This is a genomic window from Nitrospira sp. (assembly GCA_016788885.1).
Lineage (GTDB): Bacteria > Nitrospirota > Nitrospiria > Nitrospirales > Nitrospiraceae > Nitrospira_A.
In genome coordinates this window covers 55,670-112,676 of record JAEURX010000052.1, presented here as the reverse complement: position 1 = coordinate 112,676, position 57,007 = coordinate 55,670, and the positions used below count along the sequence as shown (strand labels likewise).

The 57,007-nt window shown below is 61.0% G+C and carries 54 protein-coding genes (2 of these 54 cut by a window edge); 19 read left to right on the top strand and 35 right to left on the bottom strand.

Annotated elements, in window-relative coordinates; translation table 11 throughout:
• Both JNL86_14240 and JNL86_14235 read left to right on the top strand, forming a co-directional pair.
• Positions 1-10, top strand: the 3' end of a protein-coding gene (locus tag JNL86_14240; GenBank protein ID MBL8044070.1) for a hypothetical protein. It extends 305 nt beyond the left edge of the window; the window shows 10 of its 315 coding nt (coding positions 306-315); its start codon lies beyond the left edge, outside the window; it ends in the stop codon at positions 8-10.
• Between the two features lie 233 nt (positions 11-243).
• On the top strand, positions 244-2,916 hold the full coding sequence (locus JNL86_14235; GenBank protein MBL8044069.1) for a CBS domain-containing protein: 2,673 nt from the start codon (positions 244-246) through the stop codon (positions 2,914-2,916).
• A 94-nt stretch (positions 2,917-3,010) separates the two neighbouring features.
• Here JNL86_14235 and JNL86_14230 read toward each other — a convergent pair whose 3' ends face one another.
• From JNL86_14230 to JNL86_14210, 5 genes are all read right to left on the bottom strand, one after another.
• Positions 3,011-3,211, bottom strand: a complete 201-nt coding sequence (locus JNL86_14230; GenBank protein ID MBL8044068.1) for a hypothetical protein — start codon at positions 3,209-3,211, stop codon at positions 3,011-3,013.
• Positions 3,212-3,342: 131 nt separating this feature from the next.
• A complete protein-coding gene (locus JNL86_14225) occupies positions 3,343-4,299 on the bottom strand; it encodes a biotin-dependent carboxyltransferase family protein (protein ID MBL8044067.1) in 957 nt (318 codons plus the stop codon).
• On the bottom strand, positions 4,289-5,065 hold the full coding sequence (locus JNL86_14220; protein MBL8044066.1) for a LamB/YcsF family protein: 777 nt from the start codon (positions 5,063-5,065) through the stop codon (positions 4,289-4,291). The genes JNL86_14225 and JNL86_14220 overlap by 11 nt, the downstream gene beginning before the upstream one ends.
• The gene (gene pxpB / locus JNL86_14215; GenBank protein MBL8044065.1) at positions 5,062-5,748 is read right to left on the bottom strand and encodes a 5-oxoprolinase subunit PxpB; all 687 of its coding nucleotides are present in this window, start codon (positions 5,746-5,748) and stop codon (positions 5,062-5,064) included. The genes JNL86_14220 and pxpB overlap by 4 nt, the downstream gene beginning before the upstream one ends.
• A 45-nt stretch (positions 5,749-5,793) precedes the next feature.
• Positions 5,794-7,074: an MFS transporter gene (locus tag JNL86_14210; GenBank protein MBL8044064.1), complete on the bottom strand. Its 1,281-nt coding sequence runs from the start codon at positions 7,072-7,074 to the stop codon at positions 5,794-5,796.
• Positions 7,075-7,179: 105 nt separating this feature from the next.
• On the opposite strand from JNL86_14210, the gene JNL86_14205 reads away from it, so the two are divergent.
• A complete protein-coding gene (locus JNL86_14205) occupies positions 7,180-7,818 on the top strand; it encodes a DnaJ domain-containing protein (GenBank protein MBL8044063.1) in 639 nt (212 codons plus the stop codon).
• A 66-nt stretch (positions 7,819-7,884) separates the two neighbouring features.
• Here JNL86_14205 and JNL86_14200 read toward each other — a convergent pair whose 3' ends face one another.
• From JNL86_14200 to JNL86_14190, 3 genes are read right to left on the bottom strand one after another with little or no spacing between them, the layout of a single operon-like run.
• Complete coding sequence (locus JNL86_14200; GenBank protein ID MBL8044062.1) at positions 7,885-9,093, bottom strand: amidohydrolase family protein; 1,209 nt, start codon at positions 9,091-9,093, stop codon at positions 7,885-7,887.
• Positions 9,090-9,692, bottom strand: coding sequence for a DUF3365 domain-containing protein (locus tag JNL86_14195; protein MBL8044061.1), 603 nt, complete (start codon positions 9,690-9,692; stop codon positions 9,090-9,092). The genes JNL86_14200 and JNL86_14195 overlap by 4 nt, the downstream gene beginning before the upstream one ends.
• Complete coding sequence (locus tag JNL86_14190) at positions 9,689-10,906, bottom strand: alanine--glyoxylate aminotransferase family protein (protein MBL8044060.1); 1,218 nt, start codon at positions 10,904-10,906, stop codon at positions 9,689-9,691. The genes JNL86_14195 and JNL86_14190 overlap by 4 nt, the downstream gene beginning before the upstream one ends.
• Before the next feature lie 209 nt (positions 10,907-11,115).
• On the opposite strand from JNL86_14190, the gene JNL86_14185 reads away from it, so the two are divergent.
• Positions 11,116-12,609 carry a CPBP family intramembrane metalloprotease gene (locus tag JNL86_14185; GenBank protein ID MBL8044059.1) on the top strand — a complete coding sequence of 498 codons (1,494 nt, stop codon included), beginning with the start codon at positions 11,116-11,118 and terminating at the stop codon, positions 12,607-12,609.
• A 78-nt stretch (positions 12,610-12,687) separates the two neighbouring features.
• On the opposite strand, the gene JNL86_14180 is transcribed toward JNL86_14185, so the two are convergent.
• Together JNL86_14180 and JNL86_14175 are read right to left on the bottom strand one after the other, a co-directional pair.
• Complete coding sequence (locus JNL86_14180) at positions 12,688-13,275, bottom strand: cupin domain-containing protein (GenBank protein MBL8044058.1); 588 nt, start codon at positions 13,273-13,275, stop codon at positions 12,688-12,690.
• Between the two features lie 103 nt (positions 13,276-13,378).
• Positions 13,379-14,182, bottom strand: coding sequence for a hypothetical protein (locus tag JNL86_14175; GenBank protein MBL8044057.1), 804 nt, complete (start codon positions 14,180-14,182; stop codon positions 13,379-13,381).
• A gap of 134 nt (positions 14,183-14,316) precedes the next feature.
• Between JNL86_14175 and JNL86_14170 the strand changes: the two genes are divergently transcribed.
• From JNL86_14170 to JNL86_14155, 4 genes are all read left to right on the top strand, one after another.
• On the top strand, positions 14,317-15,426 hold the full coding sequence (locus JNL86_14170) for a sensor histidine kinase (GenBank protein MBL8044056.1): 1,110 nt from the start codon (positions 14,317-14,319) through the stop codon (positions 15,424-15,426).
• Positions 15,423-16,067: a response regulator transcription factor gene (locus JNL86_14165; protein ID MBL8044055.1), complete on the top strand. Its 645-nt coding sequence runs from the start codon at positions 15,423-15,425 to the stop codon at positions 16,065-16,067. Before JNL86_14170 ends, JNL86_14165 begins: the two co-directional genes overlap by 4 nt.
• A gap of 163 nt (positions 16,068-16,230) precedes the next feature.
• Positions 16,231-16,662, top strand: coding sequence for a response regulator transcription factor (locus JNL86_14160; GenBank protein ID MBL8044054.1), 432 nt, complete (start codon positions 16,231-16,233; stop codon positions 16,660-16,662).
• A gap of 432 nt (positions 16,663-17,094) precedes the next feature.
• Positions 17,095-21,486, top strand: coding sequence for a DEAD/DEAH box helicase (locus tag JNL86_14155; GenBank protein MBL8044053.1), 4,392 nt, complete (start codon positions 17,095-17,097; stop codon positions 21,484-21,486).
• Here the strand turns inward: JNL86_14155 and JNL86_14150 are convergent, their stop codons facing one another.
• Positions 21,487-22,341, bottom strand: a complete 855-nt coding sequence (locus JNL86_14150) for a universal stress protein (protein ID MBL8044052.1) — start codon at positions 22,339-22,341, stop codon at positions 21,487-21,489.
• A 58-nt stretch (positions 22,342-22,399) separates the two neighbouring features.
• Positions 22,400-22,792, bottom strand: a complete 393-nt coding sequence (locus JNL86_14145; GenBank protein MBL8044051.1) for a DUF3015 family protein — start codon at positions 22,790-22,792, stop codon at positions 22,400-22,402.
• A 250-nt stretch (positions 22,793-23,042) separates the two neighbouring features.
• On the opposite strand from JNL86_14145, the gene JNL86_14140 reads away from it, so the two are divergent.
• Complete coding sequence (locus tag JNL86_14140; GenBank protein ID MBL8044050.1) at positions 23,043-23,483, top strand: hypothetical protein; 441 nt, start codon at positions 23,043-23,045, stop codon at positions 23,481-23,483.
• Positions 23,484-23,573: 90 nt separating this feature from the next.
• On the opposite strand, the gene JNL86_14135 is transcribed toward JNL86_14140, so the two are convergent.
• Together JNL86_14135 and JNL86_14130 are read right to left on the bottom strand one after the other, a co-directional pair.
• Positions 23,574-24,920 carry a DUF2330 domain-containing protein gene (locus tag JNL86_14135; GenBank protein ID MBL8044049.1) on the bottom strand — a complete coding sequence of 449 codons (1,347 nt, stop codon included), beginning with the start codon at positions 24,918-24,920 and terminating at the stop codon, positions 23,574-23,576.
• Positions 24,917-25,810, bottom strand: coding sequence for an RnfABCDGE type electron transport complex subunit D (locus JNL86_14130; GenBank protein ID MBL8044048.1), 894 nt, complete (start codon positions 25,808-25,810; stop codon positions 24,917-24,919). Before JNL86_14130 ends, JNL86_14135 begins: the two co-directional genes overlap by 4 nt.
• 138 nt (positions 25,811-25,948) lie before the next feature.
• On the opposite strand from JNL86_14130, the gene JNL86_14125 reads away from it, so the two are divergent.
• Both JNL86_14125 and JNL86_14120 read left to right on the top strand, forming a co-directional pair.
• Positions 25,949-26,581, top strand: a complete 633-nt coding sequence (locus JNL86_14125) for a hypothetical protein (GenBank protein ID MBL8044047.1) — start codon at positions 25,949-25,951, stop codon at positions 26,579-26,581.
• An 89-nt stretch (positions 26,582-26,670) separates the two neighbouring features.
• Positions 26,671-27,033 (top strand): hypothetical protein, encoded by a 363-nt coding sequence (locus JNL86_14120; protein MBL8044046.1) that lies wholly within the window; start codon positions 26,671-26,673, stop codon positions 27,031-27,033.
• A 25-nt stretch (positions 27,034-27,058) separates the two neighbouring features.
• On the opposite strand, the gene JNL86_14115 is transcribed toward JNL86_14120, so the two are convergent.
• The 5 genes from JNL86_14115 to JNL86_14095 all read right to left on the bottom strand — a co-directional run bounded on the left by JNL86_14115 (position 27,059) and on the right by JNL86_14095 (position 35,108).
• The gene (locus tag JNL86_14115; protein MBL8044045.1) at positions 27,059-28,327 is read right to left on the bottom strand and encodes a hypothetical protein; all 1,269 of its coding nucleotides are present in this window, start codon (positions 28,325-28,327) and stop codon (positions 27,059-27,061) included.
• 75 nt (positions 28,328-28,402) lie between these two features.
• The gene (locus tag JNL86_14110; protein MBL8044044.1) at positions 28,403-28,900 is read right to left on the bottom strand and encodes a sigma-70 family RNA polymerase sigma factor; all 498 of its coding nucleotides are present in this window, start codon (positions 28,898-28,900) and stop codon (positions 28,403-28,405) included.
• An 11-nt stretch (positions 28,901-28,911) separates the two neighbouring features.
• Complete coding sequence (locus tag JNL86_14105; GenBank protein ID MBL8044043.1) at positions 28,912-29,661, bottom strand: amidohydrolase family protein; 750 nt, start codon at positions 29,659-29,661, stop codon at positions 28,912-28,914.
• Between the two features lie 128 nt (positions 29,662-29,789).
• Complete coding sequence (locus JNL86_14100; GenBank protein MBL8044042.1) at positions 29,790-33,230, bottom strand: MFS transporter; 3,441 nt, start codon at positions 33,228-33,230, stop codon at positions 29,790-29,792.
• A gap of 87 nt (positions 33,231-33,317) precedes the next feature.
• Positions 33,318-35,108 (bottom strand): hypothetical protein, encoded by a 1,791-nt coding sequence (locus JNL86_14095; GenBank protein ID MBL8044041.1) that lies wholly within the window; start codon positions 35,106-35,108, stop codon positions 33,318-33,320.
• Positions 35,109-35,224: 116 nt separating this feature from the next.
• On the opposite strand from JNL86_14095, the gene JNL86_14090 reads away from it, so the two are divergent.
• The 4 genes from JNL86_14090 (at position 35,225) to JNL86_14075 (ending at position 38,270) form a co-directional block, all read left to right on the top strand.
• Positions 35,225-36,160, top strand: coding sequence for a 50S ribosomal protein L11 methyltransferase (locus tag JNL86_14090; protein ID MBL8044040.1), 936 nt, complete (start codon positions 35,225-35,227; stop codon positions 36,158-36,160).
• Between the two features lie 7 nt (positions 36,161-36,167).
• Positions 36,168-36,659 carry an MOSC domain-containing protein gene (locus JNL86_14085; protein MBL8044039.1) on the top strand — a complete coding sequence of 164 codons (492 nt, stop codon included), beginning with the start codon at positions 36,168-36,170 and terminating at the stop codon, positions 36,657-36,659.
• A 35-nt stretch (positions 36,660-36,694) separates the two neighbouring features.
• On the top strand, positions 36,695-37,354 hold the full coding sequence (locus tag JNL86_14080) for a class I SAM-dependent methyltransferase (protein ID MBL8044038.1): 660 nt from the start codon (positions 36,695-36,697) through the stop codon (positions 37,352-37,354).
• An 85-nt stretch (positions 37,355-37,439) separates the two neighbouring features.
• Positions 37,440-38,270: a formylglycine-generating enzyme family protein gene (locus JNL86_14075; GenBank protein ID MBL8044037.1), complete on the top strand. Its 831-nt coding sequence runs from the start codon at positions 37,440-37,442 to the stop codon at positions 38,268-38,270.
• Positions 38,271-38,318: 48 nt separating this feature from the next.
• On the opposite strand, the gene JNL86_14070 is transcribed toward JNL86_14075, so the two are convergent.
• The 7 genes from JNL86_14070 to JNL86_14040 form a co-directional block, all read right to left on the bottom strand.
• Entirely contained in the window at positions 38,319-40,094 is a 1,776-nt protein-coding gene (locus JNL86_14070; protein ID MBL8044036.1) for a fibronectin type III domain-containing protein, read from the bottom strand.
• 272 nt (positions 40,095-40,366) lie between these two features.
• The gene (locus JNL86_14065) at positions 40,367-41,167 is read right to left on the bottom strand and encodes an alpha/beta fold hydrolase (GenBank protein ID MBL8044035.1); all 801 of its coding nucleotides are present in this window, start codon (positions 41,165-41,167) and stop codon (positions 40,367-40,369) included.
• Between the two features lie 13 nt (positions 41,168-41,180).
• Positions 41,181-42,497 carry a hypothetical protein gene (locus JNL86_14060; protein ID MBL8044034.1) on the bottom strand — a complete coding sequence of 439 codons (1,317 nt, stop codon included), beginning with the start codon at positions 42,495-42,497 and terminating at the stop codon, positions 41,181-41,183.
• 7 nt (positions 42,498-42,504) lie between these two features.
• The gene (gene thiD / locus JNL86_14055; protein MBL8044033.1) at positions 42,505-43,299 is read right to left on the bottom strand and encodes a bifunctional hydroxymethylpyrimidine kinase/phosphomethylpyrimidine kinase; all 795 of its coding nucleotides are present in this window, start codon (positions 43,297-43,299) and stop codon (positions 42,505-42,507) included.
• Between the two features lie 35 nt (positions 43,300-43,334).
• Entirely contained in the window at positions 43,335-44,312 is a 978-nt protein-coding gene (locus JNL86_14050) for a hypothetical protein (protein MBL8044032.1), read from the bottom strand.
• Positions 44,313-44,387: 75 nt separating this feature from the next.
• The gene (locus tag JNL86_14045; GenBank protein MBL8044031.1) at positions 44,388-44,888 is read right to left on the bottom strand and encodes a hypothetical protein; all 501 of its coding nucleotides are present in this window, start codon (positions 44,886-44,888) and stop codon (positions 44,388-44,390) included.
• The gene (locus tag JNL86_14040) at positions 44,885-45,931 is read right to left on the bottom strand and encodes a HEAT repeat domain-containing protein (protein MBL8044030.1); all 1,047 of its coding nucleotides are present in this window, start codon (positions 45,929-45,931) and stop codon (positions 44,885-44,887) included. The genes JNL86_14045 and JNL86_14040 overlap by 4 nt, the downstream gene beginning before the upstream one ends.
• 192 nt (positions 45,932-46,123) lie before the next feature.
• Here JNL86_14040 and JNL86_14035 point away from each other — a divergent pair, with 192 nt between their 5' ends.
• Positions 46,124-46,279 carry a hypothetical protein gene (locus JNL86_14035; GenBank protein ID MBL8044029.1) on the top strand — a complete coding sequence of 52 codons (156 nt, stop codon included), beginning with the start codon at positions 46,124-46,126 and terminating at the stop codon, positions 46,277-46,279.
• A 305-nt stretch (positions 46,280-46,584) separates the two neighbouring features.
• Here the strand turns inward: JNL86_14035 and tenA are convergent, their stop codons facing one another.
• From tenA to JNL86_13990, 9 genes are all read right to left on the bottom strand, one after another.
• A complete protein-coding gene (gene tenA / locus JNL86_14030; protein MBL8044028.1) occupies positions 46,585-47,253 on the bottom strand; it encodes a thiaminase II in 669 nt (222 codons plus the stop codon).
• A gap of 89 nt (positions 47,254-47,342) precedes the next feature.
• Complete coding sequence (sthA, locus tag JNL86_14025; protein ID MBL8044027.1) at positions 47,343-48,746, bottom strand: Si-specific NAD(P)(+) transhydrogenase; 1,404 nt, start codon at positions 48,744-48,746, stop codon at positions 47,343-47,345.
• 163 nt (positions 48,747-48,909) lie between these two features.
• A complete protein-coding gene (gene tpx / locus JNL86_14020; protein ID MBL8044026.1) occupies positions 48,910-49,596 on the bottom strand; it encodes a thiol peroxidase in 687 nt (228 codons plus the stop codon).
• Positions 49,597-49,669: 73 nt separating this feature from the next.
• Positions 49,670-50,632: an alpha/beta hydrolase gene (locus tag JNL86_14015; protein ID MBL8044025.1), complete on the bottom strand. Its 963-nt coding sequence runs from the start codon at positions 50,630-50,632 to the stop codon at positions 49,670-49,672.
• A gap of 3 nt (positions 50,633-50,635) precedes the next feature.
• Entirely contained in the window at positions 50,636-52,621 is a 1,986-nt protein-coding gene (gene oadA, locus JNL86_14010) for a sodium-extruding oxaloacetate decarboxylase subunit alpha (GenBank protein MBL8044024.1), read from the bottom strand.
• 71 nt (positions 52,622-52,692) lie between these two features.
• A complete protein-coding gene (gene accC, locus JNL86_14005; GenBank protein MBL8044023.1) occupies positions 52,693-54,111 on the bottom strand; it encodes an acetyl-CoA carboxylase biotin carboxylase subunit in 1,419 nt (472 codons plus the stop codon).
• A 165-nt stretch (positions 54,112-54,276) separates the two neighbouring features.
• Positions 54,277-54,732, bottom strand: a complete 456-nt coding sequence (locus JNL86_14000; GenBank protein MBL8044022.1) for an IPT/TIG domain-containing protein — start codon at positions 54,730-54,732, stop codon at positions 54,277-54,279.
• Between the two features lie 12 nt (positions 54,733-54,744).
• Positions 54,745-55,569, bottom strand: coding sequence for a substrate-binding domain-containing protein (locus tag JNL86_13995; GenBank protein MBL8044021.1), 825 nt, complete (start codon positions 55,567-55,569; stop codon positions 54,745-54,747).
• 106 nt (positions 55,570-55,675) lie between these two features.
• Positions 55,676-55,987, bottom strand: a complete 312-nt coding sequence (locus JNL86_13990) for a zinc ribbon domain-containing protein (GenBank protein MBL8044020.1) — start codon at positions 55,985-55,987, stop codon at positions 55,676-55,678.
• A gap of 158 nt (positions 55,988-56,145) precedes the next feature.
• Between JNL86_13990 and JNL86_13985 the strand changes: the two genes are divergently transcribed.
• The 3 genes from JNL86_13985 to JNL86_13975 all read left to right on the top strand — a co-directional run.
• Positions 56,146-56,322 carry a hypothetical protein gene (locus JNL86_13985; protein MBL8044019.1) on the top strand — a complete coding sequence of 59 codons (177 nt, stop codon included), beginning with the start codon at positions 56,146-56,148 and terminating at the stop codon, positions 56,320-56,322.
• 149 nt (positions 56,323-56,471) lie between these two features.
• On the top strand, positions 56,472-56,675 hold the full coding sequence (locus tag JNL86_13980; protein MBL8044018.1) for a hypothetical protein: 204 nt from the start codon (positions 56,472-56,474) through the stop codon (positions 56,673-56,675).
• 104 nt (positions 56,676-56,779) lie between these two features.
• A protein-coding gene (locus JNL86_13975) for a DMT family transporter (protein MBL8044017.1) crosses the window boundary here: on the top strand, positions 56,780-57,007 show its 5' portion. Its footprint extends 675 nt past the window's final position; 228 of the gene's 903 nt are visible here — the first part of the coding sequence; its start codon is at positions 56,780-56,782; the stop codon falls past the right edge of the window.

Here is a 57,007-nt window from a genome sequence, read left to right as displayed (position 1 = left end):
CCAACAGTGATAGTGTTCGTCTCGGGGCTGGGCCTCCAGCAGGGTCTGCATACGGTAGCCTGGCCGGCATCTTGATTCCCGCGCTCGCGCTTCTTGTCGAGTGGTTCCGTGCCGTCCGCAACGCTGTTGTGGACGGCACGGTTGTTTTGACGGGACCTCGAGCACACCCCCGCACCTGCTGCAATTCTTCCCGGACTTGCCGACAGTTCTGACTCGATCCGTCGATCCTGCTAAAATGCCGGCATGGACCTCATTACCACACACGTGAATGCGGATTTTGATGGCATCGCCTCTATGGTTGCGGCCCAAAAATTGTATCCCGGCGCTGTGCTCGTGCTTCCCGGCGGGGCGCAAGAAGCAGTCCGGAACTTTTTGGCCACGCATCATGTGGAGATGACCCGTTTGAAGGATGTGGCGTTGGATCGCGTGACCCGATTGGTGCTAGTGGATGTTCAGGAACCGGAGCGGCTGGGACCCTTGAGTGCACTCCGTTCACGTGGCGATGTGGAGGTTCACCTCTACGACCACCATGGAGCCGGTCAGATTGCGGAACAACCGCTCTGGCCGTCGATCGGCCTGCGACTGGTCGAACCCGTCGGGGCCACCACGACCTTGCTGGTCGAGCAACTGAAGGATAGACACATCTCTCTCACCGCGGCTGAGGCGACGGTGTTGGCGCTGGGTTTGTACGAAGAAACCGGTTCATTCGGGTATCCCTCGACCACCCCGCGGGACCTGGAGGCGGCGGCCTTTGTTGTGCGTGTTGGGGCTGATCTCCATGTGGTGACGGAGACGTTGCAACATCCTCTGGATCCGGACCTGATCGCGCTGCTGAACGATCTGCTGCAGTCAGGAGATATCTACTACTTGGAAGGGCGCAAGATTCTTGTCGCGTCGAGTGCGTATGATCGCTATACCGGCGACCTAGCAGAGGCGGTTCAGCGGCTTGCGGAGTTGCAAGGCCTTGATGCCGTCATCGTGGCGATTGCGTTGCAAGAGAAAGTGGAGATCATCGGGCGGAGTCGTCGGCCGGAAATCGACGTGGCCTGGATCGCGCGCGAGTTCGGCGGGGGTGGCCATGCGGTGGCGGCCGCCGCCAGCGTCAAAGGACGGACATTGGTGGAGGTGCAGCAGGAACTGACGCGTCTGCTGACGCAGCGATATCGTCCCACCTTGTTCGCTCGGGACGTCATGACGACGCCGGTCAAATCGATCACCGAGGATGCCACCATTACGGAGGCTGAACGGGCTATGACGACCTATGGGGTCAATGTGCTCCCGGTGGTCGACCGGAAGGCGCAATATCTCGGGATAATTTCCCGTGAGACCATCCAGAAAGCGCTGTTCCATCACCTTGACGCGCACCAGGTCGGGGATGTCACCAGTAGCGGGCACTATAGCGCACATCCTGAGACGCCGTTTCACGACATTGAAACCAGAATGATTGAGTTGAACCAGCGGTTCGTGCCCGTGCTGTCCGATGGCAAAACGGTTGGGGTCATCACCAGGACCGATCTGCTTCGCAGCCTTCATGACGATGTGCTTGCCGGTGCGCGCGGGAAGCCAAAATCATTGATGGGGTTGGAGTCTATGGGCGGTGTGCGGCGGCGGGATCTCAAAGGGCTGCTGCGTGACCGGCTGTCCCACGTGGTCCAGGATCTCCTGCGGGTGGCTGGTGAATTAGGCGAGCGGCTGGGTGTGTCCGTGTATGTCGTCGGGGGATTCGTTCGGGACTTGTTACTCGGGATCGACAATTTGGATGTCGATCTCGTGGTGGAGGGGGATGGGATCGTGTTTGCGCGCGCACTGGCGAAGGAACACGGCGGGAAACTCAACGTACATGAGCGATTTGGAACGGCCGTCGTGCATCTCCCCGACGGGTTCAAGGTGGACGTGGCCACCGCCCGCACTGAATATTATGAATACCCGACGGCGCTTCCAACGGTTGAGCAGAGTTCGATGAAAAAGGATCTCTATCGGCGGGACTTCACGATCAACACCTTGGCGGTGGCGCTCAGGCCGCGACAGTTCGGCCAGCTGATCGATTTTTATGGCGGGCAACGTGACCTCAAGGAGCGGCTGATTCGGGTGCTCCACAGTTTGAGCTTCGTGGAGGATCCGACTCGTGTGTTTCGTGCGATCCGGTTCGAACTCCGGTTCGGTTTTCAGTTGAGCAAAGACACATTGGCCTTGATTAAGGGCGCGGTGAAGATGGAGCTGTTTCACAGACTTTCCGGGCAGCGCCTCCTGGATGAGTTGCGTCTGTTGTTTTCCGAGCGGATGCCGCGGCAGGCCGTCCGGCGTCTATCGGAGCTCGACCTTCTGCGATTCATTCATCCGAAACTCATCTGGTCGAATCGACTGGACCGTCGGCTCATCGAGGTGGAGGCAGCATTGGACTGGTACCGGCTCTCCTGCCTTGACCGGACCATCAGCGGGTGGCTGGTCTACGCCATGGCCTTGGCTGAAGCCATGTCCGATCAAGCGGTGCGGGAGATGCTGAAGCGGTTTCCGTTTACCGATGCCGAGCGGGCCGCCATCAATGAGGCTCGGTTTCTCACGCATCCGGTGTGTCGGACCCTCAGTCGGCGGGCACCGCTCACGCCATCGGAAACGGTGCGCCTCTTGACGGATTTCTCGGATGAATGCCTGGTATTCCTCCTGGCACAGAACCTGGGGGAATCGGCAAAGCGACAACTCTCGATGTTTCTCACGACCTATCGCAACGTGAAGCCAACACTCACTGGGAAGGAACTGAAAGCCTTGGGGCTGAAGCCTGGTCCACTGTACCGCACGATTCTGGCGCGACTCACTGAGGCGCGATTGGACGGTGAGGTCACGAGCGAGGAAGAGGAACGAGCACTGGTGAAGGACTGTGTCGAACGAGGACGATCGAAGCTGCAGGAAGGGACCTGATGCAGGACTCGTGTTCGATGTCTACCGCACTGCAGGGCGTGCGAGAGAACCCGGGATGCATGCATCCCCACGCCAGCGACACGAGCGGAGGGGATTAAGCCAGCGGCTCAACCGGCTCGAGTTCATCGTCGGTGTCGACGGCTCGAGCGTCTTTCCCCATCGCGGCGAGAAGGCCGTCGTAAACGATGCGAGCCGCGTCTGACCATTTCGGATTGAATGGGCGACCAGCGAAAGCGGCTTCGGCCGCCTTTTTCTCATCGTGGGTAATCTGTCGAGGAGTCAGTGTGGTGTCCATACGAATAATAATAGATCCCTTCAGGGCAATGTCAAGAACTGGTTGGCCGTGTGCGTCGCTCTCGTTCGGGGGGAGCGTGCGCATCTAATGAGCGTTATCGTACTGCCACCAGAGCGAGTGGCGCCGTCAATTCAGCCATTCTGCGGAGGTAGTAGCCGGTCAAGTTCGGCATGCAACGACCGAAATAGTTCAGATGCCTCCTTCGCAGTGACCACCATAAATGAGAGGCTGTCCCCCGGTCCCACCTGGGCGGCGAGGTGGCGGTCGGCACCGATCATCGTCGCCAGTTTTGTATACCCGCCTGTCGGTTGACAGTCAGCCATCAGTAAAATCGGTTGCCGGTTCGGCGGCACTTGGATGCTCCCGATGCTGACAGCTTCCGAGATGATGTCGGCCGAGGTGCGATGCGGCAATGCCATTCCTTCCAGTCTGTACCCCATGCGATCTGATTCCGAGGTCACGCGATAGGGGCCTCTCGTCAGCCGCTCTAGTGCTTCCTCGATAAAGTGACCGACCTGCGGTCCTGGCATCACGCGCACGGTGGGGGAGGTGGAATAGTGGGGGTGATGTGCAGGCGGGAGCGCATGGCCGTCTCGCGCCTGCGCGGGCGATCTCACTACAAGCCGGTCGGCCTTTCTTAGCGGACCTCCTGCGAGTCCGCCCAGTCTGCTCCGGACATGCGTTGCGCGGCTCCCGAGTTGAACCGGTGTGTCGATGCCGCCGGCTACCGCCAGGTAGGCGCGGGTGCCTCGTCTGCGGACGCCGAACTGCAATCGGCTTCCTGCCTGCATGGTCACGACGGTCCACATGGGGAGTGCGTGGCCATCGCATGTCGGTGAGAGGTCCGCTCCTGTGATCGCGATGGACAGACGGTGTTCGAAGAAGAGTTCAGGGCCTTGCAACGTAATTTCCAGGCCGGCGGCGCGGTCGGGGTTGCTGACCAGGCGATTGCCGACTGTCAACGCCCAGGGATCCATCGCGCCGCTCACCGACACGCCGAAACGCTGATAGCCACGGCGTCCGAGATCTTGAATCGTGGTGAACAGCCCGGGGCGCAAGACATGAATGGTCGAGTGGTTAGGCGACATGGTCCACACGGAGAACGGGCAGTCCTGCCTGGTCGAACATGACCCGCACCGCACGGGCCAGACGCACGGCATCTGGAGTGTCCCCGTGCAGGCAGAGTGTGTGGATGTGGGTGTGAAGCCTTGAGCCGTCGATGGCCGTGAGACGGTCGTCCATGGCAAGCGATCGTGCCCGTTCGATCACCAGGGCTTCATCGTGAATAATCGCGCCTGGTTGCCCTCGGGGTACCAGGCGGCCGTTGGCTTGGTATCCCCGATCGGCAAACCCTTCAGCAGCGACTCGAAGCCCGTGCGCCGATCCGGCGGCGATCAATTCAGACCCAGCCAGCCCCACGAGAATCAATCGGCGGTTAATTCGTATGAGTGCGCTGGCAATGGCATCCGCGACCACGCGGTCTCGTGCCGCCATGTTGTAGAGGGCTCCGTGCGGCTTCACGTGTGTGAGGCTGACGCCTTCCTCCTGGCTGATGGCCATCAGTGTGCCGACTTGGGAAACAATGAGCTCCTCCACGAATGTTGGGGGTAACGCTTGCTCCCGGCGTCCTTGGGATTCGCGATCGGGGAGTCCAGGGTGCGCGCCGATGGCCAAGTGGTGCTGATGGGCCATTCGGACAGTGTGCCGCATCAGTGCTGCATCGCCCGCATGGGCTCCGCAGGCGATATTGACCGAGGTGACGTGGGCCATGAGGTGTGCTTCCACATCGAGTTGCTCGGGCGTGATGGCTTCGCCGAGGTCGCAATTCAGATCGATGCGGCGTGTCTGCGTCATGCCTGATTCCCGGAGAGCTTGCCAAACTCCTCCTCGTCGATCGAGACAAACTGTACGAGGTCGCCAGGAGCAAGGAGGAACGGGTGGGGTCTGCTCAGGTTAAAGAGGCGAACCGGAGTGCGTCCGATGAGGTGCCACCCCCCAGGACTGGCCTGTGGGTAGATGCCGGTTTGCGTTCCTGCGATGCCGACGGAGCCAGCGGCAACCTGTCTCCGCGGTGTCGGGAGGCGAGGTACCGCCAAGCGGTCCGGCACGGTCCCCAGGTAGGGAAAGCCCGGACTAAATCCCAACATGTACACGCGGTATGTGACAGAAGCGTGGAGCCTGGCGGTTTCGGCCGGAGTCAGATCGGCCTGTTGCGCCACGTCGACTAAGTCTGGTCCTGCGTCCCCGCCGTACCAAATGGGAATGAAATGTGTGGTCGCCGGGTGGATAGGCGCGTCGCTCTTGTTGGGGATGACTGCCTGCACCTGCTTGATGAGTGCCGTCGAATCGATTTGTAACGGGTCAAAGTAGATGGTGGCGGATCGATAGGTGGGGACGACTTCCACGACACCAGGGAAGGCAGCTTGGTCCACGGCAGCGGAAAATGTGAGCACCAGTTCGCTCGTCTGCAGACTGATCTCGTCGCCGAAGTCCACGGTGAACGCACATTCACTCAAGGGAACGATTCGCGGCATCATCCTGCGAAAGGCCTCACGGTGTGTGGAGACGGTGACCGGTAGCGGTCACTCTGGTAAGGGTTTCCCTGTGGTTTCGGTTGCGAATGGAAGTATGGCCAAGCCTAACACGTAGATCAATGCGATGGCACTGGCGGCGTTGTTGAATGAACCGAGTACTGTGACGAGCCAGCCGGTGATGAACGGTGCTGCGGAGGCGAGTATGCGGCCTGCGTTAAAACAGAAGCCGGACCCTGTGGCTCGGAGGCGCGTCGGGTACAGCTCGGGAAGGTAGATAGGAAATCCACTGAAGATGCCGTTGTTGAAAAATCCGAGGACCGGCAACAAGAGCAGCACTTCCGCATAGCTGTGGGGCACAAAATAGGTGGCCGGCAGCAGAATGAGACTGCCGAAGCACATCAGGCCGAAGACGGGCAGGCGGCCAAACCGTTCAGCCAGCGGCCCGAACCCGAGATAGCCAAACAGAGCCCCCCCGTTCAGCGCCATGATGGCGTAACTCACCTTGGCCGTGAGGTCGGCGGGATCCTGGTCCTGCAGATCTGGCATGGTGCGGATGAGGGTCGGGGCCCAATTGGTTGCGCCCCAGAGGCCGAAGACCGCCACGAAAGCCAAGGTGGAGCCCACCAGCGTATCGCGGCGAAGGGACGGGCTGAACAATTCAGACAGGTGCATCACCGTCGTATGGGCTGAACGCCCCTCCCGTTCTTGTGCCCGTATCCAGCGCTCCGGTTCTTTCACCCACCGGCGGACGAGCAATGCCACAAATGCCGGCAGAATGCCGACCAGGAACAGCACCCGCCATTCGGAATCTTTCAACAGGAGGTTGCACCCGGCGGCAAGGAAAAAGCCCAAGGCCCAGGCTGTCTGTAAGATCCCGGCCGCCCTGGCGCGTTTCTCTTCAGGCCACGTTTCGGCCACGATGGCTGCGCCCGCCGCCCATTCTCCCCCGACGCCAAGCGCCGTGAGAAAGCGGGCAATCGCCAGGTGCCACCACTCTTGGGCGAAGGCGGCCAGGCCGGTGAAGATCGCATAAATCAAGATGGTGGCAATCAACGTCTTGGTGCGGCCGAAATAGTCAGCGGCAAGTCCGAAGCCGATCCCTCCGATGGCCCAGCCGATCAAAAAAATAGAAAAGACCAGGCCGCCGTACCAGCCGATGAGTTCGGATGTGACGGCGCCGTGAGCCGCTTCGGCGTGGAGCAATTCCTGCAGAGCGGGATGGAGCACGATCGCGTAAATCGTGGCGTCCATGGCGTCGAACACCCAGCCTAACCAGGCGACGAACAGGACCAACCATTGGTATCGGGTGACGCCGTGTGTCCAGCCCACGCAGATGCTCCTCATTGACACGATCGGATCGTCGCCAAGCTACGGGCAGGACGTCGTGCTGTCAAGGTGAAGCTGAGAAAGTCCCGTGGTATAGTCGCCGATACTATGCCAAAAATTGACTATTACCGTGTCCTCGGCATCCCACGGGATATCTCCGATGACGACATCAAAAAAGCCTATCGAAAGCTCGTCTTTGAACATCATCCTGATCGAAATCCACACAATAGCAAGGCCGAAGAAAAGATTCGCGAGATCAACTCCGCCTACGAAGTCCTCGGTGATCCGGAGCGTCGGCGCACCTACGACCGCTTGCACTGGGGGGAGGAGCCCAGGGCCGAAGCCGCCGATCCTTCTCAGATTCTTGAGGAGATGGAGAAGAAATTGTTCGACGAGGGGCGGAAGGAGGTCTTTGCGGTCCTCATGAAGATGGTGCCCAGAATTAAATCGGAACTCGCTCTCATTCGCGAGCGTACCGTGGCGTATCAGGGCTATGACACGTTCAAGGAACCGATCGTCGAGGCGCGCGGCGCAGAAGTGATCGAGGAATTCGTGACGACGGAAATGGATGAGCGTAAGCAGCGCTTGCTCGAAGTGGCAGTGCAAATGATGGTCTCGCAGGCGGTCGTCGCGCGAGGCGATGAGGGCGGGATACGAGCGTTACGGGGGCGTCTGGAGGAGGCGTTTCGAAAAGGCCGGATCAACGGTTTTGCTGCCGCGCTGGAATTGCTCTACGAGCGGAGGTAGCGTCGATGCCCTCATGGTGGCGCTTCAACCATCCCGAGAGCGGATGGTTGGCGCCGGGCACGGAGATCACACCTGCGAGAGGGGACCCGCCACGAAGCGCCCGCCTTGCATCACGCCGGCAATCCGCTCCTGTTTCATCAACACGCCGATCGTTCTCAAGGGATTGCCTTCCACAAAGAGGAGATCCGCCTGTTTTCCCACCTCGATAGTGCCGATGTGTTCGGATAGCCGTAGCAATCGCGCGGCGGCGGAGGTGCTGGTCATGATCGCGTTCATCGGCGTCATGCCAAGGGCCACCATGCGCTCCAGCTCCTGCGCGTTGTCCCCATGATGATTAAACGGCGTACCGGCATCGGTGCCCAGCGCGATCGGCACGCCACGTCGCACGGCCGCGCGGAAGCTCTTCTCGTGTTGCTTCACCATATTCTTCGCTTTGGAGCGGGCGCTGTCCGGAATACCGCAGCCGGTCGGGCAGGCGGCTGTTGTTGCAAGTGCGGACAGGGTCGGCACCATGTAGACCCCTTGTCGGCTCATCATTCCGGCAGCCTCGTCGTCCATTAGCGTGGCGTGCTCGATTGAGTGCACCCCGGCCCGCAGGGCATTCTTCATCCCGGTGGCTCCGTGCGCATGGGCGGCGACATGCCGTCCCTGTGCGGCGGCGACGGCGACGGCGGCCTGCAGCTCTTCGACGGTCATTTGGGCGTCGTCCGGTGAGGTGCCGGGTGTCAGTACACCGCCGGAGGCAATGACTTTAATCACTTCCGCTCCGGCATTGAGTTGATCTTGCACGGCGGCTCGGACGGCTTCCACGCCGTCTGCTTCGCGACCGATGAAGCGTGCGTGTCCCCCCGGCATGCAGATGGCCAGTCCGGCAGCCAGAATGCGCGGCCCCGGCGTCAGCCTTGCGGCAATGGCATGCTTCAGTGCAAAGACGGCATGGTCGCGAAACCCCACGTCGCGCACAGTGGTAAATCCGGCCTGCAGCGTGCGACGAGCCTGTTCAGCGGCCTTGAGTAGCGTGACGGAGGAAGATTCTCCTTCGACCGCCGCCACCACATCGGCTTCGGCGCCCAGGCAGAAGTGAACATGGCAGTCGATGAGTCCCGGGAGGACGGTGAGGCCACGGCCATCGAGACGGCGCGCGCCCTTGGGGATACGGACGGCGCGCTCGGGTCCGGCCGCCAGGATGCGGGTATTGTCGATCATGAGGGTGCCCTGTTCAAGCCGCCCGCCGAGGCCGTCGAGGATTCGGATGTGCCGGATTGCCGTAATCATGGAGCCTCGCTGATCGGAATGGTGACGATGACGCCGCCCATGATGTCGTTCAGTTTGTAGTCGCGGCGCGGGCTATTGGCATGCCCGTTATGACAGGCCACACAACTTTCCGATACCGCACGGTCGGCGTAGATCCCTTGAAAATACCGAACGCCGGCTTGTTGGTAGAAGCCGGTGAACGGTTTTTCCGGTGACTTCATAACGACTTCCAGGCCGCGCCGTTCGAATTCGCTGTTCGGTCCGTTCCAGACGTAGATGGGGGTAAGGCTCGCCAGGCGGAAGCTCAGCTTCATATCCTTTTGTGCCACGAGCCGGCCCGATTCGAGGAGAAATTGGGCGGGCAACGGAAGCCCCTTCTCTTCTTTCCAATGTTCGAGCGCCTCGACGACGCCCTGTGTGTGCAGCTTGTCGACGACGTTTTGTGTGTAGTTGGCGCGATTGGCGTCGATCACGGCGTGAATGAAACTGGTCACGCGCTCCGGTGCGATCATATCTGTCTTTCGCGATTCGGCGACGGCCAGGGCGATGATCCAGTAGGTCACCGCCGCGACGAAGCCGGCTACGCCTGCCGCCACAATCCACAATCCGTTTCGACTCATGCACTCCTCCTCGTCGCCAACTGTGAATCGGTATACACGTCGACTGCCGCTTGCACCGCGCAGCCGGGCTGCGCCAGCCATCCGTGGGACACAAAGATACGTTCCAAGGCGCTCAGCAGCGTCAGAACGTGAGCCTGCCGACTGGATTCGCCCATGAGCCCGATGCGCCAGACCTTCCCGCGCAGAGGACCCAACCCGCCTCCGATCTCAATGCCGTCCTGCTGAAGCAACTGGGTTCTCACCACGGCATCGTCGATCCCATCCGGTAGGGTGACACAGTTGAGCATCGGGAGTCGATGCTCTGCGGCGGGAAGCGGCATCACACCTAGGATGGCAAGTCCCGCCAGCAGGGCCTCGCTGTTGAGCCGATGGCGCGCGAACCGCGCCTCACGCGCGTCACTGTGCAGCAGGCGCAAGGCCTCTCGAAGTCCATAGAGCATGGAGATCGGGGCGGTGTGGTGATAGGCGCGGCTCTGGTCATTCCAATAGTCGGCGATCAAGGCCAGGTCTAGATACCAGCTGTGGCAGGGCGTGCGCCGTTGCCGAATCGCCTGTATAGCCCGCGGGCTCATCGTTAGTGGGGCCAGGCCGGGCGGACAACTGAGACATTTCTGGGTGCCGCTGTAGCAAGCGTCGATGCCCCAGGCATCCACGTTCATCGGCATGCCGCCAAGTGACGTCACCGCATCGACGATCAGGAGTGCCCCATGGGCGCGGCAGAGGGCGCCCACGTCCTCCAGCGGTTGTGCGGCGCCGGTCGAGGTCTCTGCGTGAACGAGCACCACCGCTTTGATCGGACCGGACCGGGCCAACTGGTCGCGTAAAGCCTCCAACGTGATGATGTCTCCCCATGGTGCGTCGATGCGCAGTGGGATCCCACCCTGTCGTTCGATCATGGTTGCCAACCGTGTCCCGAAGACACCGTTCACTCCGACGAGCGCACGGTCACCCGGTTCAATGAGGTTGGCGATGACGGCTTCCATGCCAGCCGATCCGGTGCCGGACAGGGCAATGGTGAATTCATTGTGGGTTTGGAATGTGGTGCGGAGCAGGGCTTGGATCTCATTCATCAGGCCCAGAAACAGCGGATCGAGATGGCCGACAAGTGGCTGGGCCAGGGCGTGCAAGACCCGGGGATGGACCATGCTCGGCCCGGGACCCAGGAGCAGGCGAGTGGGCGGGATAAATTCGTGATCCGGTGGAGGCAGGCTCATCTTCGGAGTCGATCGCGTCTCGTCACCCGGGAAGGTTCCATAGCCCGGCCATCAAACGGTCCTGTTGCGTGACTCAGTATAACGAAAGCGAAGGGGATTCAGCCATGGGATTATGTCGGGGCTCATTGGGGCCGCAAGGGGCACTGCCTGTTTCACCTCTCTGAGGCCGGTGCTATACTCCGGCGCTTCTTTCTTGTCTGGAGGTCCTTGTGGACGCGGATCTATCGAGCGGGGCGCCCGTGCAACCGGTGACTTCATCGGCACCCTGTGTCGGGGCGCCTCCTCCGCCCCATGCGTACAATCCCGGTTTTTCACGGGCTGTCACGGTATTGTCCGCCGTGGTGCTGTCCGCGTCGATTGCGGTGGTGGCCTGGCTCTCCTTCGATGTCCCCCGGGTGGAACGCGTGCCGGATGCCGAACGGGCGTTGAGTCACATGGTCGGCCGTCTGATGGATCAGGAAGAGGGACTCAAGACCTTGCCGGTGTGGGAACAGGTTCTCTACGACATCACGATGGGCAGTGACGCAAACGATCGTGATCAGGTCATCGAATGGTATCGAGAACTCGCGGAAGAATCGGCCGATCCCTTCGTCGACCTGCATCTGGCGATTTTGGAAGGGGAGTCGGGGCACCTAGCGGAGATCAAGCAGGACGTATCGCGATGGACCCGTCAGGGGGAACCGTATGCGTCGTTTGCCCGATTGCTGCAGGCGGCCTATGTGGATGCGAAGGTGTCGCCGGCGGTGGGGTTCAATTTGCAAGCCTATCTGGCGGAGCAACCCGTCACAGGCTGGTTTTATGCCCGGCTTGCCACCCGCATTGCCGAGCGGGCAGGAGACCGTCCTCTGCTCGTGACAATTGAAACCTCTTCGCAGCAACGGGTGGAGGCTCTGGTCTGGCGTTCACGGGCATTTGCCTGGTTGGAGCTGGCGCTGATGATCGTGGGAATCCTGGTGTTGATGGCTTGGCTTCGGCGGGGGAAGGGGGCCACCATGTTTCGCGTGGGCTCGGCCGAGCTGCCTCCCTTATGGGCAGGCCGTCTTGGCGCGGGCGTTCTGCTGCGTGGGGGGGCCGTCGGGGCACTCCTGACCGTGGCATTTCTGTTTGCCGCGAGTGACTTCCCGTCGTTGCGGGTTGTGGCTGTGCCGCTGTCGAACCTGCCCTTGTTGGCGCTGGCCTATTATCACCTGCTCCGACCGCAACGGCAGTCTTTCTGGCGCGGGTTCGGAATCAGCATTCAGCCGCGTCACCTCGGGCAGCTGGCGCTGGCGGTCTTGGCCGTCGTCGCCGCCGGGCTTGTGGGTGAGTGGGTGTTGGGCCGGATTGCGGAACCGCTCAAATTGATCAGTCATTGGACGGAATGGTTCGATGCGGACCTGGTGTGGGGATCGTCGCCGACTCTGGTGGTGAGTCTCTTGGAGTATGTGCTGTTTGCGCCGGTCTTTGAGGAGTTAGCGTTTCGTGGGCTGCTGTTCGGTGTCTTTCGGCGGCGGTTTCAGTGGGGGACTGCCGCCATGCTGAGCGCCGCCCTCTTTGCACTGGCTCATGGGTATGGGCTGATCGGCTTTCTCAGCGTATTCTGGAGCGGGCTGGTCTGGGCCTGGGCCTATGAACGCACCGGCAGTCTCTGGCCCGGGGTGCTCGGACATGCCGTGAACAATCTGCTCGTCTGTCTGAGCGTGATGGCGTTGTTGCGGTCCTGACCCGAGACCATCGCTCTGTCCCACCGGCCCATTTCGATCTATCAGACGGCGTGTCGAGCAGAGTGGCAGGTGTGCGGACTAGTGGGAGCGGTGTGCAGTGACGAGCAGCATCTGCGCCGGCTTCCGGCTGGTATTTTTCCAACAATGACGGCTGCCCGCAGGGATTCCGACTGCATCCCCCCGTTTGAGGAGGTGGACCTCGTCCTCCAGCGTGAGCTCCAGTGAACCCTGGAGCACCATGGCCAATTGTTCGGCCTCACGTGCATAGGGTTTGTGGCCGCTCGCTCCGCCAGGCTGGATGGTAATGACCATCGGCTCAAACCGACTGTCTTTATTGAAGGGCCCGAGCGTTTCAATTCTTGCGCGAGACCATTGGCTTTGGACGACCGGGCGAGCATCGGAACGAATGATGGCCGGCAGGACGGGGTCCGCCGTACGAAAAAATTCGCCCAGGGTGACACCGAGTGCGGACGCGATTTTTTCGGTCGATGCAATGGACGGCGAGGCCTGGCGTAGTTCGACCTGGGAAATGAAGCTGGGGGAAAATCCGCACTTATCGGCGAGCATCCGCACGGAGAAGTGGCGGGATTTTCGCAGGCGCCTGACGATGTCTCCGACGTGGACCTCTGCTTTCGGCGCAACTTTGGGGCGGACTGATCGAGTCATATGCCTCCTCGCGGTCCTACCCCTGGCGTGATCCCGCGTCCCGAGTGAGTGAGGCGAGTGTACACGGTTTGTTCAATAGGCACAAGGTTTTCGGGCGAACAGTCTAAGCCGGAAGCCCTTCGATGGACCTGAGCGCCTGATAGAAATCAGGGTGGCGGAGCGTGTACTGAAGCTGTGTCAGCGCCTTGTGGTTGCGGATTCGTTTGCCGGCCTCCTCTGCCAGTGTCTGGCGAGGACTCACCACCCCCCACCGGGCCGACACTTCGTGGCAGATCTCGACCCAGCGACGTGGCTGGCCGTCGCTGATGTTATAGGACGTGCCTGCCTGTCCCTGTCGCAGGGCCTGAAGGCACAGTCGCGCTAAGTCCTCAACGTGAATGAGGTTCACGAATTTATTCGTCGGGCCCACTCGCCCCCGCCGGATCCAGTCCACGGGATTGCGATGCGGACCATAGATGCCTGCCACGCGAAGAATGATGGCGCCATGGTGGGTGCGCAAATATTCTTCTCCTTGAACGCGGGGGAGGTCGGCATTGATGGGACTGGTTTCGTCGATCCATGGAGGCAGGTCCATGGTGGGCTGCTCATGCCGGTCGTAGGCTGAAGTACTCCCGAGCACGACGAGCCGCCGATGCGCGTGGCAGTGCTGTTTGGCAAACTCCTGGACCTGGTCCAGCGGAATGGCGGGAAATGTCCAAATGAGGTCTGCCTCCCGAGGCAGGGTGGGCCAACTGGTCGGATCCGTCACATCAAAGCGAATCCGATCGGTGGGCGGGACCTCGGTCAGATGGCGTTCTGGTTGGCGGCTGCTGGCGAGGATGCGGCCCGATTGTTCGTGGGCCAGTCTGTAGAGCCAGCGGCCTGTGTAGCCAAATCCCAGTATGACGAGAGGGGGTGGTGTGATCATCGCCCCATCATACTCGAAGCGCCGGGCGGTTTGCCCAGTCCGTGTTCCGGCCATTCTGGTTCTGGTCTCCGGGCCAAATCACATGCTAAAATCCCGCCCCGGTAGCGTCTACCAACCAACGGCGGGACGAGCGGATGGATCAGGTCGACCGATCAACCGAGGCCCTGGCGCAACGACGACAGCATGTGATGGTCGGGCTGGCCGGTCTGCTGGCGTGCATCTTCTTTGTCCTGGACCTGCATTTGCCGTTGGGGGTGGCCAACGCGGTGTTGTACAGTGCCGTGGTACTGCTCTCTTCCGCCAGTCAGTATCGCTGGTTGCCCGTCGTAACCGCCACCGCTTGTTCCTTGCTGACGACTATCGCGGTGCCGTTTAGCCCGCGTGTGCCGGGCCTTCCGTCCTGGTTTGAGTGGGTGAATCATCTCTTCAGCCTTTTCGGAATTTGGGCTCCGGTGTTATTTGTGTATCAGCGTCGCCACATAGAGTCCCTGTTGAAGGAAGCAAATGAGCGGCTGGAGCGTGGCGTCGAGGCACGGACCGCCGATTTGGCGGCTAGTCGGGTGGCGCTGGAGCGCAGCGAGGAGCAACTGCATGTGCTGACCGGCCGGATCCTGACCGCGCAGGAAGAGGAGCGTCGACGCATCGCGAGGGATCTGCACGATGACGTGAATCAGCGCCTGGCCCTCTTGTTGTTGGAGTTGCAGGAGGTCGACCGGCGAATCGCGGGATCTCCTGAGGATGCGCATCTCGGGGTTCGACATGCCGTGAAGGGGTTGGAGGAACTCTCCGACGACGTGCGGTACATGGCCTATCGGTTCCATCCCTCGATTCTGGACGATCTGGGGTTAAAGGCTGCGCTGCAGCGGTTGTTGGATGACTTTTCTAGTCGAACCGGCGTAAAAATCCTGTTTGTCCATCAGCCGTTCGACCATCAGCTGGATAAGGCGGCGTCGACGGCCTTGTACCGGGTTGTGCAGGAGAGCCTGTCCAACATTGCCCGGCATGCCAAAGCGACTCGAGTAGAGGTGGAGGTCACGGTGGAAGACGAAGAAGTGGTTGTGGTGGTCCGTGATGACGGCCGGGGGTTCGATCAGCTGCTCGTCAACAAGGGGGAAGGTGGGTTGGGGCTGTTGAATATGCGAGAACGCCTCCTGTCGGTCCAGGGCAGCTGTGAAATCGAATCGATTCCGGGAAAAGGAACGACCGTGTCCATGAATGTGCCTCTAGTCAGGGTGGCGATATGACGCTGCCGCGCGTGCTGTTGGCGGACGACCATACCCTGGTTCTGGAGGGGTTCCGGCGTCTCTTGGATGATCAATGTGAGCTGGTCGGTACGGTCGGGGACGGGCGTGCCCTGCTGGAGGCTATCCCGCAATTGAAGCCAGACATTGTCATCCTCGACATCTCGATGCCGGTCCTCAATGGGATCGATGCCGCGCGCGTCCTCAAGGTCAAGTTTCCTCAGGTCAAAGTCGTGTTTATTACAATGCATGCCGACCCCGCCTATGTGCGAGCGGCTTTTGAAGCCGGCGCCTCGGCGTATCTCTTGAAACGGTGCGTAGGCGAAGAGTTAGCTCAGGCGATCCGCGCCGTCCGGGGCGGGAATTTCTATGTCACGCCGCTGGTGACCAAGGAAGTCGTTGAAAGCATGTTACGGGGCATCGACGGCGGCGCACCGACCGGTCCTGAGCTCACCACGCGCCAGCGAGAGGTGTTGCAGCTGCTAGCCGAAGGGCACACGGTGAAGGATATTGCCGCCACCCTGAAGATTTCTCCGCGCACGGTAGAGTTTCATAAAGGGCAGATCATGGAACAGTTGAATCTGCACACGACCGTCGAGCTCGTCAAATACGCACTGGCTCAAGGTCTCACGAGTCAAACGTAGCGTTCCCAGTCTAAATCCCATCCCGCTCCATAGCATAGCCTTTCTTACTAGTCTGTAGCCTGGTAAGTTTTTTGGCGTTGAGCCCCGCTTTATTACGCGTGTGGTTTTCCCTTCACTTGCCCTAGTATGCGGCATCTTTTACTACGCAGTGACTCGTAGGAATATGAGGAAGAAACTCTCCCGTCCCCGTATCCTTATCGGCGACTCTTCGCGGTCCATGTTGGCCTTTCTTGAGATTCTCCTTGAGTCTCAATATGATATCGTCGCGTCGGAGACCGAAGGCGAAGCATTGGTGCTGACCGCGAAACGCCTAACTCCGGATTTGGTGATCCTGGATTTCTCATTGTCGTTCCTGGACGGCCTTTCCATCGGTCGTCAACTTCAGGATGCGGTACCGAGCAGCAGGGTCGTCTTCTTTTCGTCGCACGAAGACCCGGCCTATGTTATGGCGGCCTTTGAAGTGGGGGCGATGGCGTACTTGGTGAAACACTTGACGGTCGATCTGGGGCATTACCTGAGCCGGGTGTTGCAAGGTGAGCGGGTCTGTTGTCCGGATGATTTACAGAAGCGAGCAGGGCGGCAGAAAAAGAAGTAAGGCCGGGCGTTGGTGAACGAGCTGAGTCGTGCCAAAGGAGACCAAGGATGGTCCGAGTCGTACCAATGTGTGAGTTGTGCCGGCGGGTTCGTGATGATGGGTTTTCCTCGAGAGGGACACACTGCTGGGTCGACTTCCCCAGTTACCTTGCGCGGCATGTGGTGGCTCCTTCGCAGGTGCGATTTTCGAGAAACTACTGTAGCGAGTGCCGGCTGTCGTACGACATCTTGAAGACCTACGGCGGTGCCATGAGCTAACGCTCCTGCTCCCTGAGTCGTACCTGTCAGGCGGCATACGACGCAGTTCGGTCGTGTGCGGTTCCTGCCGGGAGTACTCGTGGGCTCTTCCCGGGACCGTCCATCGGACAGGTGAGGCGTTCCATCCCGTCTGCTGCACATTCTTTGATCTCTTCGCTTATGTTACGATCTCCGGATGACGCCGCCCCTGCCGTTTCATCCCATCATCAACGACTGGTTCACAGGACGGTTCGCCTCTGCGACGGAGGTGCAGCTGCGGGCCTGGCCGGCCATTCAATCCGGCTGCGACCTCTTGATCTCTGCGCCGACAGGATCCGGAAAGACGTTGGCCGCCTTTCTCTCCTGCATCGACACCCTGTTTCAGCAGGCGGTGCGCTGCGATCTTCGAGATGAAACCCAGATCCTCTACGTCTCACCGCTGAAAGCGCTCAGCAACGACGTCCAGAAGAATCTCCAACAGCCGCTCGCCGAAATCGGTCAGGCTGCTTTGGCCGCCGGGTTTCTGCTGCCGGACCTGCGGGTCGTCGTGCGGACCGGCGACACACCGATGACCGAACGCCAGCAGATGCTGCGGCGGCCGCCGCATATCCTGATCACGACGCCTGAATCCCTCTTTATTCTTCTCACCGCGGAAAAAAGCCGGGCGATGTTGCGCACGGTGCGCACAGTGATTGTGGACGAAATTCATGCGGTTGCACCCAACAAGCGAGGGGCGCACCTGGCGTTGTCCCTGGAGCGGGCAGCAGTGTTGGCAGGGGGGGCCGTCCAGCGGATCGGCCTCTCGGCGACGCAGCGACCTATCGACCTCATCGCTCACTTTCTGGGCGGCAGTGGCTCGCACGTCTTCGTGAATCGCGATATCGCTGCGTCTGAAGCAGAACTGGGTGAGAGACGAGGCGGGCCCAAAGACGTGGCCATCATTGACGTGGGGCACCGTCGCGATATGGATCTTGCCGTCGAGGTGCCGAAAGACGAACTCGGCGCGGTCGCCACCAATGCCGTTTGGAGCGACGTCTACGACCGGGTGGCCGCCCTGGTCGAAGCCCATCGCTCCACGCTGGTGTTTGTGAATACTCGCCGCCTGGCAGAGCGGGTCTCCCATTACCTGGAGGAGCGGCTCCGGCATCTGGGCGACGATGTTGTGGCAGCGCACCACGGAAGTTTGTCTCGCGAGATTCGCTTGTCGGCAGAGGATCGCTTGAAGACGGGGGCCGTACGCGTGGTTGTGGCGACCGCATCATTGGAGCTTGGCATCGATGTCGGCACAGTCGATCTCGTGTGTCAGATCGGTTCGCCCCGTTCCATCGCGACCTGTCTGCAACGCATCGGCCGGGCCGGGCACTGGATTCATGCGATCCCCAAAGGCCGGCTCTTTGCCACCACACGCGACGAATTGATCGAATGTGCCGCGTTAATCCGGGCGATCAGAGGCGGGGTACTGGACTGTATCGAGGTGCCGCCCGCACCGCTGGATGTGTTGGCGCAACAGATTGTCGCCGCGGCCGCGACGCAGTCCTGGGATGAGACGGAATTGTTCGACCTGTGCCGACGGGCCATGCCCTATCGCGATCTCACCCGGGCCTCATTCGACGCGGTGGTGAAGATGTTGGCCGAGGGATTCGTGACGAGCCGAGGTCGAGGGCGGGCCTATCTCCACCATGATCGCATCAACCATCACATCAGGGGTCGCCGTGGCGCCAGACTCGCGGCCATCACCTCCGGCGGCGCCATTCCTGATACGGCCAACTATGCGGTGATCGCCGAGCCCGACGGCACGGTGGTCGGATCGGTGGATGAGGATTTTGCGGTTGAAAGCCTGGCAGGGGACATCATGCTGCTGGGCAATACGTCCTGGCGAATCAAAGGGGTAGAGACCGGCAAAATGCGGGTCGAAGATGCGCAGGGCGCACCCCCCACCATTCCGTTTTGGCGTGGGGAAGCCCCGGCCAGGACGGCGGATCTGTCCGCGGAGGTGGCGGCGCTCAGGGCCGAGATCGACCGGCGCGTGGACACCACGGAGACCGACCCGGCGCGTTCCACACCACCGGTGCAGTGGTTGACCCGTGAGTGCGGACTGGATCAGCGTGGGGCGCAACAAGCGGTTGCGTACATACTGGCGGGAAAGGCGGTGCTCGGCACGGTTCCGACGCAACAGACCATCATTGCCGAGCGGTTCTTTGACGAGAGCGGCGGAATGCAACTGGTGATTCACGCCCCGTTCGGCGGACGAGTGAATCGCGCCTGGGGGCTGGCGCTGCGAAAACGTTTTTGTGTGACCTTCGATTTCGAACTCCAGGCCGCGGCCACGGACGAAGGCATTGTGCTGTCGCTGGGGGAGAAACACAGTTTTCCCCTCGATACGGTGTTTGCGTTTCTGAACCCAGGGACCCTGCGCGAGGTGTTGACGCAAGCTGTCCTGCAGGCCCCCATGTTTATGACGCGCTGGCGTTGGAATGCCTCGCGTGCCCTGGCCTTGCTCCGATTTGTCGGCGGCAAACGTGTCGCGCCGCAGATTCAGCGGATGCGTGCCGAGGATCTCCTTGCGGCGGTGTTTCCCGATGCGATTGCCTGTCAGGACAATTTTCAGGGGGCGCGCACGATCCGTCAGATTCCCGACCATCCCTTGGCTCAGGAAACCATCCGGGATTGTTTGACCGAGGCGATGGATCTCGATGGGCTGATCGCAGTGCTGGATCGTATCGAACGCGGCGCGATAGCCTGCCGCGCCATCGATACGCCCTTACCCTCCGTCTTTTGTCATGAAATCTTGAATGCCAATCCCTACGCGTTTCTCGACGACGCTCCGCTGGAGGAGCGCCGGGCGCGGGCGGTCGACATGCGGCGGACTCTGCCTCCGGAGTTGGCAGGCGAGATGGGCGCGTTGGATCAGACCGCCATCGAGCAGGTCATCGACGAATCGTGGCCGGTGGTGCGCGATGCGGAAGAGTTCCACCATGCGTTGTTGTCCCTTGGGTGGGTGCCCTGCGCGTGCATGCCCGGTTGGGACCTCCTCGTGCCGGCCCTGTCGGCTGCCGGCCGCCTGATGACAGTGTGGCAGGGAGAGACGAAGCTGGGCTGGTTGGCTGCGGAGTGTCGGCAGTACGGGGAGCAGCTGTTTCCGGATGCCAGGATCGAACCCGTCGCCACGTGTGCGGACACAGAGGTGCTCGAGCGGGAAGAGGTCCTGACCCGTATCGTGTTGGGCTGGATGGAGAGTATCGGGCCGACGACGGCCGAAGACCTGGCCGCTCGCCTGCACCTGTCGGTTGAAGATGTGAACGGGGCGATGTTGCGATTGGAAGCGCAAGGCCATGTGCTCAGAGGTCGCTTTTCAGCTCAGGCCTCACGATCGACGAACGGGGCCATGGAGTGGTGCCATCGTCGTCTCCTCGCGAGAATCCATCGTCTCACCATTGGTCGGCTGCGCAAGGAGATCGAGCCTGTCACGGCGGCGGAGTTCATGCGGTTCCTATTCCAATGGCAACGGGCCGCACCCGGCGCGCGTTTGCATGGAGAGGCGGGGTTGCTGGAGGTGGTGAAGCAACTCGGTGGGTTCGAGGCGGCGGCGTCCGCCTGGGAGACACAGATCCTGCGCGTCCGCATGGCCAGGTATCAACCCGAGTGGCTGGACCGACTCTGTCTGAACGGAGCGCTGATGTGGGGGCGGTTGACGCCTCATCCACGCCTGATGCAGGAGTTGGCGACAGTGCCCGGGCGTCGGGTCGTTCCAACCCGCGTGGCGCCGGTCAGTCTGTTTGCGCGTGAAGATGCGCCGGTCTTGCTTGCAGTGACGGGAGAAGAGTTGGCGCGATTGGATCTCTCTGCCAGACTCAGTGCGTCGGCACAAGCCATTCGACGGTGCTTGCAGGATCGTGGCGCCAGTTTTTTTAGTGAGCTCCTGCATGGAACCAGGTTGTTGGCCTCTGAAGTGGAGGACGGGTTGTGGGAGTTGGTGGCTGCCGGGCTGGTAACGGCCGACGGCTTTGACAATCTGCGCGCACTCATCGATCCCAAGCGTCGGCGAGCGGAGGCGTCCGATCGCAGTCGTCGGCCTCGCCATGTCGGCGGCCGTTGGTCGCTGCTGAGACCGGCCACCGTGTCATCCGATCCGCGCGCGGCGGCAGCGGCCACCGAGCGTGTGGCCAGGCAGCTGTTGCAGCGATACGGCATCGTATTCCGGGACTTGTTGGCGCGTGAGTCGATGGCATCTTCCTGGCGGGATCTGTTGGTCTGTTATCGGCGGCTCGAATTCACTGGGGAGGTTCGCGGTGGCCGGTTTGTGAGCGGCTTTACGGGAGAGCAATTCGCGTTGCCGGCAGCGTTGGAATCCTTGCGGGCGATGAAAAAGCGCCCGGGTAGCGCGCACCAGCAGGAGATTACCCTGTCGGCTGCCGATCCGCTGAATCTGGCCGGCGTGATCCTGCCGGGTCCGCGAGTGGCCGCCGTGCCGTCGAATCTTGTGGTGTTTCGCGACGGAATGGTGGTGCGCACGGTGACCGGGCGTGACACGAACGACCGCCGGGAGTCGCTTCTCCTGGAAGTGGCCCGGCGGGATACTCGCCTCTGATCAAATCAGCGAGGCCGGAATTGCGAGCACCGGGCAGCGCGCCCCGCGCAGCACGCGTTCGGTCGTGCTCCCGCGCAAGAGGTCCAACACGCTGTCCTGTCCTTTCGTCGCCATCACGATCAAATCCACATCGAACTCAGCCCCGGCCGCCAGAATCCACTCCACGGGGTCGCTTTTTCCAAACAGCTGGTTCCAGGACCAATCAGGCTTCTCCGGGAGCACTAAGGCAGTGGTGTCCGGTTCCTTCCCTGCGTGAACGAGGGTGAACGTGACCGGTGACACGTTCACTTGCGTGACCAGGGTGGTGGCTGCATCAATGGCTGGTTGGGAGGGCGGGGTAAGCGAGATCGGTAAGAGGACCCGGTGCAGCGAGGTCTTCCCGCTGTCGCCGGCGACGAAGCCCTGGACATGCGACGGCACAAACAGTGTCTTCACATGCATGTGCCGGGAGACCGGTTCCGCCAGCGAGTGATGCGTCCATCGGGCGAAGCCTTCATGCTGGTGCGTGGACAGGACCATAAGATCGGTTGGAGTGGTCGTCAGGTGGTGAATGATGGCTTGCTTGGCGTCGGCGGCCAGGGCTCGCACCTTGCGGATGTGCACGCCGAGTGTCGTGACATCGCTCTTGGTGCTGGATTCCGAGAGCAGCCCCCATTTCGCCAGCGTCGGCCGTACGCGGGGAAAGTCCTCGAATCCTTCCGGCGACACATCGGGATCCACGTGCATGATGGTCAGTTCGGCGCGATACGCCACGGCTAATTTGAGCGCGTGGGCGAACGCCACCTGACTATCTTCTGAAAAATCTGTCGGATGGAAGATGCGGTGAATCACAAGCGGCGTATTCGGCGCATGCATGTCGATGTCGAACTCCGGTGAGGTGCAGTGGGTCGAATTGTGACTGGCCCGTGTCCGCTCAGCGGGCCGACGCCTGTAGATCGTTCACCAGGTCAGTGGCCGAGGGGTTCGTTGATCGGCTCCACCGGGTGAAGACTTCCTGTACCGTCGGTTGATAGGCCGGGCTGCCGGATGCGGCGGTGAGCGAGTTGAGCGACGCGAGGTATTCACCCTGTCCGCGTGCCGCATCAGTTTCCAGATTCTCCGCGGTATAGGCGGTGAATGCCGCTACCTTGTGTTCCGGTCTCAGCAGGCCGTCCTCGTTCCACCAGATACGACCGGAGGTCGTGCCGGTGATATTCGAGGTCGTATCCGTCGTTTCCTTGAAGGTGGCTTTCAGGGAACAGGCCGAAAGCAGCAGGAGAAATAGCCCGCCGAATGCGGCAATCATCGGGCGATGGCCGGTGGTCATGGGTGAATCCTCCTTGTTGTGCACCAGAGATAGATCACGCTCATGGCGCCCGACTATACCATAGTCATCGAGGAAATAAGCCAGGAAGCGTCGGGGCAGCCGGGTCGACAAGGAGGAAGCGGTTGACAATGTCCTGAGGCATGAGCACAATCGCCGGGTCCTTGATGGGGCACGAGTTCGGGCGAGGCGTCCTGGTGATCTCTCAGCACCCAGGAGCGGACGCACCCTGGTATCACAAGGAGGATCGAACATGACGAGACGCGTTGGCAGCTACGTACTGGCAGGCCTCATCTGTGCCGCACCGGCGATGGGGGCGGAATCGGTGCCTCTCAAGCCGGGGGAGTATCAGGTGACGGCGGTCACGGAAAGTAGTAGCGGCGAGGCAGGCAAGCCGGATACGCATAGCCGGTGCCTGAAGGAAGAGCACCTGGCCAATCCCGACGCGGTCTTTAATTATTATGCTCTGAATGGCTTCAAACCCAATCCGGCGAATAAAGTAATGAACGTCTCGATGCATGGTGGGAACATCAGCTATGACATCGAAGGGGTCTATGCGATCACTCGCGTGGAAGGCACGGTGTCGGGCACCAGTTTTTCTGTGGTTCGGAAAGCCACCCCAAAGGGAGACAAGGCGCTTTCGGTCACGATGAAAGTCGATGGAAAGCGAACGGGCGAGTGCACCTCTAAGTAACCGGCCGATTCGAAGGTCCTGAGCCTACCGCGTTCGCGCAGGTGTGAGGAGGCCGGATTCTCCCGGCCTCCTCTGTCGCTGCCAGTGTGCCTAGTTTACCCACAATCGTTGATACCACGGTGTTTCATCCCCGGCGGGCCGTGACGCGATGTGCATCGCATGGCGGATGTCCTCGATCCTCCATCCGGTCAATGAGGCCAGGGTCTGGGCCTCGCGCTCATAGCGTTCCCGTAACTGTTCTCGGTAGGTGGTGGCCGCCGCGCACGCATCCGTTCCGGTCCAGGCATGACGAATGATATAGCGCGCCTGGAAGTTGGCGCGATCCGACGTCTCCTGAAACACGAGATCTTCCGGAAAGTGCGCGGCATCGTACCGAACATGCAGCCGTGTGAGAAACACGTTCTGGCCTTGCGGGAACGATCTCCCGCCACGGCCTTGGGGCTCCTGCCAGAAGACGCCCAGGTTGCGCAGTTCTTCAGCCGACAGCGGATTGGCGGCGCAGGGATCACACCAGTTCATGTCCCAGGCATATTCGAGGAAGAGGCCGCGCTGGTTCTCCCGCTTGACCTGTTGGGAGAAGAGGTCCCGATAGAAATCGCCGAACCGGTCCTTGACGTAGATCGGCACGTCCTGGGCCTCGGGAACGCGCACGGTCCGATAGTTCGTCGTCTCCACCCGTCCTTGTTTGGTCAACAGATAGATGAACAATTCCTGCATGCCGTCGGCATTCACCGTCCCGAGGCGGATCGGCAGCATGAACTTCGGCGATTCGAAGGCAATCTGCAACGGCCGGAGGTGCGTCAGCCCAAGTTTGGCCTGCTCGCCCACGTTCACCTTGGCCACGAAAAATTTCATCCCTTGTTTCAGGTAGCTGTGAAGGACCAGGGACGCTCCCTTGGGGATTCTATATTCGTGCTCGGTCAGCCAGGTTTCGAGTCCGGCACTTTCCTGGGCCGAGAGGATGAGGATGTCATATTCCCCGACGGTGTATTGCGCCTCGATGGTGATCCCCAGGGCCTGCTCACGTGCCTTCGATGAGGCCGCAGCCGGCGCCATGCTTTTCATGGCGTCCATGCTCCGGCGCTCCGTCAAGTCGTACCGGCGGCAGGGATTCTCGTCGAAGTATTCCACGAGCCGCGGGGCCGAATAGTCGGCGAGATGTTTGAGTATTGCTGCGTCGCCCACGTGGATCTGCCCTTTCTCCAGAATGGTCGGCACCGGCACGACCAGGGCGAACTCCTTCGCGTCGCCCTCGTAATCGTTTGCCATGGTGATCACTGTTTTATTGTCGTGCCGAGCGATGGCCACCTCCGAGGCCTTGTTGAACAGCGTGCTGTCGGCCTTGCCGACGTAGAAGCCGCAGAAGGCCGACGCCTCGGCGCCGCAGAAGAACAGCCCCGCAGCGAATGTCAGAACGGGAACCAGCCAACGTCTCATGAAAACCTCCTTGGTTGTGAAATGGACAGGGGATGCGGCACCGAAATCAGAGGGGATGCGTCATGAGATGATGCGACGGGCCAGTCGTAGTGCTGACCCGGCAGCCAGGCATCGATCAACGGCACAAGTGGTGCGCAGACGATGAGCCCCCACAGGGGCGCATTGGGGCGAAACAGGTTGAACTGGACATAGTAAGCGGTGAGGGCGACGCAGAAGGCGTACATGATCCGTCCCGAGCGGGAATCCGGCGTGGTCTTCGGGTCCGAGATCATGAAGAAGGAAAAAATCAGGAGGGCACCGGTTTCGAGTTGATGCAGTGGAATCGTCATGGGATCGCCGAGCCAGAGGCTGCGTCCGACCAGCAGGCCGACATAGGCGCAGAGGAATGTCAGCGTCACATCGGCTCGCGCGGCACGAGTCACCACCAGGCCTCCGAGGCAAGCCACGAGAAAGCCGAACCAGGCGGTCTGGCCCCACTGGCCCGGGGAGATCCACCCTAGGCCGGCTGCCAAGGTGACGGCCAGCGCGAAGTTGGTCGGGTTAAAGAGATGCTTGTTGCGCCGGTGAAAGAGGAACTTGCTGGATATCGCCAGGAGCGCCGCCGCCGCCGACACGGCTAGCTCGTTCGTGCGGAGGAGCAGGCAGAGCGAGAGTCCGGAGATGAGCGCACTCTTGGGATCGAATGCAGGCAGACCGACGAGGCGGGTCGCGGTATACTGCGCCAACAGCGCGGTTCCGATGGTGACGACGATTTGTTCGCACGAGACATCGAAGTGGAGCCAGCCGAACCCGTACGATAGCAGCGCGCTAAGGCTCAGGATCTGGTAGAGACGGGGATCGAGTGGAGTCGCTGAGGTTCTGGGCTGGGACGAGGTGTGAGTCTGCTCCATGATGTCTCCCTTCACCGGAGGATATGGAGCGAGAAGGCAAATCCTTTCACGTCTTCGACGGCTAGGGAGATCCCTCATTGAACAGTTGATACAGGCCGCATATGATTGAAAAGATAGAGGCGGTCCAAGGAGAGACAGATGCTGCACCGTGCGCTGTGCGCTGTTCTGTTCATGATGTTGGTCGGGGGCTGTTCGCTGGAACAGGAGCTGTCCCGAACACCCAGGACGGCGGTGGAGCAGGTCCTGTTGACGCAAGCGGTGACGCACGCCCTCACAAACCTTACCTTGCGGTTGCCTGCCGGCGTGAATGTCGAGCTGGATGCGACGGGTCTTGAAAGCGATCGGTCCCGTCTACGCATGACCAATTCGGACCTGGGTACCTTGAACAGTCCCAACCGCGATATTCTCTACATCCGGGATACGGTGGCGGCGGAATTGGGGCGTCGCGGGTATCTGGTGCGGGCGCGCGACATGGAGACGCCGTATCTGGTGCGCGTGATGGCCGAGTCATTCGGCACGATGCAGGGCGTGACGTTCTTCGGCATGCCGCCGGTTCAGAGTGTGTTGATTCCCTTCGCGCTTCCGGAACTGACGCTGTACAAGCAGCAGAATCAGAGCGGGTATGCGCGACTGCACCTGGACATCTACGACAATCGCACCGGTGAATTTCTCGGGTCGTCCGCCACCCTGGTGGGCCGCACGTTTTATAATCAGTACACGCTCTTATTCTTTCTCACCTGGAATCGTACTGATATCGATGCTCCACCGTGATGGTGATGCCCGCGAAGGGCAGCTGCCGTTCTGTCCACGCCTCAGCCTCTCTTCGCCCTCCTTGCATCGTCTCCGGTATACTCGGTCCCATGCTTGAGCTGTTGATTGTCGCGGGAAGTCTGGGCCTGATCGGGTTGATCGGTCTGGTGACCGTCATGGTCACCCCGCCCATGATGGTTGAATACGGGCTCTGGACCCTGGCTGCCGGTCTGGTGATCGGGATTCCCACCGGATGGTGGTATCACGTGGTGCTCTATCGGACGCTGGCAGGACGAATGCCGATGCCCTCACAGTGGTGGCGAAAGCCGGTTGCCCTGCACCCTCTCCTGACGGCGGACGAATATCCTCGCATCCGACGGTGGTTTGTGGCAGGGGCCTTGGGGTTTGTTCTGTATGTGAGTGGCGGGCTGGCGGCGATGGCCGGGCTGTTGGTATTGCGGTGGTATCCCTGACCGCGAGATGTGGCGGTGTATCGAGTTACCGGCTGACGGGAATCTCGACCGCGATTTGGGCAGCGGGCGACGCCTCGGGGTTCACCACGTACGTCGCCGACTCCTGCTGGCCGGTGGCGTCGCCCGGTGAGATCGTTTCGACGAGGAGATTGCCTGAAAACCGATCGAGCATACCGACTTCTTGCATGGTGAGCGGACCGAAGGGTTTGGGTGAAAACCGGAGGACCAGATCAAGCAGGCCGCTCTCTGCCGGAGGCGGCAGGGGAATGTCGGTACGGGTACGTGCCACGGCCTTGAGCGAAATTTTGCCGGTTTCTTGCGGTGGCCACCACAGCCGCGTTCCGGCAGAGCCGAGGTTCTGGAGAAGTTGCAGATAACCGTCCTGTGTCGTCTCTACCAGCAGGCGAACCGGTTCTCGACTCCTGGCGGCGATGGCCCTGCTGACCTCCTGGTTTTGTCCGTCACTTCCCCGGAGTGCAAAGCTGTATCGCACCCCCAACACCGTTGGTGACCCGGCGCCGCGTGCCTGTTCTTCCGCCTTCACGGCGGCTCCGGCGGATGGCGCACCTCCTCCGTAGTAGAGGGCACGGGCGCTTCGGGCCGGCGCTGGCGCTGCTGTGGCGGATAATGCGGAGGGGGCAGGCCTGGGTACTGGGGCAGCGGCCGGTGCTGCGGGGGACGGCGCGTCCGCCGGTCGCGCGCGGTCTTCCGATAGGCGTGGTTGTTCGGCGGCAGCACGCATGTTTTCAGCAGGGGCCTGCTTGGCGGCATCGGCCCGCTGGCGCTTGGCTGGTGTCTCGCGCTTCGCCTCTTGCGTCATCTTCGGCAGGGGGCTCTTCTCTTTCGCCGATGACGTTGATTCTGCCGCTGGCTGTGGAGGCGGCAGGGCGCGTGATGGTGAGGGATTCACCGGAGCGGGGGAAGCCGGTTCCTCGGTGGCGACCGATCGGGCCTGCCGATCGAGACTCTCCTGATAGATGTGTATGCCAAAGGTGAGGGCGAAGAGGATGGCCGCGAGGCCTCCGGCCCACGCCAGTCCGGACGGTGTTCGGAGCCAGTTCAACCAGGGCATCGATGGTTCAATTCCTGACGTCGCCGGTTGCCTGAGGGCTTCCAGCAGTCGGCGTCGCACCTCGGGATCGGCGAGCAATTCCTTCAGCCCCTGCTCATCCGCCAGCGCATCGAACAGCCGCTGATCGTTCAACGCCGCGGCATAGAGGCGCTGCTGCTCCTCGGCCGTCAGCGTATCAGCTGCGAAGCCGCCCAACAATGTGTCCAGTTCGTGCTCAGCCATGGAGGATCGTCGCTCGGGATATGCTATGCGTGGTCTGTGGAGCAGACCGCTCATGGGGCAATCTGGACGCCATCCTTATTCCCACGTTCCCCCCATCAGACTCAATAACTGCTTCCGGCAGCGCAAGTCCCAGGTGTAGATGGTGTTGATGGAAGCCTGGCCCATGAGTTTCTGAATCTCCGGAAACGTGTGCCCCTCCAGCTTCCACTTGAACAGGTCCCGGCAGCGGTCTCCGAGTTGCGCCACGGCCGCCAACAGGCGGGCGACGCGCTGCTTTTGATCCAATTGCATGGCCGGGTCATCTCCGGGATTGGTCAGCGGCAGATCCTCAATCGCGTCTTGATTATACTCACCCCGTCGCAGCGATTTGCGGTGGGCATCCAACATTCTGAATCGGAGTATCTGAAACGCCAGCGGGACCAGTTCGGTCAGCTCCGTCACATGCGCATACTTCTCGTGTAGCAGAACCAGCACCTCCTGGGTGAGATCTTCGGCGAGGTCCCTCGAAACCCGTGATGTCGCGAAGGCCAGAATCCTTTCGCGCAGGCTGTGTAAGATGGTGTCCCGGTACATGGCCGATCCGGTTATCCTCGGGGAGACGCCGATGCGGGGGTGAGGAGGTCGCCGATCGAACGAAACCCCAGCGTCAGGCCCCGACAGACTTCAACCTGCCGATCGAAGTGGTTCGTGGTCTTGATGATGTTGCGCAACGTGCCGAGTGCGACGCGGCCCCAGGCTACCGCATGGAAGACGGAGAGCGGATAGTCCGTGCCGAAGAGGAAGCGTTTGTGCATCTCGGGATAGGTTCTCAGCCGGAGCAGCATTCGCATCCGGTTCGGCAGCGTCAGGGCAGAAATAGCTGCATAGAAACGGGGATACCGCTGCACCAGGTCGCGTCGCGTCGGCAGGAACTTTTTATACGGGAGCACACCATAGCTGCAGGCGTGGGCGGCGATGACCGTGACGCCTTCATCCAGTGCCGGCCGCAGGCGGTCTGGATCACCCACCGATTGGTTCTTCCCGATCAAGCTGAATTCGTAGCCGACATGGCTCAGGAACGGGAGCTTGCGCTCGGCGAGGGCGCGATCATAGTCCTTGTACCGCGGGTTGGCCGGGTCGAATTGTTTGGCGTTGGGGAGCACCTTCACCAGGACGGCTCCCGCGTCCGCACAACGATGCAGTTCGTCGATGGCGTCGCGCCGTTGCGGGTTGATGGACACTCCGGCCAGCAATTCATCGGGATGCGCTCGCGCGGTGTGTCCGGTGAGAGCCGGTGTTTCCAGAGCAGGAATCGGAACAGTGGACCCCGGAGCGTTTTGCGGGAGATGTCGCATCCGTCGTCGCCATTCGGCGGTGCCGCGAGATGCACATGGCAGTCGATCAGGGATTTCATCGTGAGGCTTGATATCACTCCTCGGAACTCCCGCCGCATCTCGGTTGTGCTCGCTTCGCGAGTCCTGTGTCACGACGCATGGAGGCCCAACCGTTCCATGGCGATCCGTTTCAAGGCCCGGAGATCCAACTTGCCGGTTCCCAGGATCGGGAGCGCCTCGACCTTGAGACAATGGCTGTGCGAGGGGAGAAAGAGGTTCGGGAGACCGGCGGCGGCCGCTTTTGCCAGGATCTGTGGAATCCGCTCTTCCGGCAAGGTGTGCAGGACGGCCAACTGTTCGCCCTTTCGTTCATCCGGGACGCCGGTGACGGCACAGACTTGCAACTCTTCGCCTGACGCCAATTGCAGGGCCTCCTCCACGCGTCGATGAGGCACCATTTCCCCGCCGATCTTGGAGAATCGCGACAGCCGATCCGTGATGGTCAGAAATCCATCGTCGTCCAGTGTGGCGATGTCACCGGTAATATACCATCCGTCCCGGATCGCCTGAGTGGTTAAGTCTTCACGGCCGAGGTACCCGTTCATCACATTCGATCCCTTCACGAGCAACATGCCAGGTGTCCCGGGCGGGAGTAATGCGAAGGTGTCGGGATCGACGATGCGAACGGACACACCGGGGAGCGGTTGGCCGACCGTGCCACGCCGGGAGGCCGGTTGAAAGAATCCGGCTGCGCGGAAGTCGGGACAATTCACGGCGATCACCGGGGCGCACTCGGTCACGCCATACCCCTCGATCGGTCCGATGCCGAACCGGTCCTCGAAGGATTGGCAGAGGCGCAGCGGGAGTTTTTCCGCCCCGGTGAGCACCACTCGCAGCGTGCTGAATTGTTCCGGGGTACAGCGGCGTTGATAGAGCTGTAAAAACGTCGGTGTGCAGACTAGGAACGTGAGGCGGTGTTTGGCGCAGAGTTCACCGATGGCTGTCACGTCGAGCGGTGAGGGATGGAAGACGGTTGCGGCACCGTTGAGCGTGACATACCAGAACACCAGATATCCGAATGAATGAAAGAGCGGGAGGATGCCAAGGATGCGATCGTCCCGGTCCAGCGGGAGCACCTGCGAAACCGCTTGGACATTGGCATCGATGCTGAAATGGGTCAGCATGACGCCTTTCGGCTCGCCGGTGCTGCCGCTGCTGAAGATGATGGTCGCAAGGTCATCCATCGTGACCGGCCGGGTCTGCCCGCAGGCCGATTCGATGAGCCTAAGCGGGGCGAGCAGCGCGAGGAGTGCGGCGAGGGCTTTTTGCTGCGGGTTGATGGCGGCGCCGATGTCTTCCAGCCAGATGATGACAGGTCCCTCAGGTAGGTCGAGGTTGGCTTTCTCGATGAACGCCCGGCTGGTGACGATGGTGCGCAGCTGGGCCTGTCGGACCGCGGATTCAAGTCCGGCCTTGCCGACTGTGTAGTTGAGATTGACGCAGGTTCGGCCTGCCAGTGAGGCCGCGACCGTCGTCAGGGCTCCGGCGACCGTCGGTGGCAGCAGTAGTCCCACATATGATTGGTCCGTCCAATGGGCTTTGAGCGCACGTGCCAGGGCGATGGCGCCGATCAAGGCTTGCAGCGAGGAGACGTGCGGCTTTTGCCTATCGGCCATGGCCAACCGGAAGGGATGCCGGCGCATCGCATGGACAAACGCGGCGTGTAAGGGACGCCTGGTGGGTTTTCTCAGTTGCCAGGCCGCTTCACCGAGTTCTCTCACCAATCGGCGGAGTTCATGGGCGGGCGTGTCGGCGCTCACCGGGGTGCCGAACGACACGGTGACGGGATAGGGCAGACGCTCCGGCCATTTGGTCACGAACCGTCCTCCGACAAAACTGAAGATGCTGCCCCACACGCGGTCTAGATGCACTGGTACGACCGGAACGTCTCGACCTTTCACAATCCGTTCGAAACCTCGGCGGAACGGCAGGAGGTTGCCGGTGCGGGTGATCTGGCCTTCCGGGAAAATGCAGACGATGTCGCCGGCGTCGAGTGCGTGGCCTGCGTCCCGCAAGGCGCGAAGGATGACACGTGGGCCGCCGTCTGACGAGATCGGAATCACTTGCAGGGCCTTCATGAAGGGCTTGAAGAGCGGGTGATTCACATATTGTGCGTCGACGACGAAGCGGATGGGACGATCCAGGCTGGCGATCAACAGAAACCCGTCGATGAAGGAAATGTGATTGGGCACGAGTAACGCCCCGCCGGTGACGGGAACCTGAGACTGCCCGACGATGCGGAGTCGATAGAGGGTATGTGTCAGGAGGACGAGGATCAGGCGCAGGAAGGTTTCGGGCATGAGCCACATGGCCCAGGCTGTGCCCAGGGTGGTGCCGAGCGCGGTCGCAAGGAAAATGCCGACAGTGGAGAGACCCGCATTGGCAAGGACGCCGCCGCTCAATGAGCCGAGAAGAATGCCCGTGAAGACACAAATGTTTTCCAGGGCGATGACCGAGCCTCGGCGGTCGTGCGGCGCGCGCCATTGCACCAGGGCATTGATGGGAATGAAGATCAGCGCGCTTGAGACACCCAAGGCCATCATCAGCAGGAGCGTGCCGCTGAACGCGGGGATCGCCCAGCCCAGAATCAACAAGAAGGTCGCGACTCCGGCCGCGCCCAGCGGGACGAGTCCGTATTCCACGTGTGAACGGGAGAGTCGGCTGACGACCAACGCGCCGACCCCGATGCCTACGGAGATCAGCGCCGAGGGGACGGTTGCCAACGCATCCGAGAGGCCCAGTACCGCTTTGGCGTACACCAGCACGTTTTGAACGACGAGGCTCGCGATGGTCCAGAAAAACACCGCGCCGGTAATGGCCAACCGGAGCAATCGGTCGGCCTGCAACGCAGAGAACGCGCCCCGCAAGGTGTCGAACAGGCCGCCGGCGGCACGCGCGGCTGGAACCGGCGGAACGGTCCAGGCTGCCACGAAGCCGGCCAGGGCGAGGAGGGTGAGGACGAGGGGGGCGAGCCAGGCCTGGCTGCCGGCGCCGGCCAACAGGAATCCTCCCGCCGTGGTGCCGGTCAAGATCGCCAGAAAGGTGAAGAGCTCCAACAGACTATTGCCGCGCGCGAGCTGTTCGTGGGGAAGCAATTCGGGAAGAATGCCGTACTTGGCCGGGCTGAAGATGGCGCTGTGGACCCCCATGCCGGCGAGTACGGCGAGTGCCCAATAGCCGCCGGTCGGATGCGAAAACAGGGCGAGGGTTGCGCCGGCCATGAGGAGTGTTTCCACCGCCTTCATCGTGATGATGACCGTGCGTTTGCTGAGCCGATCGGCAAAAAACCCGGAGATGAAGGAGGTCAGGACCAGCGGCAGGGTGAACACCACCATGGCAAGGGTGGTCTGCGTTTGCGATGCGGTTTCGACGTCTTGCCCGGGCGCGAGGGTTGCCGTGGCCGACCGGATGCCCAGTAGCGCAACCATGAATTTCCAGGCGTTATCATTAAAGGCGCCGCAGAACTGCGCGAAGAGCAGCCCTCGTAGCGGATGTGGGGTTCGTTGTGAGGAATCCGGCTGCGGATCGATAGGGGCCTCCCATGTCCAAGTGGTGAACGCCAGCGTCGTGTGTCGCTCCTCAGTCTGCCGAAACTGTCGGAATGATGCAATTACTTATCATGAGGACGGATCTGGGCTCTCCACCGGCAGTCCTTCGAGGGCCATAATGCGGAGGGCATTCGTCGTCGGGCAGGGGCCGGGCTTGAGCCGATAATCGAAATGCAGTGCGCCTTGCGCGACGGTTTCCTGAAAGTGCACATTGGTGACCGTCGGGAGCCGCCGCTCCAGTTCGGAGAGTTCAAGGTCGTGCGTGGTCACCAGGCCGAATCCGTTTCCTCCCGCGAGCGCCGTAATGAGGGCTCGTCCGCCGATCAGCCGCTCCCGGTTGTTCGTGCCTTTGAAGACTTCATCGATCAACCAGAGCACCGGCGGGGCCTGTTCGTTCCGGGTGTCGTCGAGGATCCTCTTCAGTCGTTTGACTTCGGCATAAAAAAACGAGAGGCCGCCATCGAGTGAGTCGTCGACACGGATGCAGCTGCCGATGCGGACCGGTGACCAGTTGAATGAGGTCGCGCACACCGGGCCTCCTGCCTGTGCCAGGCAGGTATTGATGCCGATGGTGCGGAGAAATGTGCTCTTGCCGGACATGTTGGAGCCGGTCACCAGGTAGATACGGCCTCGGCCGGTGAACCGGATCTGATTGGCGACACGGACGGCCGATGGAATCAGCGGATGCGCGAGGCCCTCGGCGTCGAGCATCGGCACATCGCCGCCGTCTTGCCCTCTCGCACGGGGTTCGACCAGGTCTGGCCAGCGATAGTCCGGGTGCAGGTGCGCGAAGGTGGCAAGCGATGCCGCTGCATCCAGTTCGGCCAGTAACTCGAACCACCCCGGTGCGATGGTGGCGATTCGGTCCTGCAATTGCTGCAGCCGATACGTGTGGTAGAGGTCCCAGGGGCCCAAGGCATTGATGAGGTAATGCACCAGCGGATGCGCACGTACGCTGAGTCGGTTCATGACGGACGCCGCCTGCCTGAGCGAGCGCGATGGCCGAGTGTGCTGTTGCAGGAGAGGTCGGCAGAGCTGTGCCAGGTGGGGGGTGAGCCGGTAGGTTCTTCGCTCTAAATACCCGAGTACTGCACTGAGCCGCTCGAGTTGGAGATGCAACGATTGGGCATGGTCGAAAATCTCTTCCGACCGACTGCGCACGGACAGGAACAGGAACGCGTAGAGTCCGAACGACAACATCCAATAGTTCCCGAGCCCGTATAGAAGATCCGCGAGCAGGAGTGCTGCGGTGGTGACGGTCAAGGCGGTTTCGGTAATCAACATGGGGATGAGGCCGGAGTCGTCGACCCGCTTCTGCAAGACGGCGAGGAGCCGCCGGCCGTCGATATCAGCGTCTTCCACGGCTTGCGCCTCCAGGATCAAGCGGTCCCGAAGCAGCGCGAAGGGGGTCAGTTCGCGGATGAGGGCCTGGCGGGTTCTCCACGCAACGGTGGGCGACGGCTGCTCCAGCAGCCACGAGGTCAGGCGTTGTCGGCCCTGCGACGAAATGGTGGTGTCGATCAGATGGAGCAACGAATGTGGGCCGGCGAGGTCCAGGTCTTTGGCATAGCCGTGCCGCTCCGGCACCGTGACAGGATGAAGCGGGATGTCAGGCCAATTCAGGTGAATGCGTGCCAGATGGGTCTGTTTGATGTTGCGCCAGCGGCGGAGTCGATGCAAGCGGTCTTCCAGCCTGTTATGATACCAGGCTACCGTTAGGAACAGGACGACGCTGAACGCGAGGGTCAGGTTGCCCGAGGTGGTCCATCCCATTTTATGCGGGATGATGGAGCCGACGAGTCCGAGCGCGAAGATGGCCAATCGTGCGGTGGTGAAGCGCGCGCTGCTGCGTCGGCCCATGTCCTCCAGCCGCGCCACGCGTCGGAGGCCTCGTAAGAAGATACGTTCGCGGGTGGATGACGAGTGTCTGTGTGAGACTCGTTGCATGATGGTGCTGACGATACTGGGAGTCTGAGATGACGTCAACCTCCAAGACCGATGTGGCTTCGGCCGATCCTCTGAGTTCCAGCCACCCGGGGGACTGGATTCAAGTCGACGTGCGAACGTCGATTGATGCCGGCGAGCTGCTGGGGATGTTACACGATCCGGCCGTGACAGGAGCCTGGCAGGAGGACGATCAGGTGCATCTCTATTGGCCGGGGGACCGCTGTGGGCCGGATACGTGGCAGGGCCTCAGGGCGGCGCTGGCACTGCTTGGGCAAGTGGATCCGGAACGGGCGATCACCATCAATCGCCTTCCCAATGAGGATTGGAATGCCCAGTGGTCGCGTTTGGTGGAGCCGATTAGGATTGGGCGTGTCATCATTCGGCCGAGTTGGAAGATCGTTCCGTTAGCCACAGGCGAGATCGAACTGGTCATCGATCCCAAGCAGGCGTTCGGAACAGGCCATCATGCGACGACATATCTCTTGATTGAGTGGCTCCAGCACTGTGTGGAGCCGACCGACCGGGTGCTGGATGTGGGAACCGGCAGCGGCGTGTTGGCGATGGTGGCGTTGCGGCTCGGGGCCGAGGCGGCCGTGGGGGAGGATTTCGACCCGGTGGCGATCGACTGTGCGCGCGAGTATGCGCAACTGAACGGGTTTGATGGACGATTGACGCTCGCTGTGCGTGAGGCCCAGGTGGAACGGGCAGAGGACTCGTTCACTCCCACCCTGGTCCTGGCGAATTTGGATCGACAGACGCTGTTGCTGGCTGCGGATAGTGTGTGCCGCTATGCGACTGGCGGCGCGCGACTGCTGCTGTCGGGCTTGCTGGTCGATCAACGGGCGGAGATCGAGGCCGCCTACGCCGCGCGCGGCGTCTATGTGAAGGCCGCGCGGGAGCGGGATGGGTGGCTCGCGTTGGAGGCGACGGCGATGGAATCGTGTGAAGGGGAACTCTGTACCTGAAGCCATGGTGACGCGCGCCTCGCTCCCGCATATCCATCAGGTCAGTGTGTCCGACGGCGGTGTGCCGAAGAGGGCTGTCACCTCAGCGCTCGTCACGTCTCGTGGATTGACCGGTGATCGCCAACGTAACAGAACGTATCACGGTGGGGCCGATCGGGCGGTCTGTCTCTATTCGTTGGAGATGATCGAGGCGCTACGGGCAGAAGGTCATTCGATTGGGCCTGGTTCGTCCGGAGAGAATTTGACCGTTGCCGGGCTGGATTGGCCACGCATACAACCGGGTGACCGATTGACGATCGGCGAAACTGTGCAGCTGGAAATTATGAGTTATACGACTCCCTGCCGGCTGAACGGACAGTGGTTCAAGGATGGGGACTACGGACGGATCTCTCAGGAGGCGTATCCAGGCTGGAGTCGACTGTACGCGCGGGTCTTGTGTGAGGGAACAGTCAGTCAGGGGGATCTCGTCCTTGTGGAGATACCACGCGAGAAAGAATAAGTGGACATAGGGACTCAGTTGGCAAAGGGCATGACATGAAGCGTACGTTGGAGCCGGAGTTGATGGAGGATGTCGCGCAGGCCCGGGCCTACGCACAGGCCGATTTTGCCGAGGAGAACCAGGGATTCGTGGATCGGTTTCGCGACTATTTCCCTGATTGGAGTGCGGGTCATGTGCTGGATCTGGGTTGTGGCCCGGGTGATATTCCGATCCGCTTCCTTCGCTCGTATCCCGACGCGCGGGTGACGGCGGTGGATGCCAGTCGCGCCATGCTCGATTTGGCGGCTGACGCGGTGGCCGGAGCCGGGCTGGCTGAGCGCATCTCGCTTCGCTGCGAACGCTTTCAATCGCTCGTGTTGTCGGAGCAGGCCGATGCGCTCGTGTCGAACAGTCTGCTGCACCATGTGCCGAATCCCTTGCAGTTCTGGTTTCGTCTGAAACAGTTGGCCAAGCCCGGCGCCTGTATCCTGGTGATGGATTTGCTGCGGCCCGACTCACCAGAGGATGCCCAGGCATTGGTCGAGCAATATGCGGCCAATGAAGATCCCATGCTCAAACGGGATTTCTATCATTCGCTGCTGGCGGCGTTCACCGAAGATGAAGTGGCGGCGCAACTTGCGGAAATGAATCTCTCTCGACTGCTCATCGACGTTCCGGACGATCGACACTGGGTCGTCGGGGGCACGGTCATCTAACGATGGTGTCAGCTCCAGCTCATCGCCTCGGGCTTGTGTGATATCCACATCCCCTCCGCAGCCCGTGTGTGCAGGTAGGATCGATATGCGATTCTTCAGGGCCTTGGTCGGTGTGGTCATGGTCTTCGCCTGTCTCGCCGGCAGCGATGCCGTTCATGCCCAATTGGATCGCCTGCGCAAGCACAAGGCGCCTCATCCAGAGCCCCTCGCGGCTCCTCCTTCGATCGTGATCCCGGAGGGCGAGTTTCTCATGGGCGCTACGGGCCCCGATGCGCTCGAGGATGAGAAGCCGCAGCATGCGGTGTGGCTCGATCGGTTTGAGATCGACCTCCATGAAGTGACGACCGCCCACTATGCCGAATTCCTGGCCCACGCTCAGCGAACTGCGCCGTGGCAATGGGAGGCGGTGGATCTCGCCCAGCATCACGATCGTCCGGTCATCGGCGTGAGTTGGTTTGATGCGGAGGCCTATTGCCGGTGGCGGGGGCAGCGCCTCCCGACGGAAGCCGAATGGGAAAAGTCCGCGCGGGGCCCTGATGGGCGCGCTTTTCCCTGGGGGCATCAGGCTCCTCAGAATGGGTGGGCGAACTTCGGCCTGGGTGCCAGATTCAGTTATAGCCAGGCGCTGACGCCGGTTCAGCACTACGAGCAGGGGCGAAGTCCGTACGGGTTGTATCAGATGGCAGGGAATGCGGGGGAATGGGTGGCCGATTGGTATGGCGCGAGCTACTACGAGCTCAGTCCCTTCAAGAATCCGCCAGGGCCGGCTTCCGGTTCATTTCGAGTGATACGGGGAGGGTCGTGGTCGGATCTTCCGAAGTATCTGCTGGCCTACGGACGTGTTCGTCTTTTGCCGGAGACCCGCAACAGCTACACGGGATTTCGATGTGCCAAGACCGTTGATCCCGCTCCATGACCGTGAGCCGGGCACTCCTGCCCTCCGGCTCACGGGGTCTCGCCTGGACTAGAACAGACTCTTGCTCACTTCCACGGATTTCGCGCTCTCATTCCCTGACTTGTCGAAGGCCGATACGGCAAAGTAGTAGGTTGTGCCGGTTGGCAGGTTCGGAATCGTAAAGCTGGTGCTGTTGGTGACTTCGAACGGCCCCACGACACCGTAGCTGCCTGATCGTGTCCCGACATAGATCCGGTAACCAGCTAAATCTGATTCAGTGTTGGCATTCCAACTGACCGTGGCACTCGCGGTCTTCGGAGTCGCCGTCGGGGTCGCTGTCGTTGCCGAGGCGGTTGATTGCGCGGGGGGGGGGGACGGTGGCGGGGGCGTTGAGACGGCCGGTTGAGCGGGTGTGGGCGGCGTGGCCGATGCGGTTTGGCCGCCGGTCACCGTGAGGGTGACGGGAATACGCAGCGTATTCGAGAAGTTGTTGGGCCCTGACTCCACGATGTACACGACCGCCGAATAGGTGCCGGCCGCAAGGCCGGACGGTTGCGCCGTAATAACGATCTGATCGGTTTCGGAGGTAATGGTTTGGGTGCTGCCATAGGGCGGATTCATCCAGACCCACGACTGATTCGTGCTGATGTAGTAGAGGTGCTGGTCGGTACCCGTTTTCCGCAAGGTTAACGTTCCGACCGCATTGCTGCTGCTCAAGCTCAGGGCTGCCGGGGTCACCTGGATCGGTCCAGTGGTGACGGGTGCCGGAACGGGAGCCGGAGGGGTGACCGGGGTTGGTGCTGGTGGCGCCGGGGCCGGCGGAGGCGGAACCACCACCGGGGTCGGCGGCGGGGGTGGCGTCAGCATCACCGGCTTGGGTGTCGGAGTGACGGCAGCCGGGGGCGCCGGGGGCGGAGACGGCGGTGTCGTGACCGGTGTGGTGGTAACAGTGAGGGTGACCGGGATGCGGAGCATGTTGCTGAAGTTATTCGGTCCCGATTCCACAATGTAGATTACGGCCGAATAGGTTCCTGCCGCCAGCCCACTGGTCTGTGCGGTGACCACCAATTGGTCTGTTTCCGTGGTGATGGTTTGGGTGCTGCCGTAGGGCGGGTTCATCCATACCCATGATTGGTTCGTGCTGAGGTAATAGCTGTGTTGGTCGGTGCCACCTTTGCGCAACGCCAGCGTTCCGACAGCTGTTTGCCCCTTGGCGGCGGTCAGTGCCAATGCCAGCGGGTTGGTTGCAATGCCTGATGTCGGCACCACGGCCGGGGCGGGCGGTGCCGGTGGAGGCGGAGCCACCACGGGGGTCGGCGTGACGGCCGCTGGCGGCGGCGGAGCCACAGTTTCGCTGGTGACGGTGAGCGACACCGGGATCCGAAGCATGTTGGTAAAGTTGTTCGGTCCGGAATCGACGACATAAACCGTTGCTGAGTAGGTGCCAACGGCCAGATTGGCGGTTTGCACCGTGATGACCAGCTGATCGGTTTCGGAGGTAATGGTTTGGGTGCTGCCATAGGGCGGATTCATCCACACCCACGACTGGTTTGTGCTGAGATAATAGGTGTGCTGGTCCGTACTCGATTTCTTGAGCGCGAGTGTGCCGACGGCGGTTTGGCCTTTCGGGGCCGTCAAGACCAGCGCGGCTGGGCTGGGCAGGACGGGCGCCGTTCCGCTGCTTTGAGCTTTTGTGACGGCTGCGTCAAGGGACGGTTGCTGCAGTAAGCTCAACGTGGTTGAGGTGTCTGCGGCAGCGGCGGTTGAGACCAAGGCTGTTGCGCACAGCGTGGACGATAAACAACCGGCAACACTGAATACAAACACACTCCTGGGCGTCTTCATGGTGGTACCTCCGGGAAAATCACTGCGCCTATGGAGCAACCGGCGTGCCAGCCAAGAGCATCGGTGAATCGGCAGAACGTGGCGTCACGAGCCGATTTGCACTGATTTGCCATGCGTGCGCTGTTCAATTTTTGCGGGGTGTGCAAGTTCGAGCAGTCGCTGAAGGAGAAAGCCTTCGTCGGCCTTCGAGGGGTGAACAGTCGAGCCGTAGAATTTTGTGAGGATGGTGTACCCGCGACAGGGTGTGAAAAATATTTCCTGTCGGGATCGCGCTACGCCGCGGTGTGGCGAGAAATCCATTCCGTGAGCAAGGTCAGCATCTGCTGGAAGTCGGCGGGTTTGGTGAAGCGGTGATCGGCGCCGTCAAGAATTTCCAAGTGTTTGGGGCCGGACAAGGCGTGCAAGAGTCTCTGGCTCTGATGCAAGGGGACATATTCGTCCTGGTTACCCTGGACGATCAGGGTTGGGGCGGTGATCGTGTGCGCCGGGTCGTAGGCGATCTGCCGGAGGCAATCTTCGTAGAACTCATAGTCCAGCGGAATACGGGTTGGACCGCCGTGCAGATCTGGAATACTATTCGTTTGTTGCCATTCTTGTAATCCCTCCTGGCCAAGTTCAAGACGAAGCTCTTCACCAAAGTCGACCACGGGACATTTGAGCGCGAGGCAGGCGAGCGGCGGACCGGAAGCTGCCTGTGCGTGGTGCGCCTCCGTCCATTCGGCGGCAGCGAGGATCGAGAGGAGTCCGCCGAAACTGGACCCGACCAGGGCGAGCCGGTGGTACCCTCGCGCCACCAGATGTTGCAGCACGCTGATCGTCTGGGCGACTCCAATCGTGGTGGTTAAGTTGGCAAAGGGGCCGTCGCTCTCCCCGTGGCCGAAGCAATCAAATCGGAACGTGGCGATTCCCTGGTCCAGCAGGCGCGTCGCTAATGCCTGATTGCTGGTGCTGTTCTTGTGCGACAGGAATCCGTGGCAGAGGACGGCAATGGAGTCAGTTGCCAACTTCGGAGCGGCCAGCACTGCGGCGATTCGAGCACCGGCCTTGTCGTGGAGCACGACGGTTTCTTCCATGAAAGAGGACCTCTTACCGTCCGTCGGGATGTTTCGATTCGTTCGTGTTTGTCCGTTCGTGACCAGGATGTGCGTTGAGAGCCTGCGTGACCTTGACCGTCACCATGGTGAGGTGGATCAGGAGGAGTCCCAGGCTTCCCCAGGTGGCCGCCTGAATCCAAGGGGAGGAGAGCGGCAGGTTCCAGGTCAACGAGGCGACCAGCACCAGCCCCAATGCCCCGAAACTGACGGTCGACACCTGAGCCGCCCGCCAGCGATTCATGATGTGTTCGAGTACGTCACGGTACGGGCCGCGCTTTTTCTGATTCGGAATTCGTTGTGCGGCGAGCAACGGGGGGAACGCCATTGAGAGCCCACCGACGACCGCCTGAAGGACGAATCCGAGGAATGCGGTATGGGTGTAGGCCACCATGTGCAGGGTGCCGTAGGGCAAGGCCGGTGGTGTCCAGAGGTCATTGATGCCGAGTGCCAGGCCGATGCAGGTCATGATGAACAGGAAACAAAGCGCCGTGAGCAGATGATCGGTGGCGGTTGAGCCTGGTTGACCGGCCTGACTCCACGTGCGAAGGAGATTGAAGCAGCACAGGGCCAGCGTCAGGATCAGGCCGCCCCCCGCGACGAGCTGGATATGAATCGAAGAGAGGAGAAAGCCCGTGAGGAGTCCTGCGGCGCAAGCTGGAAGTAGGAGCAGGACCGCTTGACCCAATGCTGCGCTGTGCGGTGTGCGATGCAAGAGGATTGGCAGCGTGAGTTGAACGGTTCCAACGATGGCCATGGTCAGGAAGAGCAGAATCCCGGCATGCACATGACCAAGCCGAATAATGCCGTGCCAGGTTGGATACCAGGCTCCTGAGAGAAGTGCTCCGAGGATCAGGCTGCCGAAGAGTCCAAGGAGTGAGAACCCGAAAAAGAAGGATGAGAGGGACGTCCCGGCCGAACAGACGCGGAATGCATGAACCAGATGGCGCACGATCGGAGCGCAGACGGCGGCGAGGAGTAAGCCGGCAAGGAGAGTCAGGGTGGGGTCTCGTAGTGCCGCGCCGGCAGTGAACCCGAGGGCCACCAGATTGATACCGACAAACAACAGGCGGTGCTTCGAGCGGGTGCCCTCTTGTGCGGTGAGATCACTCGCCGTGAGTGCAAAGCCCGTCATCAGTTGGAGAAGCCCACCGATCAACACTCCATGAACGTGTAACAGGCGAAGGCCTGGCGGAAGAGGGGATCCGCGGACAATGCTCCAAAACGTGGCGAGTCCCAGGAGCGAGGTCAGCAGTAGCCAGCCCCAACCGGCCAGTAAGAACGATAGTGGTGATCCGAGCCCACGACTCATAGCCCTGTTATCCCTGGTTCAAAAAATAGAAATGATTGGTCGGTCCTTTGCCATGTCCGATCGCCAAGCTATGCCTGATGGCTTCGGTGAGATAGGTTTTGGCGGTTTGAATGGCGTCGGGGACAGTTTTCCCCCGGGCGATGTGTGCGGCAATAGCGGACGCAAAAGTGCAGCCGGTGCCGTGCGTATGCGGGGTGTCGATAAATTCCCCTTTGAAGATGTTGAAGAACCGTCCGTCATAGAGCAGATCAGTCCCGCGATCTTTTGGCAGATGGCCCCCCTTGATGAGCACATTGGCGCAACCGAATTGATGAATGACCTTCGCGGCACGGCGAGCATCGGCCAGCGAGGTAATCTCGATACCGGACAGCTGCTGCGCTTCATGCACGTTCGGTGTCACGAGCAAGGCCAGCGGGAAGAGCTCCTTTTTGATGGTATCGATGGCGTCTGGTTTCAGCAGCGCCTGCCCGCCTTTGGCGATCATGACAGGGTCTACGACCAGCTGTTGGATCTGTTGGGGTTTCAGGAGCTTCACGACCGTTCTGATGATCTCTGCCGAGGACAGCATGCCGGTTTTGACGGCCGCCACGTCGAAATCGTCGAAGATGGCGTCGAGCTGAGCGGCGATAATCGACGTGGGGAGTTCGAACACATCGGTGACTTCTTCCGTGTTCTGGGCGGTGATGGCTGTGATGACCGACATGGCATAGACGCCATTGGCCGACATGGCTTTCAGATCTGCCTGAATGCCTGCGCCGCCGCCTGAATCCGAACCCGCTATCGACAAGACTTGTTTGATCATGGATGGTTCCTGTGCGTGTGACCGGAGGTCATGGCCTACGGTGTGGGGGGTGTTGATCCCTGCGTGGCAGGGGTGTCTGGCTCAACGGCCGGCGCGGCGTCGAGTGTCAGTCCGTCCAGGGTGATGATTCGATCCGCCCGGGGCGACGTTTCATGGTAATGCAATGTCATCGGACCTGTCGGCGGTTTGTCTTTAGCCAGAAAGGATAAACTCGCATGCTGTTGCCGCTTCGGGTTCAGTTCCATTCCGCGGGTGCAGAGGCCTTCGCGATTCTGCGCGACGTTCTGTTTCCACTGCTCTCCATGCTCACCCACCAGATAGGTGTCGAGCAGCTGGCAGCCGATCTTGACCGGATGGGCCGTGCGGTTGGTGAAGAGCAGCTCGAGGCCGATCAGATCGTCTTGTCGCGAAATGTTGAGAATCGTGACTTTGTAGAGCTCGTTTTCATGGACGCTCAATACCGGGGCAGATTCCGTCACCGGTGCTACGGTCGTTGCCGGGGCAGGGGCAGCGGCTTGTTTCAGGAGTGCTGCCAGGGGGCCGGATTTCGGCACGATCGTCCGTGAGGCGCCGACGGGGTACACCGTGTACGGACCAATCAGCTTCGCTGTGACCTGCACCCCCTCAGGAAGTTCGAGGTACGAGCCGGTGACATACAGATCGGCGCGGAGGGCCTTCGCCACTTTCTTGGCCGCCTTGGCCTGCGACGTGTCGAGGTGAGTCAGTTGGTGCTTCTCCATGGTGGCGATCAGCAACTTGCGATCGACCACTTTGAGTTCTCCGGCGACGAGCAGGTGCGTCGCCAGCTCTTCGGCCAGGAATTGTCCGATGGGAGTCACCTCGCCTTTGTTGTCGACGAAGTCTAACAGTGCAAGCCGCGACTTCTTCATCTTGATCGCCTCGGCGGCCACACCTTCGGCGAGTTCCTTCACGCTGTCCTCATATTTCGAGGCAGCCAAGGAAGTGGAGTGCCAGAAGAGAAGCACAATGAGGCAGGGCAACAGACGAATCATCGGCACCCGTGTCCGATCACGTGACGCATGGCCCACATTATACTCACGTCGTCGATGCTGTCCAGCCTGTGCCGTTTACGGCGTCAATCGCGGCAATAGCGCCTTCGCCAAGGCACGCCCCACTCCATAGCCGAGTGGCAAACTGATCAATAACAGGACCGGAAGATAAAAGTAGGCGAGAGCCCCCTGCGCATCCGGGTGGACGAGCACGCTGACGTGCGTCCACCCCGCGATGGTCAGCATGACGAATTCCGCCGAGAGAAGCCCTAGCGCGCGGCGGTGGGCGATCAACGCCTGCTGGCTAGGGATGGTCCCCATGTGAAGGAGCATCACCAGGGCGAGGACTACGAAGGGGATGGCCGTCAGCACGCTCACGAGGAAGAGATTGTAGCCGGGGGCGAACAGATGCAGGGTAAACGAGCGCCAGGCCCGGGCAAGTGGCACGTCGTGCACCCAGGTGTCCACTCCCAGCATGATGGCCCAGGGGAGCAGAAAGCCAATCAGAAGAGTGAACCAGAATCCTAATCTGGTCAGGACTCGGAGGCGAGACGTTTTCTCCCGCGCGATGGGGGTCATTCGTGCCTACCTCCTGGGGCAACGCCGGGAGTCGGTGTCTGTCCGGACTCGATTGCGGCCACTGCGTCGGTGATGGCGGCCTGGACGATCGGGTCGGAATCCCGTCGTTGCTTGAGCGGGAGGAGCGCCTGTTTCGCTCCCTGGCCCATCCCGGACAGGGTTTCCACGGCCAGATACCGAATGAAGGGATGGTTATCATCGAGCAATGGCAGCACCGGCGTCAGGGCCTCGGTTGCCGCCGGGCCTACCTGAGCCAGTTGGTGCAGCGCATAGTCACGAGCCGTGCTGTGTCCCAGCATCATGCCGAGAGATTCGATATGCGCCGCGTCGCCGGTTCGTGGCTTCTCCAGTGCCGTCCGTGCAAGTGTCGCGATGCTTTTGTCTTGATCGTTCACCATCGGTGTCAACGCCGCCGCCGCTTCCTCGGACACCGGAACCGTAAACGCAAACTGTGCGACGGCCGTCTGGCGCACGAGTGATGAGGAATCACGCAGACCTGCAAGGAGCGCCGTGCCGACCGCGCCGGAGGGGATGCCGATAGTGGCCAGCGCGGTGAGTGCGTTGCGGCGCACGAGGGCGTCGGCATCATGCGTCGCGGCAACCAAGGCCGGCACCGACGGTTTGGCGACCGGTCCCAGGCTGCCCAGGATGGCGCAGGCCGTACGGCGCTGTTGCACATCCGTATCCTGCAGCCGCGGGATGAAGTGGGTCATGACGCGGCGAGAGGCCGAGAGATCAATCCACTTCAAGGCCGTGGCGGCGGTGGTATTCGCATGCTGGCTGCCGTCTTGGGTCGCCTGGCTGAGCAATTGTGGAATGGCCGCCCTGGCTGCTGGGCCGATCTGTCCCAACTGCTCTGCGGCGACGATGCGGGTTGAGGGATCATCGTCCTTCAACATCTCAATGAGCGTCGGCACGACCCGCGCTCCGGTCGAGAGCCAATACCAGAGTCCAAGCAGGCTGAGAACGAGAACGAGTCCAAGCAGGTGGAGCGTGATCTCGCGTGTGGTGAGGATGGTCGGTGATGAGGTGGTGACGGACATACGGAAGTCGAGGCCGGCGCTCTGTCTTGTGATGGACTCAGCCTAACATAACCTGGAAGGAAATCTGAAAGGGAGGGGACCTTGGCTCATCCTGGGGATGTTGCCGACAAAAACCGGGTATTTCCCTCGTAGTGAACGTGCGGGGGAACGACTAGCATGTGAGTAGGGAACACATGAACCCGGGAGGTCAATATGCCAGTCTATTTTCTCGGCGCATTGACGTTGTTGATCCTGGTGATTGCAGTCTGGGCCACGCTGGTGGACGACGAGGATGGGATGGAGGTCGAGCAGTATGAGCCGAAGTGGGAGCCTCTTACGGAGGAGCCGGGATACCGTAAGGCAAGTTAGTCCCGTCGCTGAGCGGTCCGTCCCACACGGTCACGCTTGAGGGTGTGTGTGCAGCTACTCTTCTGTTTCAGCACTCCTGCTTTCGACCTGGATATGTGATTGACGAGGGAGTGAGGCAGGGTCTGAGCGTGTTCACGACCCCGGTGAGATTGTTGCGCTGCGAGAGACGTACCGTCCTGCTTTGCAGGTGGCCTCTGCTGTTCGAAGCTGCGGAACGCAGCAAGTTCAGACGCCAAGGGAGTCTCTGGCAGAGCCCGCCGGGGTTGTGATTCCACGCGAAGAGGTTGCCTCACTCCCTCGTCCCCTCACACCGGCCACTTCTCCTCGTTCCAGGCCATCTCCCAAAACATCCATTCATACTTCGAGCTGATGAGAAACGAGTGTTCCATCCGCTTCTTTTCTTCGTGGCCGGCCGTTCGCGCCCAGGTGTCGATTCTGGCGCGCATCCATTCTTGAACCGCCTCGAACTCCGGCGAGGCATACAGCATCAACCAGTCTCGGTACGGGTGCTTGGCGGGTGGAGCGCCATTCTTCAGCAGATGTTTGCCGACGACGCAGTAGATCCATGCGCAGGGAAGCGCGACGACGCCGATTTCCGTGGCCGTGCCGCTTTGGGCGACGGTCAGCATGTGCCTGGTGTACGCGTAGTTGGTCGGGGACATCGGCTCGTTCAGCATGTCCTGCGGCGAGAGATTCCAGCGCTTCCCGTAGTTCTCGTGGAGGCTGCGCTCGACGATGATGGTGTCTTCGGCCAGTTTTGCGAAACGGAGCGCAGATTCGGCGTCCGGCGCTCGCACGGAGCCTGCGGCAAACACCCGCGCCAGGTCCGCGAGGAAGCGGGCGTCCTGAAGAATGTAGTAACGGAACTTCCGCTCCGACAACGTACCCTTCCCCAGTGCCAGCACAAACGGGTGGGTCAGTTGTGCGTCCCAGACGGGTTGGGCCAATTTTCGAAGATGGTTTGAAAACGACATCCGGTTCCTCCTTCCTCAGCCTCTGCGGATCCAGCTACGTACTCAGTACAACGGGAACGTCGCGAGCGATCACCACTGCATCCTAACTCTCATGCCCGCGGGGTCCAGGGTCTGGGGAGCTGATTAATCCCATCCAGGGCGGCGACCCGATAACATTCTGCGAGGGTCGGATAGTTGAACACCGCATCCACGAAGTAGTCGATCTGGCCCTGGTAGGCCATGACCGTCTGTCCGATATGGATGAGCTCCGTCGCGCCGTCACCGATCGCATGGACGCCGAGGAGTTGTCGGGTCTTGTTGTGGAACAGCAGTTTCAACATGCCGATCTCGTCGCCGATAATCTGCCCGCGTGCAATTTCCCGGTATCGGGCCATGCCGACGGCGTACGGGACTCCGTTCTTGGTCAGGTCGTCCTCGTTGCGGCCGATCATGGAGATCTCCGGAATGGAGTAGATGCCGTAGGGCATCAGGTCGGATTGGGTCTGACAGGGAATGCCGAAGGCATGACAGGCGGCATGGCGGCCCTGCTGCATGGACGTCGACGCCAGCGCGGGAAACCCGATGATGTCCCCGGCGGCATAGATGTGTGGGGCGGCGGTTTGATAGTGCTCGTTGACGGTCAGGCGTCCGCGCTCATCGGCGGAAAGGCCGATGGTGTGCAGATTGAGCGTGGCACTGGCTCCGGTACGGCCGACAGAATAGAGGACGGTGGAGGCGGCGATCTCTTTGCCGCTTTTCAGGCGGACGATGACCTGTTGTCCGGCCGTTCGCTCGACGGAGACGACCTCTTCGTTGAATCGGAGCACCACCCCGATGCTGCGCATGTGATACTGCAGCGCCTCGATGGTTTCCTGGTCGACAAACTCCAACAGCCGCGGGCGGCGCTCGATCAGGGTGACGTGAATGCCCATGGTCGCAAGAATTGAGGCGTATTCCGCACCGATGACGCCGCCGCCGATGATGGTGATGGACTTCGGAAGGTCTGTTAATGCGAGGAGTCCATCGGTGTCGATGATGGTCTGGTCGTCGAACGGAATGTGGGTGGGGCGGGCCGGGACCGTTCCGCAGGCAATGACAAAAAAGTCGGCCGTATGTTCCACGCGGTCGTCCGGACGCTCAATGAGCAGACGGTGTGGATCGAGGAACGAGGCCGTCCCGAAGCACAGGTCGACATTGTTCCGCGTCATCTGGTTTTGAATGATTTCGATTTCACGCGTGATGACGTGGTTGGCCCGGAAGGTCAGGTCCGTCATGGTGATGTCCTGCTTGACGCGATAGCTGGCGCCGTACAGGCTTCGCTGGTGAAATCCGGAGAGGTACAGGGCGGCTTCGCGCAGGGATTTGCTGGGGATCGTGCCGGTGTTGGTGCAGACACCGCCGACGACCCGTTTACGCTCGACGATGCCGACCTTCTTCCCCAGTTTAGCCGCCTGAATGGCGGCTTTTTGCCCTGCCGGGCCGGTGCCGATCACCAGGAGATCATAATGCGCCATGTGCGCTCCTACTGCCCTGGACGGCTTCCCGCCCTGGGCGGCCGCTCTCACACATTCTGAATGGTGGTACGATACGCCGCTCGCGCCGTCACGCGGACCCAGGTTCGCCCACCCAACTGCTCTATGCCACGATGAGAATGAGGGGTGTCAACCACCGGTGACCTCAGCTGGCCGTGACCAGCTTCCGCGCGAATCGAAAGGCTTCTTCGAGGTCCGGCAGTTGTGCCAGCTCGGGGGTGATCTGGAGATAGCGAACCTTGTTGTCCTTGTCCACCACCAACACGGCCCGGCTCAGCAGATGGAGGTCCTTGAGCAGTAGCCCGTGCGCCTTGCCGAAATCCGCTGCACGATAGTCTGACAGGAAGGTCACGTTCGAGATCTTGGCTTCCTCCGCAAAGCGCTTTTGCGCGAAGGGCGTGTCGACGCTGATCGTGATGAGCTCCACCATGCGGTCGAGTCCCATATTTTTCTCGCTGAGATAGTGGGTTTGTTGCTCACAGACCTTCGTGTCGAGCGACGGGACGATGCTGATGATCCGGACCTTCCCTTTGCCCTTCGTCTCGTTGATGGGGATCATCGACAGGTCCGGTTGGGCAAGTTTCACGTCGCGCAGCTTGTCGCCCACCTTCACTCCCATTCCCGCGAGCATCAGGGGTTTGCCCTGGAAGAGAATGTTATTGCTTTCACCGGCCACGGCGCTGCCGTCGGCCACCGGCATGTCCTTGTAGGAAAACGCACTCTTGCCGTGACCCGGCAAGGTGCCACAGGCGCTGAGTCCCAAGTAGAGCAGTGTGAGCAGTATTGGGGTGGGACGTAGACCGTGCGTAACTGAAGGGCTATGGGCCGACATAGAAAATCTCCATGGACAAGGGGCGGAACCTCAATCGTTCAGTCAGCCACTCTATGGCCGGCTGCGGACTCTGTCAAGGTTGGAGGAATTCTGTGATATGCCGGTTTACGACGTGCGGTTGCTCCCACTGCGGGATGTGACCGGCGTTCGGGATCAGGATGAAGCGGGAGCCTGTGATCAACGCCTGCAGATCCCGGCCCACTTGCGGGGGAAAGAGGCGGTCTTGTTCGCCCCAAAGAATGAGTGTGGAGTGCCGGACGTCCCTGAGTCGCGGAGCGAACTGTTGTTCCCAGAGCGGCAGGCTATCGCGGAGCGCGAGGAGCGGCGTGATCATGTCGGCTCTCTGCCGGTTCCGGTTGGACCGGTCGATCACCAACGGTGTCACGAGGGTGTGGTCATAGACGATTTCTTTCAGCACGGCTTCCATGGCGCGGTTGCCGAACAGCAACGCGCCGAAGCGGGCCAGCCAGGCCGGGGCATGGGTGTCGACGGCGCGGCGCATCAGTGGGCTGACGAGGCGTTCGCGCACGTGGTCCGGAAATCCGTCGATCAGCACCAGCCGGTCGACTCGCTCGGGGTGAGTCAATGCCAGACCAAGGGCCACGCCGGCTCCCATGGAACTGCCGACGAGGGTTGCAGAGGGCAAGCCCAAGCTCTCCATCAGGCCATGGATGGTGTCAATCAGATCTTCGGGACGGTAGTCGATGTCGGGTTTATCGGACAGTCCGGAGCCGATGAGATCCGGCGTAATGACGCGAAAGGTTCCTGTAAGAGGGCGTTGATATTCCCATTGCCACATGGAGCCGCCGTAGCCATGGATGAGGATCAGCGGCGGACCTTGGCCCTCGTCGAGATAGGCGATGCGATGGCCGTTGACAGAGGCGGTATGGACGGGAATTCGCTGGATCGCGTCGAACCAGGGAGGGATGTCCGGTGCTGCCGCGCAACCATGCATCAGGACACTCGCGAGGAGCCAGGCGGTGGCAGATTGCGGCGAGATCCTCACGAAGCGGAGGAGGAACGCCGCGCGCATCATCCGTTAATCCAGCTGGATGACGGTTTCGTCGGTTTTGACGTTGTCGCCCTCGGCAGCCAGAATGGCGGTGACCCGTCCATCCATGGGAGCCGGGACCTGGCTTTCCATTTTCATGGCTTCGATGATCAGGAGCGGATCGCCGGTCTTGACCTGGGCGCCTTCCGTCACGAGGATCTTCACCACCCGGCCGGGCATGGGCGGGGCGACATCGCCGGGCTTGGTCGGCCGGGGGCGTTTCGGCTTTGAGGTGCTACCGGCTTCGGGGGATTCCGGCACGCCCGCCAACACTTCCTGGAGCGGTTCAAGCGACACTTCCTGCAGGCGGTCGTTGACGCGAATGTAGTACGGTTTACGGCCGTCGGTCGTGCGACCGGATCCTGATACGACGACATGGTAGTTCTCGCCGTGCACCGTGATATTGAATTCAGCGGGAGCGAGGTGCAGATCGTGCGCCACGGCCGGGCCTTTGGCTTCGGCCGGCTCAAGCGGTTCCGGATGGAGATCTCCCCGTTCACGAGCTTCGAAGAAGTCCCTGGCAATGGCCGGAAAGAGGGCGAAGGACAGCTGATCTTCCGGGGTCGTCGCCGTCGGGGGCATGTCCTTCTTCAACTTTTCGAATTCCGGCTCCAACCGGTCGGCCGGCCGGCCCTTGACCGGCTCCTCATCGCCGACGGCGCGAGCCATGATGCCCTTATCGAGCGGGCCCGGTGCGCGACCGTACAAGCCCAGGAAATAATTTTTCGTTTCGGTGGTGATGACCTTGTAGCGTTCCCCCTGTTCACCCGTCAGCACATTCAACGTGGCTTGTGTGCCGACGATCTGGCTGGTGGGAGTTACGAGCGGGGGATACCCCATTTCTTTCCGCACACGCGGGACTTCGTCGAGCACTTCTTTCATGCGATCCAGGGCATCCTGTTCGGCCAATTGGGCGGCGAGGTTCGACAACATGCCGCCGGGGATCTGCGAGGTGAGAATTTCGGCGTCGACCCCGGTGAAGTCGCTTTCAAACTGGCGATATTTTCGGCGCACGTTACGGAAATGTTCCGTGATCGGTTCAAATTGACGGAGATCCAACCCGGTGTCGTACGGTGTGTCGCGCAGGCTGGCGATCAAGGTTTCAGTCGGTGGGTGTGAGGTCCCGCCGGCTAACGGGGACACCGACGTGTCCAACATGTCGAGCCCGCCCATGACCGCCATCAGGGCCGACATGGAGGCCATGCCGGAGGTATAGTGGCTGTGGAGATGGATCGGCACCCGCACGGCCTTCTTGAGGCGTCGAATGAGATGATAGGCATCCAGCGGTGCGAGGAGCCCGGCCATGTCCTTGATACAGAGGGTATCGGTGCCCAGGTCTTCCAACTGCTTGGCCATGGACACGAAGCGATCGATGCTGTGGACCGGGCTCACGGTATAACAAATCGTGGCCTCGACATGTTTGCCGCAGGCCTTCACCTCGCGGATGGCGCGATCCAGGTTGCGCACGTCGTTCAGCGCATCAAAAATGCGAAACACATCGATGCCGTTGGCCGCCGACCGTTCGATGAATTTGTCGAGTACGTCGTCGGCGTAATGCCGGTATCCTACGAGGTTCTGTCCGCGCAGTAACATCTGCAACTTGGTGTTCGGCATGGCATCCCGAAGGGCCCGGAGGCGCTCCCAGGGATCTTCCTTGAGAAAGCGAAGGCAGGTGTCGAACGTCGCCCCACCCCAGACCTCCAACGACCAGTAGCCGATGGCGTCGAGTTTTTGGGCGATCGGTAACATGTCTTCCGTGCGCATTCTGGTGGCAAGGAGTGACTGGTGTCCGTCGCGGAAGGCGACATCGGTCAACAGCAGTTTTTTCCCCGGCGCGGCTTCTAGGTGCAGTTCCGGATTCGTCGGGTGCAACGGGCGATCGCCGCGGGCGGCAGCCTTTCGGCTGGGCTTCGCCGGCGTTTTCTTCGCGGGGCTTTTCTTGGGGGCGGTTTTCTTGGTCTTTTTCGTTGCCATGCTGACGGCCTCGGGGCGGCGGAATCGCTCGCGTAACAGGGTTGAGGTGGTGCTGCCTGGTGGCTGGGAGGTCAGAGTCCTTCGTAGGCGGCGATTGCTGCAGAGATCGCCAGCACCAGGTCCTCAGGCTCCTCGGATTCTTCGTATTGATACAGGTCCGGATGTGTGTCCAGGTACGAGGTGTCGAACCGTCCGGCCTGGAAGTCCTGCTCCATCATCACGTTCTTCATAAATGGAATCGTCGTTTTCACACCGCGTAGGACGTACTCCTCGAGCGACCGGCGCATACGGCTCACGGCTTCTTCCCATGTCCGTCCCCGTACGGTGAGTTTCGCCAGCAATGCGTCGTAGTAGGGGGGAATCGTGTAATCGCGGTAGACGGCGCCGTCGATGCGGACGCCGATGCCTCCGGGAGACAAATAGGCGGTGACGGTGCCGGTGCACGGCATGAAATTGTTGCGCGGATCCTCTGCGTTGATGCGGCATTGGATCGCATGCCCCTGCAACGTCACGTCCTTCTGCCGGATCTCCAGTGGCTTTCCCGCCGCGACGGAGATTTGGTTGCGCACGATATCGATCGCCGTGATCTGTTCGGTGACGGTGTGTTCGACCTGGAGACGTGGGTTCATCTCCATGAAGTAGAAATGGCCTTCGTGGTCGAGGAGGAATTCCACGGTGCCGGCATTGTCATAGTTCACCGCTCTCGCGATGGCAATGGCGGCTTCGCCCATTTGGGTGCGCAGTTTTGGCGTGAGAACCAGCGATGGGGCGATCTCGATCAGCTTCTGATGGCGGCGTTGGATGGAGCAATCCCGCTCTCCTAAGTGGATGATGTTGCCATGTTTATCCCCCAGGATCTGGAATTCGATATGGTGCGGGCGCTCAATGTACTTTTCGATGAAGATGCTCCCGTCGCCGAATGCCGCCAGGGCTTCCCGCGACGCGACTTCCATATTTTCGCGCAGTTCCTGATCGGAGCGAACCACCCGCAGGCCGCGGCCTCCTCCGCCGGCGCTGGCCTTGATCATGACCGGATAGCCGATGCGGTTGGTGAACTCCAGTGCTTCCTCAACGGTGGTGATGCCGCCTTCGGTGCCTGGGACGATTGGAAGCCCCGCTTGCTGGGCGATCTGTCGAGCCTTGACCTTGCTGCCCATGAGGTCGATCGTTTCGGGGGAGGGACCGATGAAGGTGATGCCCGAGCTGTGGCAGAGTCGCGCGAATTTGGCGTTTTCGGAGAGGAATCCGTAGCCGGGATGGATCGCATCGGCGCCGATGCGCTTCGCAATTTCCACAATCTGTTTGCCGTCGAGGAAGCCTTTGACCGGGCCGGGGCCTACGAGATAAGACTCATCGGCCTTTTTGACGTAGATGCCGGAGGAGTCGGCCTCGGAATAAATCGCCGCCGTCGCGATGTTGAGCTCGCGACAGCCGCGAATGATGCGCATGGCGATTTCGCCACGGTTGGCAACAAGGATCTTCCGGAACATGATGGGATTACGAGAGGATTGGAGCCGCAGCTCACCTCCGGGTCGTCTCCAAAAAGTTCGCGTAACCTAGCATAGGGTCAGGAGAGTTGTCGAGACGAACGAGGGTGAAACAGCGAATCCGGGGAGGGCGACATGGGCAGGAGGGAGGCCTCCTGCCCGAGGGCCTTACTTGGCTTGGATAAGCAGCGGCTTCGATTGCGCGCTGCCGCCACCGGCGACCACGATGATGAAGGACATGCCGGCTTTCGCGTCCGGCACGACGGCTTCGATCGTGGTTTCGTTGACGAATTGATAGTCGATCTTATCCTTGGGTGCGGCGCTGAACGTCACCCCATGAAAACATTCTTTGCTGCCGAAATTTTCCCCCTTGATGGTGACCTTGTCGCCGGGCTTGGCTTCATCCGGCTCGATCTTGCCGATAGAGGGGCGCTTCGAACGATCGCAGACGGGGTCCTTTTCGAGCTTCGACGTATCGGAGCCCTTGATCGATTCGGTGTTGAACATCGTATACCCGGCACCTTCCACCATGGCCCCTTCCTGGGCTTGCCCGGGATGGAGTATGGCGACGCTTGTACCGAAGGCCACCGTGATGCCGAGGAGTGCGGGAAGAAATGTGCGCATAAAAGCCTCCTATTAGGGAGATGATGTCTTGGGAAGCGGTGTATAGGATTCACTGAGTATCTTTTGCCCCTCGTCTGAGAGGGCGAATTGCTCGAACGCTTCGATGAGCGGATCAGGTTCGTTGTTCGAGAGCAGCAACACCGGTCGCCGCAGGGGATAACGCCCGTCTTTGACGGTGGGCGTTTCCGGTTCGACCTTGTCGATCGGCAGCAAGCGCACCGGCACGCCGGAGGCCACGGCTTCCAACGCCTGGCCGAGTGAGAGATAGGTGACGGCCGAGTGAGGCGGGAGCGTGCCGGCGACCGTTTTGATCACTTTTTCATCCTTCGCGATGACTTTCGTCGCATCGGGAATCTTGCCGGTGATGCCCAGAAGCTGCTCGAAGGCGTCGCGATTGTTTTCGTTGCGAGGCCGGTCGAGCAGCAAGATCTTGGTGTCCGGCCCGCCCAAATCAGCCCAGAATTTGTACTTGCCCGAGAACAGTTCGGCGACTTCCTGTTTCGTCACTTCTTTCGTGAAGTTCGAACGATGGACCATGATGGCAATGCCGTCCCAGGCAATCTGAACCGACCGGAATCCGTTCTCGGGGTTCCCGGTCACGGCGATGTTCGCCTGCTTGGCCTTGAGCATCTCAAGCGGTTTGGAATTGTCGTCCCAGGCGACGTCGATGTAGGCGCGAGGATTGGCTTTTTCAAATGCGTGGGCCAGGGATTCTATGACGTGTTGTTCTGGGCCATGGCCGGCAATCATCATCGAGCCGGCGACCTCCGCCAAGGCCGGGAGCGCACTGAGGAGCAGGAGGAAGGCAGAAACTAATCCGCTGATACGGGAGACCATGCTGAACGACTCTCCTTGTGCCGTTGAGTGGTTGCTCTGGGGCCCCATTCGCCAGCCGTCCACGTCCGCGCGATAGTGTGGGGGCGGTCGTCAGGACGTGGCCCGATTACGGGGGAGTATTTTCCGTCGGGGTGACTGCGCCGGCCATCATCTCCGGGCTGACATCTACCCGCTTGCCCATGGCAGGCGGCAGTTTCGAGAATCGATCCATGCGTTCATTCAGCATGTCGTAGGCTTTGATCTCCTCGAATCCTGGCTTATGGCTGCCCTTCACTTTTGAGGCAAAGGAAGAGAACATCCGGGTGGCACCAAGTTTGTTACATTTCGGGCAGACCGTATCCTCCTGCCGGGCGTGCATGGACTGGGTGGCTTCGAACTGGTGGGTACATTGTTCGCAGCGATATTCGTAGACCGACATGGTCGACTCCTTGGATGACGTGCCCCGGCTCCACCCGGGCAGGGTGGGCGAGAGAACGGCACTCTCTGTGTGGAAACGCTTGACCCTATGCGTAACTTTGCACTATTGTACCGAATCTTTGTGTCGAAACGCGAGCCACATTTAGAGGAGCGGTTGAAATGCCCCTGTTAATTCGAAAGTACAAAGGTAGCGGCGGTGTCATGCAGGAAGAGCGTATCGATGATCCGGATCGGATCGAGCGGTATATGCGACTGTTCGAGGAGAAGGACGTCAAGAAGCTGGAAAGCGGTGTCAAGACCGTGATCGAGAAGGACGAGTGGCAGCTCCTGCCCTAACGCAACCTCCTGGTTTGATTCCATAATCTCATGCTCATTGCCGTCACGGAGCCGTTGGGGCTCGGTGATTCCTGCGCGTTGCTCTCTCCGCGACATGCGTGGTAGGGTGCGAGTGCAACGGTAACGACGGCGGAATCCGACGGGGTACCATGGTCTATTGGATTCACATTGCACGCGCGATCGATCGAGTGACGCTTCATCGGGATCGTTGTTCGGAAGTGCCATCCAGCGTTTCCAGCAGCGATTTTTGGGAAGGCGGCTGGTTCGATTACCCGGACAAGGAGCGCGCATTGGCGGCGATGGAGTTGGCCGGGACCAGCGACGAGCGCAAATGTGCACTCTGCAAGCCCTAACATCAGGAATGATCATGCGTGAATGGTGATTGCTGACGGGCGGAATTGGGGAGCCGCTTCCCGCTCCGCCCGTCAGTCAGTCTCATTCCGCATCGTGCTTCGCCATGCCTCAACTTGCGCTGCTCCTCACGACCGTGGTGTGGGGGGCAACGTTTCCGGCTACGAAAGCCGCACTCGAACAAATCTCCCCGCTGTCGTTCCTGTTCCTGAGATTTCTGCTCGGCACGCTCGTGGTGTGTGCGGTGCTCGTGCTCATGCGCCGTGCGCTGACGACAAATACCGCCATGCTGCGGATGAGTGTGGTTGCGAGCAGTTGGCTGTTTCTCGGGTAC

Coding starts and splice junctions, on each gene's coding strand:
- JNL86_14235 (MBL8044069.1), top strand. CDS start 244: ATGGACCTCATTACCACACACGTGAATGCGGATTTTGATGGCATCGCC.
- JNL86_14230 (MBL8044068.1), bottom strand. CDS start 3,211: ATGGACACCACACTGACTCCTCGACAGATTACCCACGATGAGAAAAAG.
- JNL86_14225 (MBL8044067.1), bottom strand. CDS start 4,299: ATGTCGCCTAACCACTCGACCATTCATGTCTTGCGCCCCGGGCTGTTC.
- JNL86_14220 (MBL8044066.1), bottom strand. CDS start 5,065: ATGACGCAGACACGCCGCATCGATCTGAATTGCGACCTCGGCGAAGCC.
- pxpB (MBL8044065.1), bottom strand. CDS start 5,748: ATGATGCCGCGAATCGTTCCCTTGAGTGAATGTGCGTTCACCGTGGAC.
- JNL86_14205 (MBL8044063.1), top strand. CDS start 7,180: ATGCCAAAAATTGACTATTACCGTGTCCTCGGCATCCCACGGGATATC.
- JNL86_14200 (MBL8044062.1), bottom strand. CDS start 9,093: ATGATTACGGCAATCCGGCACATCCGAATCCTCGACGGCCTCGGCGGG.
- JNL86_14195 (MBL8044061.1), bottom strand. CDS start 9,692: ATGAGTCGAAACGGATTGTGGATTGTGGCGGCAGGCGTAGCCGGCTTC.
- JNL86_14190 (MBL8044060.1), bottom strand. CDS start 10,906: ATGAGCCTGCCTCCACCGGATCACGAATTTATCCCGCCCACTCGCCTG.
- JNL86_14180 (MBL8044058.1), bottom strand. CDS start 13,275: ATGACTCGATCAGTCCGCCCCAAAGTTGCGCCGAAAGCAGAGGTCCAC.
- JNL86_14175 (MBL8044057.1), bottom strand. CDS start 14,182: ATGATCACACCACCCCCTCTCGTCATACTGGGATTTGGCTACACAGGC.
- JNL86_14170 (MBL8044056.1), top strand. CDS start 14,317: ATGGATCAGGTCGACCGATCAACCGAGGCCCTGGCGCAACGACGACAG.
- JNL86_14165 (MBL8044055.1), top strand. CDS start 15,423: ATGACGCTGCCGCGCGTGCTGTTGGCGGACGACCATACCCTGGTTCTG.
- JNL86_14160 (MBL8044054.1), top strand. CDS start 16,231: ATGAGGAAGAAACTCTCCCGTCCCCGTATCCTTATCGGCGACTCTTCG.
- JNL86_14155 (MBL8044053.1), top strand. CDS start 17,095: ATGACGCCGCCCCTGCCGTTTCATCCCATCATCAACGACTGGTTCACA.
- JNL86_14150 (MBL8044052.1), bottom strand. CDS start 22,341: ATGCATGCGCCGAATACGCCGCTTGTGATTCACCGCATCTTCCATCCG.
- JNL86_14145 (MBL8044051.1), bottom strand. CDS start 22,792: ATGACCACCGGCCATCGCCCGATGATTGCCGCATTCGGCGGGCTATTT.
- JNL86_14140 (MBL8044050.1), top strand. CDS start 23,043: ATGACGAGACGCGTTGGCAGCTACGTACTGGCAGGCCTCATCTGTGCC.
- JNL86_14135 (MBL8044049.1), bottom strand. CDS start 24,920: ATGAGACGTTGGCTGGTTCCCGTTCTGACATTCGCTGCGGGGCTGTTC.
- JNL86_14130 (MBL8044048.1), bottom strand. CDS start 25,810: ATGGAGCAGACTCACACCTCGTCCCAGCCCAGAACCTCAGCGACTCCA.
- JNL86_14125 (MBL8044047.1), top strand. CDS start 25,949: ATGCTGCACCGTGCGCTGTGCGCTGTTCTGTTCATGATGTTGGTCGGG.
- JNL86_14120 (MBL8044046.1), top strand. CDS start 26,671: ATGCTTGAGCTGTTGATTGTCGCGGGAAGTCTGGGCCTGATCGGGTTG.
- JNL86_14115 (MBL8044045.1), bottom strand. CDS start 28,327: ATGGCTGAGCACGAACTGGACACATTGTTGGGCGGCTTCGCAGCTGAT.
- JNL86_14110 (MBL8044044.1), bottom strand. CDS start 28,900: ATGTACCGGGACACCATCTTACACAGCCTGCGCGAAAGGATTCTGGCC.
- JNL86_14105 (MBL8044043.1), bottom strand. CDS start 29,661: ATGCGACATCTCCCGCAAAACGCTCCGGGGTCCACTGTTCCGATTCCT.
- JNL86_14095 (MBL8044041.1), bottom strand. CDS start 35,108: ATGGGCCGACGCAGCAGCGCGCGCTTCACCACCGCACGATTGGCCATC.
- JNL86_14090 (MBL8044040.1), top strand. CDS start 35,225: ATGACGTCAACCTCCAAGACCGATGTGGCTTCGGCCGATCCTCTGAGT.
- JNL86_14080 (MBL8044038.1), top strand. CDS start 36,695: ATGAAGCGTACGTTGGAGCCGGAGTTGATGGAGGATGTCGCGCAGGCC.
- JNL86_14075 (MBL8044037.1), top strand. CDS start 37,440: ATGCGATTCTTCAGGGCCTTGGTCGGTGTGGTCATGGTCTTCGCCTGT.
- JNL86_14070 (MBL8044036.1), bottom strand. CDS start 40,094: ATGAAGACGCCCAGGAGTGTGTTTGTATTCAGTGTTGCCGGTTGTTTA.
- JNL86_14065 (MBL8044035.1), bottom strand. CDS start 41,167: ATGGAAGAAACCGTCGTGCTCCACGACAAGGCCGGTGCTCGAATCGCC.
- JNL86_14060 (MBL8044034.1), bottom strand. CDS start 42,497: ATGAGTCGTGGGCTCGGATCACCACTATCGTTCTTACTGGCCGGTTGG.
- thiD (MBL8044033.1), bottom strand. CDS start 43,299: ATGATCAAACAAGTCTTGTCGATAGCGGGTTCGGATTCAGGCGGCGGC.
- JNL86_14050 (MBL8044032.1), bottom strand. CDS start 44,312: ATGATTCGTCTGTTGCCCTGCCTCATTGTGCTTCTCTTCTGGCACTCC.
- JNL86_14045 (MBL8044031.1), bottom strand. CDS start 44,888: ATGACCCCCATCGCGCGGGAGAAAACGTCTCGCCTCCGAGTCCTGACC.
- JNL86_14040 (MBL8044030.1), bottom strand. CDS start 45,931: ATGTCCGTCACCACCTCATCACCGACCATCCTCACCACACGCGAGATC.
- JNL86_14035 (MBL8044029.1), top strand. CDS start 46,124: ATGCCAGTCTATTTTCTCGGCGCATTGACGTTGTTGATCCTGGTGATT.
- tenA (MBL8044028.1), bottom strand. CDS start 47,253: ATGTCGTTTTCAAACCATCTTCGAAAATTGGCCCAACCCGTCTGGGAC.
- sthA (MBL8044027.1), bottom strand. CDS start 48,746: ATGGCGCATTATGATCTCCTGGTGATCGGCACCGGCCCGGCAGGGCAA.
- tpx (MBL8044026.1), bottom strand. CDS start 49,596: ATGTCGGCCCATAGCCCTTCAGTTACGCACGGTCTACGTCCCACCCCA.
- JNL86_14015 (MBL8044025.1), bottom strand. CDS start 50,632: ATGATGCGCGCGGCGTTCCTCCTCCGCTTCGTGAGGATCTCGCCGCAA.
- oadA (MBL8044024.1), bottom strand. CDS start 52,621: ATGGCAACGAAAAAGACCAAGAAAACCGCCCCCAAGAAAAGCCCCGCG.
- accC (MBL8044023.1), bottom strand. CDS start 54,111: ATGTTCCGGAAGATCCTTGTTGCCAACCGTGGCGAAATCGCCATGCGC.
- JNL86_14000 (MBL8044022.1), bottom strand. CDS start 54,732: ATGCGCACATTTCTTCCCGCACTCCTCGGCATCACGGTGGCCTTCGGT.
- JNL86_13995 (MBL8044021.1), bottom strand. CDS start 55,569: ATGGTCTCCCGTATCAGCGGATTAGTTTCTGCCTTCCTCCTGCTCCTC.
- JNL86_13990 (MBL8044020.1), bottom strand. CDS start 55,987: ATGTCGGTCTACGAATATCGCTGCGAACAATGTACCCACCAGTTCGAA.
- JNL86_13985 (MBL8044019.1), top strand. CDS start 56,146: ATGCCCCTGTTAATTCGAAAGTACAAAGGTAGCGGCGGTGTCATGCAG.
- JNL86_13980 (MBL8044018.1), top strand. CDS start 56,472: ATGGTCTATTGGATTCACATTGCACGCGCGATCGATCGAGTGACGCTT.